This window comes from Clostridium sp. D46t1_190503_E9 (genome assembly GCF_015555225.1).
Lineage (GTDB): Bacteria > Bacillota > Clostridia > Clostridiales > Clostridiaceae > Clostridium.
This window is the reverse complement of record NZ_JADNKB010000007.1, coordinates 1-57,671: the sequence shown is the minus strand read 5'-3', so window position 1 is coordinate 57,671 and position 57,671 is coordinate 1. Positions and strand designations below refer to the sequence as shown.

General features: G+C 29.0%; 45 protein-coding genes, 7 tRNA genes, 1 riboswitch and 2 other annotated features (1 of these 55 running past the window's edge). Of the genes, 44 read left to right on the top strand and 8 right to left on the bottom strand.

Features of this window, described 5'->3' with window-relative positions; translation table 11 throughout:
- Positions 1–1,485: the 5' portion of a penicillin-binding transpeptidase domain-containing protein gene (locus tag I2E83_RS09645; RefSeq protein WP_243249632.1), read on the bottom strand. Its footprint begins 456 nt before the window's first position; the window shows 1,485 of its 1,941 coding nt (coding positions 1–1,485); its start codon is at positions 1,483–1,485; its stop codon lies off the left edge, out of view.
- Positions 1,486–2,031: 546 nt separating this feature from the next.
- Between I2E83_RS09645 and I2E83_RS09640 the strand changes: the two genes are divergently transcribed.
- Entirely contained in the window at positions 2,032–3,507 is a 1,476-nt protein-coding gene (locus tag I2E83_RS09640; protein WP_195429608.1) for a leucyl aminopeptidase, read from the top strand.
- Positions 3,508–3,656: 149 nt separating this feature from the next.
- Entirely contained in the window at positions 3,657–5,153 is a 1,497-nt protein-coding gene (locus I2E83_RS09635) for an SIR2 family protein (protein ID WP_195429606.1), read from the top strand.
- Between the two features lie 77 nt (positions 5,154–5,230).
- Here the strand turns inward: I2E83_RS09635 and I2E83_RS09630 are convergent, their stop codons facing one another.
- Positions 5,231–6,379 carry an ROK family transcriptional regulator gene (locus tag I2E83_RS09630; protein WP_195429605.1) on the bottom strand — a complete coding sequence of 383 codons (1,149 nt, stop codon included), beginning with the start codon at positions 6,377–6,379 and terminating at the stop codon, positions 5,231–5,233.
- Between the two features lie 174 nt (positions 6,380–6,553).
- Between I2E83_RS09630 and xylA the strand changes: the two genes are divergently transcribed.
- From xylA to I2E83_RS09615, 3 genes are all read left to right on the top strand, one after another.
- Positions 6,554–7,861, top strand: a complete 1,308-nt coding sequence (gene xylA, locus I2E83_RS09625; protein ID WP_195265975.1) for a xylose isomerase — start codon at positions 6,554–6,556, stop codon at positions 7,859–7,861.
- A 66-nt stretch (positions 7,862–7,927) separates the two neighbouring features.
- Positions 7,928–9,382 carry a xylulokinase gene (gene xylB, locus I2E83_RS09620; protein ID WP_195429603.1) on the top strand — a complete coding sequence of 485 codons (1,455 nt, stop codon included), beginning with the start codon at positions 7,928–7,930 and terminating at the stop codon, positions 9,380–9,382.
- Positions 9,383–9,436: 54 nt separating this feature from the next.
- A riboswitch (Fluoride riboswitch) is annotated at positions 9,437–9,509 on the top strand.
- An 80-nt stretch (positions 9,510–9,589) separates the two neighbouring features.
- A complete protein-coding gene (locus tag I2E83_RS09615; protein WP_195265971.1) occupies positions 9,590–10,819 on the top strand; it encodes a chloride channel protein in 1,230 nt (409 codons plus the stop codon).
- 120 nt (positions 10,820–10,939) lie between these two features.
- Here the strand turns inward: I2E83_RS09615 and asnS are convergent, their stop codons facing one another.
- Positions 10,940–12,334 (bottom strand): asparagine--tRNA ligase, encoded by a 1,395-nt coding sequence (asnS, locus tag I2E83_RS09610; protein ID WP_195265969.1) that lies wholly within the window; start codon positions 12,332–12,334, stop codon positions 10,940–10,942.
- 53 nt (positions 12,335–12,387) lie between these two features.
- Positions 12,388–12,689, bottom strand: a binding site (T-box leader).
- Positions 12,690–12,783: 94 nt separating this feature from the next.
- On the opposite strand from asnS, the gene I2E83_RS09605 reads away from it, so the two are divergent.
- Complete coding sequence (locus I2E83_RS09605) at positions 12,784–13,221, top strand: cytochrome b5 domain-containing protein (RefSeq protein ID WP_195429602.1); 438 nt, start codon at positions 12,784–12,786, stop codon at positions 13,219–13,221.
- Positions 13,222–13,261: 40 nt separating this feature from the next.
- Here I2E83_RS09605 and I2E83_RS09600 read toward each other — a convergent pair whose 3' ends face one another.
- The gene (locus I2E83_RS09600) at positions 13,262–13,960 is read right to left on the bottom strand and encodes a metallophosphoesterase family protein (protein ID WP_195429600.1); all 699 of its coding nucleotides are present in this window, start codon (positions 13,958–13,960) and stop codon (positions 13,262–13,264) included.
- 298 nt (positions 13,961–14,258) lie between these two features.
- Between I2E83_RS09600 and I2E83_RS09595 the strand changes: the two genes are divergently transcribed.
- Positions 14,259–15,335, top strand: a complete 1,077-nt coding sequence (locus I2E83_RS09595) for an aminopeptidase P family protein (RefSeq protein ID WP_195429599.1) — start codon at positions 14,259–14,261, stop codon at positions 15,333–15,335.
- A gap of 128 nt (positions 15,336–15,463) precedes the next feature.
- Here the strand turns inward: I2E83_RS09595 and I2E83_RS09590 are convergent, their stop codons facing one another.
- The 3 genes from I2E83_RS09590 to murC form a co-directional block, all read right to left on the bottom strand.
- A complete protein-coding gene (locus tag I2E83_RS09590) occupies positions 15,464–16,684 on the bottom strand; it encodes a NupC/NupG family nucleoside CNT transporter (RefSeq protein WP_195429598.1) in 1,221 nt (406 codons plus the stop codon).
- 98 nt (positions 16,685–16,782) lie between these two features.
- Positions 16,783–17,601: a purine-nucleoside phosphorylase gene (locus I2E83_RS09585; protein ID WP_195265959.1), complete on the bottom strand. Its 819-nt coding sequence runs from the start codon at positions 17,599–17,601 to the stop codon at positions 16,783–16,785.
- Between the two features lie 269 nt (positions 17,602–17,870).
- On the bottom strand, positions 17,871–19,244 hold the full coding sequence (murC, locus tag I2E83_RS09580; protein WP_195429597.1) for a UDP-N-acetylmuramate--L-alanine ligase: 1,374 nt from the start codon (positions 19,242–19,244) through the stop codon (positions 17,871–17,873).
- Positions 19,245–19,523: 279 nt separating this feature from the next.
- Here murC and purR point away from each other — a divergent pair, with 279 nt between their 5' ends.
- The 37 genes from purR to murD all read left to right on the top strand — a co-directional run bounded on the left by purR (position 19,524) and on the right by murD (position 56,139).
- Complete coding sequence (purR, locus tag I2E83_RS09575; protein WP_195265955.1) at positions 19,524–20,342, top strand: pur operon repressor; 819 nt, start codon at positions 19,524–19,526, stop codon at positions 20,340–20,342.
- 127 nt (positions 20,343–20,469) lie between these two features.
- Positions 20,470–20,754: a septation regulator SpoVG gene (gene spoVG / locus I2E83_RS09570; protein ID WP_008681625.1), complete on the top strand. Its 285-nt coding sequence runs from the start codon at positions 20,470–20,472 to the stop codon at positions 20,752–20,754.
- A gap of 236 nt (positions 20,755–20,990) precedes the next feature.
- The gene (glmU, locus tag I2E83_RS09565) at positions 20,991–22,361 is read left to right on the top strand and encodes a bifunctional UDP-N-acetylglucosamine diphosphorylase/glucosamine-1-phosphate N-acetyltransferase GlmU (RefSeq protein ID WP_195265952.1); all 1,371 of its coding nucleotides are present in this window, start codon (positions 20,991–20,993) and stop codon (positions 22,359–22,361) included.
- A gap of 49 nt (positions 22,362–22,410) precedes the next feature.
- Positions 22,411–23,370 carry a ribose-phosphate diphosphokinase gene (locus tag I2E83_RS09560; RefSeq protein WP_195265950.1) on the top strand — a complete coding sequence of 320 codons (960 nt, stop codon included), beginning with the start codon at positions 22,411–22,413 and terminating at the stop codon, positions 23,368–23,370.
- Positions 23,371–23,537: 167 nt separating this feature from the next.
- The gene (locus I2E83_RS09555; RefSeq protein ID WP_195265948.1) at positions 23,538–24,224 is read left to right on the top strand and encodes a response regulator transcription factor; all 687 of its coding nucleotides are present in this window, start codon (positions 23,538–23,540) and stop codon (positions 24,222–24,224) included.
- Positions 24,224–25,645, top strand: coding sequence for a HAMP domain-containing sensor histidine kinase (locus I2E83_RS09550; RefSeq protein WP_195429596.1), 1,422 nt, complete (start codon positions 24,224–24,226; stop codon positions 25,643–25,645). The genes I2E83_RS09555 and I2E83_RS09550 overlap by 1 nt, the downstream gene beginning before the upstream one ends.
- A 24-nt stretch (positions 25,646–25,669) precedes the next feature.
- Entirely contained in the window at positions 25,670–26,806 is a 1,137-nt protein-coding gene (locus I2E83_RS09545; protein ID WP_195265946.1) for a S1C family serine protease, read from the top strand.
- A 121-nt stretch (positions 26,807–26,927) separates the two neighbouring features.
- Positions 26,928–27,503, top strand: coding sequence for an aminoacyl-tRNA hydrolase (pth, locus tag I2E83_RS09540; RefSeq protein WP_195265944.1), 576 nt, complete (start codon positions 26,928–26,930; stop codon positions 27,501–27,503).
- A gap of 20 nt (positions 27,504–27,523) precedes the next feature.
- Positions 27,524–31,033 (top strand): transcription-repair coupling factor, encoded by a 3,510-nt coding sequence (gene mfd / locus I2E83_RS09535; RefSeq protein WP_195429595.1) that lies wholly within the window; start codon positions 27,524–27,526, stop codon positions 31,031–31,033.
- Between the two features lie 96 nt (positions 31,034–31,129).
- On the top strand, positions 31,130–32,107 hold the full coding sequence (locus tag I2E83_RS09530; RefSeq protein ID WP_195429594.1) for a peptidylprolyl isomerase: 978 nt from the start codon (positions 31,130–31,132) through the stop codon (positions 32,105–32,107).
- Between the two features lie 453 nt (positions 32,108–32,560).
- Positions 32,561–33,109, top strand: coding sequence for a stage V sporulation protein T (spoVT, locus tag I2E83_RS09525; RefSeq protein WP_195265938.1), 549 nt, complete (start codon positions 32,561–32,563; stop codon positions 33,107–33,109).
- 105 nt (positions 33,110–33,214) lie between these two features.
- Positions 33,215–34,750 carry a polysaccharide biosynthesis protein gene (locus I2E83_RS09520; RefSeq protein WP_195429593.1) on the top strand — a complete coding sequence of 512 codons (1,536 nt, stop codon included), beginning with the start codon at positions 33,215–33,217 and terminating at the stop codon, positions 34,748–34,750.
- A 19-nt stretch (positions 34,751–34,769) separates the two neighbouring features.
- The gene (gene mazG, locus I2E83_RS09515) at positions 34,770–36,242 is read left to right on the top strand and encodes a nucleoside triphosphate pyrophosphohydrolase (RefSeq protein ID WP_195429592.1); all 1,473 of its coding nucleotides are present in this window, start codon (positions 34,770–34,772) and stop codon (positions 36,240–36,242) included.
- A gap of 203 nt (positions 36,243–36,445) precedes the next feature.
- Positions 36,446–36,721 (top strand): HU family DNA-binding protein, encoded by a 276-nt coding sequence (locus I2E83_RS09510; protein ID WP_008681650.1) that lies wholly within the window; start codon positions 36,446–36,448, stop codon positions 36,719–36,721.
- A gap of 65 nt (positions 36,722–36,786) precedes the next feature.
- Positions 36,787–37,047 carry an RNA-binding S4 domain-containing protein gene (locus I2E83_RS09505; protein WP_142691423.1) on the top strand — a complete coding sequence of 87 codons (261 nt, stop codon included), beginning with the start codon at positions 36,787–36,789 and terminating at the stop codon, positions 37,045–37,047.
- A gap of 51 nt (positions 37,048–37,098) precedes the next feature.
- Positions 37,099–37,392, top strand: coding sequence for a sporulation protein YabP (yabP, locus tag I2E83_RS09500; RefSeq protein ID WP_008681654.1), 294 nt, complete (start codon positions 37,099–37,101; stop codon positions 37,390–37,392).
- Positions 37,393–37,400: 8 nt separating this feature from the next.
- Positions 37,401–37,790 carry a spore cortex biosynthesis protein YabQ gene (gene yabQ / locus I2E83_RS09495; RefSeq protein WP_195265931.1) on the top strand — a complete coding sequence of 130 codons (390 nt, stop codon included), beginning with the start codon at positions 37,401–37,403 and terminating at the stop codon, positions 37,788–37,790.
- 83 nt (positions 37,791–37,873) lie between these two features.
- A complete protein-coding gene (locus I2E83_RS09490) occupies positions 37,874–38,158 on the top strand; it encodes a septum formation initiator family protein (protein ID WP_308463897.1) in 285 nt (94 codons plus the stop codon).
- Positions 38,159–38,240: 82 nt separating this feature from the next.
- Positions 38,241–38,651, top strand: a complete 411-nt coding sequence (locus I2E83_RS09485; RefSeq protein ID WP_195265929.1) for a S1 domain-containing RNA-binding protein — start codon at positions 38,241–38,243, stop codon at positions 38,649–38,651.
- Positions 38,652–38,838: 187 nt separating this feature from the next.
- Positions 38,839–38,925 (top strand) — tRNA-Leu (locus I2E83_RS09480).
- A 22-nt stretch (positions 38,926–38,947) separates the two neighbouring features.
- A tRNA-Met gene (locus I2E83_RS09475) sits at positions 38,948–39,023 on the top strand.
- A gap of 5 nt (positions 39,024–39,028) precedes the next feature.
- A tRNA-Met gene (locus I2E83_RS09470) sits at positions 39,029–39,105 on the top strand.
- 5 nt (positions 39,106–39,110) lie between these two features.
- Positions 39,111–39,197, top strand: a tRNA-Leu gene (locus I2E83_RS09465).
- A 431-nt stretch (positions 39,198–39,628) separates the two neighbouring features.
- Complete coding sequence (gene spoIIE / locus I2E83_RS09460) at positions 39,629–42,013, top strand: stage II sporulation protein E (protein WP_195429590.1); 2,385 nt, start codon at positions 39,629–39,631, stop codon at positions 42,011–42,013.
- A gap of 305 nt (positions 42,014–42,318) precedes the next feature.
- Positions 42,319–43,713, top strand: coding sequence for a tRNA lysidine(34) synthetase TilS (tilS, locus tag I2E83_RS09455; protein ID WP_195429588.1), 1,395 nt, complete (start codon positions 42,319–42,321; stop codon positions 43,711–43,713).
- A 4-nt stretch (positions 43,714–43,717) separates the two neighbouring features.
- Positions 43,718–44,257: a hypoxanthine phosphoribosyltransferase gene (gene hpt / locus I2E83_RS09450; protein WP_195265915.1), complete on the top strand. Its 540-nt coding sequence runs from the start codon at positions 43,718–43,720 to the stop codon at positions 44,255–44,257.
- A gap of 45 nt (positions 44,258–44,302) precedes the next feature.
- The gene (gene ftsH / locus I2E83_RS09445; RefSeq protein WP_195265913.1) at positions 44,303–46,105 is read left to right on the top strand and encodes an ATP-dependent zinc metalloprotease FtsH; all 1,803 of its coding nucleotides are present in this window, start codon (positions 44,303–44,305) and stop codon (positions 46,103–46,105) included.
- Positions 46,106–46,423: 318 nt separating this feature from the next.
- Positions 46,424–48,094: a formate--tetrahydrofolate ligase gene (locus I2E83_RS09440; RefSeq protein WP_195429586.1), complete on the top strand. Its 1,671-nt coding sequence runs from the start codon at positions 46,424–46,426 to the stop codon at positions 48,092–48,094.
- 132 nt (positions 48,095–48,226) lie between these two features.
- Positions 48,227–49,006, top strand: coding sequence for a type III pantothenate kinase (locus tag I2E83_RS09435; RefSeq protein ID WP_195265910.1), 780 nt, complete (start codon positions 48,227–48,229; stop codon positions 49,004–49,006).
- A 6-nt stretch (positions 49,007–49,012) separates the two neighbouring features.
- Positions 49,013–49,999 (top strand): tRNA dihydrouridine synthase DusB, encoded by a 987-nt coding sequence (dusB, locus tag I2E83_RS09430; protein WP_195265909.1) that lies wholly within the window; start codon positions 49,013–49,015, stop codon positions 49,997–49,999.
- 213 nt (positions 50,000–50,212) lie between these two features.
- Complete coding sequence (gene greA / locus I2E83_RS09425; protein WP_195265907.1) at positions 50,213–50,695, top strand: transcription elongation factor GreA; 483 nt, start codon at positions 50,213–50,215, stop codon at positions 50,693–50,695.
- A 14-nt stretch (positions 50,696–50,709) separates the two neighbouring features.
- Positions 50,710–52,215, top strand: coding sequence for a lysine--tRNA ligase (lysS, locus tag I2E83_RS09420; protein WP_195265905.1), 1,506 nt, complete (start codon positions 50,710–50,712; stop codon positions 52,213–52,215).
- A gap of 164 nt (positions 52,216–52,379) precedes the next feature.
- Positions 52,380–52,454, top strand: a tRNA-Asn gene (locus I2E83_RS09415).
- A 31-nt stretch (positions 52,455–52,485) separates the two neighbouring features.
- Positions 52,486–52,560: transfer RNA gene (locus tag I2E83_RS09410), tRNA-Asn, on the top strand.
- A 31-nt stretch (positions 52,561–52,591) separates the two neighbouring features.
- A tRNA-Asn gene (locus I2E83_RS09405) sits at positions 52,592–52,666 on the top strand.
- A 221-nt stretch (positions 52,667–52,887) separates the two neighbouring features.
- Positions 52,888–53,054 (top strand) — a binding site (T-box leader).
- Between the two features lie 44 nt (positions 53,055–53,098).
- Positions 53,099–54,490 (top strand): glycine--tRNA ligase, encoded by a 1,392-nt coding sequence (locus I2E83_RS09400; protein WP_195265903.1) that lies wholly within the window; start codon positions 53,099–53,101, stop codon positions 54,488–54,490.
- 269 nt (positions 54,491–54,759) lie between these two features.
- Positions 54,760–56,139: a UDP-N-acetylmuramoyl-L-alanine--D-glutamate ligase gene (murD, locus tag I2E83_RS09395; protein ID WP_195265901.1), complete on the top strand. Its 1,380-nt coding sequence runs from the start codon at positions 54,760–54,762 to the stop codon at positions 56,137–56,139.
- Between the two features lie 32 nt (positions 56,140–56,171).
- On the opposite strand, the gene I2E83_RS09390 is transcribed toward murD, so the two are convergent.
- Positions 56,172–57,161: a DUF5050 domain-containing protein gene (locus I2E83_RS09390; protein ID WP_195265899.1), complete on the bottom strand. Its 990-nt coding sequence runs from the start codon at positions 57,159–57,161 to the stop codon at positions 56,172–56,174.
- Positions 57,162–57,671: the final 510 nt, after the last annotated feature.

Genomic DNA, 57,671 nt, shown 5'->3' with positions numbered 1-57,671 from the left:
TAGAATTTCCCTGTTTAGATTTCCATCATTAGAAATTTGAGATTCTTGCATAGGATACTCAAAGTTTAACTCTTCTCCGATTCCGAAATTTTTAATTCCATTTATAAACTTCTCACTACCTAGTTCTAGGGCCACTTGTCCGAAGTAAATATTATCTGAATGATTAACTGCATCTTTTAGATTTACAGCTTTTCCTGGATCAGTTACTCTAGTTATTTTAAAATCTCCCCAAGAACTATCTTTTTGCCAACCTAAGCCGCTAATATCTCTTGTTGCATTAGGATCTATAACACCATTTTGTAACCCTATTGCAGAAGTTAAAAGCTTCATAGTTGATCCAGGAGAATATGTCTTGTTAAATCTATTTATTTCATCAGCATTATTTGTTTCTTCCCATTTTGCTTTTTGAGTTTTAGTTACATAAGTTGTAAACACATTTGAGTCAAATGAAGGGGCACTCACCATAGCTAGTACCTCACCGGTTTTAGGATTAACAGCAGTAGCAGCTCCCTTTTCACCAGTCATTTCACTATATATCTTACTTTGTAGTTCAGAGTCTATAGATATTTTTATATTCTTTCCATCTTCGCCATCTTTTTTTGCAATAGTTATTTTTTCTTCCCCACGTTCGATATATATTTCAGCTGAATCTTTACTCCTCAATGTATCTTCATAAACTTGTTCTAAGCCAGCTTTACCTATAAGGCTTGTATCATGATAGTCTTTATCTTTATTAGCTTCAAGTTCCTCAGCTGTTATACTTCCTATATAACCTATTAATCTTCCAAAAGCTTCACCACCGACATATACTCTACCAGGTTTAGGTTGAATTAGAATTCCTTCTCCTTTTCTATTAGCTAACTTTGGAACTTTAGAGTCATTTTGTAATATATCAACCAATGGAATAAATTGCTCAGGATTAGTGTTTGCTTCAAGTTTTGTTTTTATGTTTTCTTCACTAATATCAAGAATACTAGCTATTTCAGCGATTTTAGAATCTATATCTGACAAATTAAACTTAGCAGGATATAAGCCTATAGTATCAATAGTCCCGTCTTGCGCTAATGGATTACCATCTTTATCAAATATACTTCCTCTTTTAGATGGAATAGTACTTACTCTTATTTTATCATCCTTAGTCATTTGAGGGAAAATTAAGCTTTCATCCCATTTTACTTTATATTCTTTATCTTCTTTAACTAATGTTAATTTATAATCTGCAAGAGTAACATCACCTGCTATAGTATTCATACTTAATTTAAAGGGAACAATAATTTGATTATCAGCTTTTTCTTTATCACCAGAAACCTCTAAGGATAAATTACTAGCATTTATTGCAGAAAATATATTAGAATATCGTGTAGTAAAATCTTCTTCTGATATAGTTGATTTTGAATCATTTGTTAGCATTTGATACATACCTACATAGTCACTTTGAATCCATTTTTCAGTGTAGTTATCATAAGCCTTTTGAGCTTTATCCATTTTTGAACATCCACTGATTAATAGTATAAATGACAATAATATTGTAGGAATTATGATTATCCTCTTAATTTTCATATTCTCATCTACCTTCATAAATTATTATAGTTACTATTAATTATATCATTTAAATTAATAGGTTTACATAATTTTGTATATTTCATATGAATAAATTAATGATATGTTTAGCTCATAACCTTATTGGATTTAACAGTAACTTGCTAAGAAGAGTAATCTATTAAGAAAAGAAATTATTATAGTAAAATACTTTAAGAAGGCGGTCTATATTATAAGATATTTGAACTCTTAAGATAATTTATAAAATAAAAAAGCGCCGAAGCGCTTTATAAATAAATGGGGGATGGGACCTGTATTAAACAGGTTTTGTATCTACATTAGTATTATTTACAGAAATAAAATTTTTATACAATAAAATAAAAAATTATTTAAATAAAATATTTTTTCAAACAAATAATAATTATTATCCATTGAATAGCTTTTATAATAGTGGTATTATGATTAAAAGATAGTTTTAGACGAGGTGATTAAATGAAGGTATCATATAGGGGCTTTACATGCTCTCAAGGAGATGTAAAAGTATTTTATTTATTTGAGAACAATATTAACTTACCAAAAGAAGAGATAAATAAACACGTTGTTTTAGCACAAAGTAGAAATTTATTTAATGGTAAAGAAGGAGAATTATATACATTTACAATAGATTCTAATGATTCAATTCAAACAATTATACTAGTAGGTTTAGGAAAAGAGGAAGAATTTACTGTTGATGTAGTTAGAAAAGCAACTGCAAAAGCCATTAAAAAAGCTAAGGAATTAAAAGTGAACTCAGTGTTCTTAAGACTTCCAAAGACTGAAACAATAGAAATTGAAGAATTAATTAAAAATGCAGAAATTGCAGCATTTTTATCAGAATATACATTCAACAAATATAAGTCTGATGTAAAAGAAGAAAATGAATTAGAAGTATCAATTGGAAGATGCGGAATTAAGGAAGCAACTCCAGAAATATTATCTGCAATTGAAGAGGGCAGAGAAATAGCAAATGGTATTATAGTTGCTAGAAATTTAGTAAATGAACCATCAAATGTAATTTATCCAGAAACTTTGGCTAATAAAGCTGTTGAAGTTGGAGCACAAAGTGGATTTGAAGTTGAAGTTCATGGAGTAGAAAAAATTAAAGAATTAAACATGGAAGCTTTCTATAATGTAGCTAAAGGATCTTCAAAGGAACCTAAGCTTATAGTTATGAGATACTTTGGAGATAAGGATAATAAAGATAAGGTTCTTGGTTTAGTAGGAAAAGGCTTAACTTATGATTCAGGTGGATATTCAATAAAGCCAACTGATGGTATGCTAGATATGAAATCAGATATGGGTGGAGCAGCGTCTGTAATTGGAGCTATGTCAATTATTGCAAAAAGAGGCTTAAAGCTTAATGTAGTAGCAGTAGTAGCAGCTTGTGAAAACTTAATATCTGGAGATGCGTATAAACCAGGTGAAGTAATTGGATCTATGGCTGGTAAGACTATAGAAGTTGTTAATACAGATGCTGAAGGAAGATTAACTTTAGTAGATGCTGTTCATTATATAATAACTGAAGAAAAGGTTAATGAAGTTATAGATTTAGCTACATTAACAGGAGCAGCTTTAGTTGCACTAGGAGAAACTACAACAGCTGTAGTTACAAATAATGATAAGTTCTTTGATGAATTAAAATCAGCTTCAGAATATACTGGAGAAAAGATGTGGCAATTACCTGCATTTGATGATTATAAGAAATTAATTAAATCTGACATAGCAGATTTAAAAAATAGTGGTGGAAGATTTGCAGGTACAATAACTGCTGGATTATTTATTGAAGCATTCGTACAAGATAAGCCTTGGTTACATTTAGACATAGCTGGAACAGCTTGGGCTTCAGGTAATAGTGACTTATGTGTAAAGGGTGGAACAGGTGCTCCAGTTCACACATTATATGAATTAGCAAAGAGAAGAAGTAAATAATCACAATAAGATAAAATATAGATTTTTATAATCTTGAACTAATCCTATAAAGTATACTTTTTTAGTAGTACTTTATAGGATTTTTTTATAATAAACTAAATAATAAGATACAATATAAATAAAGTTATGAAGAAAGAGAGTGCTCGAGTATGTATAGCGAAAACAAGAATGCTACCAGTAATAAAACTTTAATTAATATTATGTATTATTTTGAATCATTAGTTTTAAATTCTATAAATAAGAAATTAAAAGATGAAAATAAATTATCTTTAAATAAAAATATTAAAGTAGGAAAGTTTTCGGCTATTAATGCAATTATACCCGAGGGTATAGATGGACTAAGTGGAGAGACGATTATAGAAGTAATATTGCATAAAAATAGAAAGGATTACTTTAGAGTAGATAAGGAACTCATTGAAAAGTTAAATAATTCAATAAAAAATTCAAAATTATCTATAAAAAGTATATTGTTTGTATTTGGAAGTGAATTTACACAAGAAGAAGTGTCTACGTTAGAGAAGATATATGGAGAAAAAATAGATTATAAGGTCAAAGTATGGGGGTTAGATGAATTATGTAAAATTGACAATAAGTTTAATAATTTTAGAAATGGGGATTTTTCAAAGATAGTTGAGTTTTTATTAAGCAACTTAGTAAGTGAAGCTTTAAATCAAAGTGACGATGGATGGAAGAAAATACGAGAAGAACGAATAAATGAACTTAAAAAGATATACAGTAGAGATGAATTAGTTTTATTCTTGGGGGCAGGTGTATCTAAGGAGGCTGGTATAGGAGATTGGGATGATTTAATGTCTGATTTATTAATACTTATGATAATGAAGGAGTTAGAAGAGAAAAATATTAGTATAACTTCCGAGGAAAAAGAGTTTATTATAAGGAAAATGAAAGAAACAAATAATAAATCGCCTCTATTGCAATCGGCACTTATAAAATCAGCATTGGGAGATTCCTTTGAAGAAAGTTTAGCACAATTATTATATAAGAATATTAATAATGGTAATGGAAATTCAAGTTTATTAAATAGTATTTCAAAATTATGTTTAGAAGGAAATAATGGAACTGGAATTAAAGCTATTGTTACATATAATTTTGATGACTTACTAGAGGATAACTTCAATAAATATGGTATAAAATATAACTCTTTATATAGTGAATTAGATTACTCAACTTCTGATAAACTAGGAATTTATCATGTTCATGGATTTTTACCACGGAATCCTGATAAATATGAACGATTATCAGAAGGGTTATTAGTATTTTCTGAAGATAGATACCATAGTCTATATAATGATCCATATTCTTGGACTAATATAACTCAACTAAATTTTCTAAGGGAAAATACTACATTAATGATTGGATTATCATTAACAGATCCAAATTTAAGAAGACTTCTATCTATAAGTAACAGAAAGAATAAACTTAGAAAACATTATGCAATTATGAGAAAAAAGGACTTTAGATTATCAATGGAGGATTTTAGTATAAATGAAAATATCCTTAAATCTTTTAATAATATAAACAATGAGCTTCATGAAGCAGCTTTTGAACAATTAGGAATAAATATTATATGGGTAGAAAGTTATGATGAAATCTCGGATATAATAGATAGAATTAGAGAAAATTAAATGAAAGAAGTAAGCTTTATTACATTAAAAAGGTTAATATCTTATTATATAAAGGGGCTCGCGTTTCGCGAGGCCCTTTATATAATGTCTGTAAATCTATCAAAAAAGTCAAAAATGCAACGATGTATACCACCATATAAATTAGATTTACCATCGAGTTTATTTTCAAGTAAAGTAATATCCTTAGAAAAAATAGAGTTGATTTTTTGGTTAACTAATGTTAAGTATTCAGGTATATAATCAATTAACTCACTATGTATAAATATGTTATCTGGTGCAAAAAAGTTAAATATATTGGTTAACCCCATAGCTATAAACTCTATATTTCTAGATATAGCCTCAATTGCAACTTTATCATTTGATTTATATAAATCACAAAGTTCCTTTACTGTAGATATTTTTTTTGTAGAGTTAATATTAAAGTCCTCCAATAAAGCAGGAATTGCGCAATATTGCTCAAAGCAACCATTATTACCACAAGGGCACTTTTTACCATTTGGTATAAGAACCATATGACCTACTTCGCCTGCGCGGCCTTCAAAGCCGGAATATAATTCACCATTAATTATTATTCCAGCACCAATTCCAGTATGTACATTAATTACTATAGAATTATTTAGAGATTCTGAAGAGTTTTGAAATTCTCCAATTGCAGCTAAATTAGATTCATTTTCTAGATGAAAACTTATATTTGGCATAATTTTAGATAGCTCATCTTTTAAATTAATTTTATCTAAATCATAATATGGAGTAAATTTAATTTCATCCATAAACACTCTACCATGTATGGAAAGACTAACACCTATTAATCCATAGTTGTATTCATTTATTATATATTGTAAAGAATTTATAATATCTACTATTGTTTCAACAACATTATTTTTTGTGATTTTTATTTCTTTACGCTCATGGGATAAAACATTTTTATTTAAATCAGTAAGTAAAAATCTAATATAATCAATGCCTAAATCAATCCCTAAGCTGCATCCAGCCTTTTCGTTTAATTTGAGTAATATAGGTTTTCTACCTCCACTCGAGCTCCCATTACCTATTCCAATCTCATAAACTATATCCTTTTCAATTAATAAACTAATAATCTCAGAGACACTAGCTTTATTAAGATTAATAAGCTTTGAGATTTCTATTCTTGATATATTAGGTTTACTATAAAGAAGGCTTAAGATTTCAACTATATTGGACTTCCTAATGTTAAACTTGTTTTCCATAGTGTACCATCCTCTTTGATTGTTTATAAATAATATAGCATAGGTATAAGAAAAGTTCAAAAATAATAAAATGCGAAACAGACAAAAAAATTAAATGTAAACATTGACATCGTTAAAATTAAGAGTTATTATTAAGTTAGATAGGAAAACTAACTAATTAAAAGAGGTGGGAAAATGGGATTTTTTAATAATATTGAAAAAATAAAATATGAAGGACCAGAAAGTAATAATATGCTTGCGTTTCATCATTACAATCCAGAAGAGATAGTAATGGGAAAGCCAATGAAAGAACATCTTAAGTTTGCAGTAGCTTATTGGCACACTTTCTGTAATGATGGATCAGATCCATTTGGAAAAGGAACTAACCAAAGAAATTGGATATCAGAAGATCCAATGCAAACAGCAAAAAATAAAGTTGATGCAAATTTTGAATTTTTACAAAAGTTAGGCGTTGAATATTTTTGCTTCCATGACATGGATGTTGCTCCATTTGGAAATAGCTTAGAAGAATTCTTCCACAACTTAGATGTTATAACAGATTACATGAAAGAAAAGATGGACAAGACTGGTATTAAGCTTTTATGGAATACAGCAGATAGACATGCTAATCCTATTTATGTTAATGGTGCAGCATCAAGTCCTAATATAGATGTATATGCAATGTCAGCAGCTCAAGTTAAAAAGGGAATAGATATAAGCAAAAAATTAGGCGGTAAAAACTTTGTATTCTGGGGTGGAAGAGAAGGTTATGAAACTTTATTAAACACAGATATTCAATTTGAAGAAGAAAATATCGCAAGATTATATAAAATGGCAATAGCTTACTGTGAAAAGATTAATCACAAATTAACTTTCTTAATTGAACCAAAACCAAAAGAGCCAATGACTCATCAATATGATTTTGATTCAGCTACAGCTTTAGCTTTCCTTCAAAAGTATGACTTAATGGAACACTTTAAGTTAAATATTGAAGCAAACCATGCAACTCTTGCTGGACATACTTTTGAACATGAATTAAATGTAGCTAGAAATTATAATGCTTTAGGCTCAATTGATGCTAACCAAGGAGATCCATTATTAGGATGGGATACAGATGAATTCCCAACTAATGTATATGATACTACTTTAGCATTAATAGAAGTGTTAAAAAATGGTGGACTACATGATGGTGGAATAAACTTTGATTCTAAAGTTAGAAGAACTTCTTTTGAACAAGAAGATTTATTTATAGCTCATATTGCAGGAATGGATACTTATGCAAGAGGATTAAAAGCAGCAGCTAGAATAATTGAAACTGGATTCCTAGACAATGTTAAAAAGGATAGATATTCTTCTTATGATAGCGAATTAGGTAAACAATTATTAAACAATGAATTAGATTTAGAAGTTTTAACTAATCATGCATTATCAGTTAAAGAAGTTAATAATAAATCATCACATATTGAATTTGTAAAATCAAGATTAAATGATTTAATATACTAAAATTTATATATAAATAGGGGGAGACAAATGTCTCCCTACTTTATTAAGTACTGGGAGGATATTTTTATGGAATATGTTATAGGTTTAGATTTAGGAACGGGTTCTATCAAGGGGATAGCTTTAGATAAAGCTGGAGAAGTAGTATTGAAGCATTCAGAAAGTTATCCTTTATACAATAATAGAGATGGACATTCTGAACAAGAGCCAGAAGATTGGTATAATGCTTCAGTTAAGGTTTTGGAAAAAATAACTAATGATTTAGGTGGAGATGGATTAAGAGCTATAAGTATATCAGGGCAAATGCATAGCTTAGTATTATTAGATAATGAAAATAAACCTATAAGAAGAAGTATTCTATGGAATGACACAAGAACAACTAAGCAATGTGAATATATAATGAATAACTTTGGAGAAAAAGTAATTGAAATCACAGGGAATAAAAGCCTTGAAGGATTTACGCTTCCAAAGGTATTATGGGTAAAAGAAAATGAACCTGAAAATTGGGAAAAGACTAAAAAGTTCTGTTTACCTAAAGATTATTTAGTATTTAAATATACAGGTAACATATGTACAGATATATCTGATGCAGCTGGAACACAAATGTTAAATATTAAAGAAGGAAAATGGTCTGAAGAAATAGCAAATCTTTTAGATTTAGATTTAAATAAATATCCTAAGATATATAATTCAACTGAATGTGTTGGAGAATTAAATGAAGAATTAAAGGAAAAGTTAAATGCCAAAGGAAGTATTAAAATCTTCCCAGCAGGATCAGACAATCCTTGTTCGGCTTTAGGTTCAGGAATAATAAATAAAAATAGAGATTTATTAAGTATAGGAACTTCAGGTGTATATTTAAAATATGAAGAAGAATACAAGAACTATGGTGGAAAACTTCACATGTTTAATAATGTACTACCAAATAGCTGTTACTCAATGGGGGTAACTCTTTCTGCTGGAGATTCTTTAAGCTGGTTTAGAAATACCTTTGCAAAGGATAAAGATTTTGATGAACTTTTAAGCGGAGTATCTAATGTTAAAGAAGGATCTAATGGATTATTATTTGCTCCTTATATAGTTGGAGAAAGAACACCTTATGCAGATAGTAATATAAGAGGAACTTTCATAGGAATAGATAAAAGTCATGATTTAAATCATTTTGCAAGAGCAGTAATTGAAGGAATAACTTTCTCATTAAAGGATTGCTTTAGCATATATGAAGATGATAGTGATAGAGAAATAATTTCCGTAGGAGGAGGAGCTAAGTCTAAGGATTGGCTTCAAATTCAAGCTAACGTATTTAATAAAAAGGTAATATCTTTAAAAATAGAAGAAGGTCCATCTCTTGGAGCTACAATCATAGCAGCTGTTTCATTAGGTTGGTTTAATTCTTTTGAAGATGCTGTAAAAGTAATAGTAAAAGAAAAAGAATGCTATTATCCAAATGCAGAATCAGTAGAAGCGTATAAGGAAGCTTATTCTCATTATAGAAGGGTATATGAAAATATAAAGAATATATAGAAAGGCATAGATTGATTTTCATAAACTTTAGTATTATAATAATAAAAAATAGGAATAATTTTTGGGAATGAAGTTCTCCCATGAGAAATCTAAACCGTCAATTAAGACTAATGACTTCTATGATTTAATCGTAGAGCATTAGTCTTTTTTATTATTTATAAATTTATATAGATGTACTTTTTTATGAAAAGGAAAGGTAGGCAAAAGATGAGAATTTTTAAATTAACTATTTCAACTATTATAGTTTCAATTGTAATGGGAATTATATCAGCAATATTTTTAAGATCATTAGAATTCGTTACAACCTTAAGAGAGGGATTTCCTTATCTAATTTTTTTAATTCCTATAATAGGAGTATTAACAGCATATACATATTCAAAGTATGGGAATGGATCTAATAGAGGAAACAATTTAATTATTGAAAGTGTTCATAAGGAGGTAAAAGTTCCATTTAGGATGGCAATCTTAACATTTATTTTTACTGTATTAACGCATTTATCTGGGGGATCAGCGGGAAGAGAAGGTACAGCAGTTCAAATAGGAGGAGCCTTGACAAATAAGGTAGCTAATATTTTCAAAATGGAGCATAAGGAGAAAAGAATTCTAATTATGTCAGGAATAAGTGCTGCATTTGGCTCAGTCTTTGGAACACCACTTGCTGGTACATTTTTTGGTATGGAAGTATGTTTTATAGGAAAGCTTAGCTATGAAGCAATGATATATTGCTTTATTAGTTCGTATGCGGCTAATTTTGTTACAGAATCATTAGGTATAAATCATACAGTTCATTTAATAAAATCTGTACCAAGTATTACTATATATACATTATTAATAGTAATAATATCATCAATATTATTTGGGGTTTTTGGAAGAATGTTTGCAAAAGGTATTCATTTAGTTAAAGGCTTTTATAATAAAAATATAAAAAATAATATATATAGAGCAATAATATCTTCAATAGTAGTTTTATTAGTAATTGTAATATTTAGATTATATAAATTTGAAGGACTAAGCACTTGGCTTATTGACAGCGGTTTTTCAGGAGAAGTAACTATTTTAGATCCAATAAAGAAATTAATACTAACAATATTAACTTTAGGGGCAGGATTTCAAGGGGGAGAGGTTACTCCACTATTTGATATAGGTGCTTCCTTAGGTGGTGCCATAGGTAACTTAACTAATATAGAGCCTTCATTATTAGCAGCTATTGGAATGATTTGTGTTTTTGGGAGTGCTACTAATACTCCACTTACTACAATTATGCTTGGAATAAATTTATTTGGAGGAGAAGCTGTACCATATTATATAATTGGAGCATTTATTAGTTATTATGTAATAGGGCATAACGGAATTTATGGAGCTCAGATTATTAATACGCCTAAGTTAAAAAGGTTTGAAGAGCATGAGGGGATATCTTTGGAAAATACAAAAAAATGATATCTTAGTGCATTTATAAAAAAATTATAAATAGTCTCATAGATAAATAGTTATTATAAAATTATGGTGCTTTTAATATAGAACCCCTAGTAAATATAATATTCACTAGGGGTTCCTATATTAAAAGTCTGATTGACCTGTAGTTCTTGGGAATGGAATTACGTCTCTGATATTTGACATACCTGTAATATACATAATAAGTCTTTCAAATCCTAATCCAAATCCAGCGTGCTTAGTTTCTCCGTATTTTCTAAGCTCTAAATACCACCAGTAATCTTCTTCGTTAAGTCCAAGTTCAGCCATTCTCTTAGTTAAGATGTCTAATCTTTCTTCTCTTTGGCTACCACCGATAAGTTCTCCTATACCTGGAACTAAAAGATCTGTTGCAGCAACTGTTTTTCCATCATCATTTAATCTCATATAGAATGCCTTTATATCCTTTGGATAATCAGTTACAAAAACAGGTTTCTTGAAGTGTTCTTCAGTAAGATATCTTTCATGTTCTGTTTGTAGATCAATTCCCCATTCAACAGGGTATTCAAACTTCTTATCAGCTTTCTTTAATATTTCAACTGCTTCGGTATAAGTTACTTTTCCGAAGTCAGATGTCATAACATGATTTAATCTATCTAGAATTCCTTTATCAACAAATTGATTGAAGAAAGCCATTTCTTCTGGACATTCAGCTAAAACATATTCTAAAACATATTTAAGCATATCTTCAGCTAATTCCATATCATCTTGTAAATCAGCAAATGCTATTTCAGGCTCTATCATCCAGAACTCAGCTGCATGTCTTGCTGTATTAGAATTTTCAGCTCTGAAAGTAGGTCCGAAAGTATAAACATTTCTAAATGCTAAAGCATAACATTCAGCATTTAATTGTCCTGATACTGTTAAGTTACTTTCTTTACCAAAGAAATCTTGCTTAAAGTCTATTGCACCTTCTTCAGTTTTTGGAACATTGTGTAGGTCTAAAGTAGTTACTCTAAACATTTCTCCAGCACCTTCACAGTCACTTCCAGTTATTAATGGAGTATGAGTATAAACAAATCCTCTTTCTTGGAAGAATTTGTGGATAGCATAAGCTGCTACTGAACGTACTCTAAATACAGCTGAAAATGCATTACTTCTTGGTCTTAAATGAGCAATAGTTCTAAGATATTCAAAAGTATGTCTCTTCTTTTGAAGTGGATAATCTGATTGAGATAAACCTTCTATAACTATTTCCTTAGCTTGAATTTCAAATGGTTGCTTAGCTTCTGGAGTTGCAACTAAAGTACCTATAACTGTTATTGATGAGCTAATAGGTAGTTTTGATACATCTTTAAAGTTATCAAGTTTATTATCAAAAACTACTTGAACATTCTTAAAAAATGTACCGTCATTTACTTCAATAAATCCAAAAGCATTTGATGCTCTTAGAGTTCTTATCCAACCAGAAATTTTTATTTCTTTAGATAAATATTCATCTTGATTTCTGTAAAGTGATTTTACTAAAATAACTTTATCCATTATTGTTCCTCCTACCATAATTTTTTGTAAAATAAAAAACCTTTCATCCCTAAAATAGGGACGAAAGGATAATTTCGCGGTACCACCCAGATTGCTATCGTATAAATAGCCACTCTACTGACACAAATAATGTCATTCAAATAATAACGGTTTGATTCCGTCTAAGTCTACTTAAGCGAATATAAAATTTAGAATTTAATCTAATTTACACCTTGAATAAAAGGGTTTTTCATTTCCACTTGTTCGGTTAGAAACTCAGAGATGTTCTTCACTAAAGGCTTCGTATAAGGCTCACACCATTCCTTACTCGCTAAGACTACTTCCATATAGCTACTCTTCTCGTCATAGTAATAAAATTTATAATGTTTATTACGATTTTACACCAATTCACTAACATTTGCAACTTTAAATCATAATATAATTTTAGATAATATTTTATGGAGGATTATATGGATTATAAGGGGTTTTTAGAAGAAAAATTTATTGAATTAAATCAGCTAAAAAGTATGTTAGTAACATATCCAAAAGAATATAAAGAAAATATATTACAGGTTATGGATAGAGTTTGTAATCAAATTAGTTCATACTTAGAGGAGGTAAGTTTTTATAATAAAAATAGAGACGGAGAATTACTTCAATTAACTGAGGAAGAATTGTCTTTATATAATGGAGAAAATGGAATGCCAGCATATATTGCTGTAGATGGAACTATATATGATACGCGCGATATGCCTCAATGGAAAGATGGCAAGCATTTTGGAATTAAAGCAGGTTCCGACTATAGTGAAGCTTTTAAAAATTGTCATAACGGGGATAAAAATATTTTGTCTAAATTAATAGTAGTAGGGGTAATTAATTATACTAAAAAATGTAGTTGGGAAGAATAATAAAAAATTGCTACGTTATGTAATCGTAGCAATTTTTTTATTATTCATTTCCACTCTCGTAAGAGGAAACTAATTGAGAAGGAAAATTGAGCATTTGAGAATCTTTTACTATTCTTTTGAATTCATATTCTAGCTCTCTAAATTTAACATCCACATTTTTATCTTCATCAATATTAAGTATACAGTAAGTTGCGTTTGGACGACCTATTTTTGGTTTGCCAACACTTCCTACATTTATAAATATTTTATTATTAAATTTTTTATATGAAGGAATATGAGTATGTGCGCAAACTAAAATATCTTCTTCTAATTCACTCATTACCTTTTCAGTATTTTCTTTATCTTCAAATAAATATTCATTTATAGCATTAGGACTACCGTGAGTAAATTTAATTTTAACTCCATTAATATCATAGTCTAAATATGTTGGTAGTTGTGATAAGTAGTATTTATTGGAGGCTCTAACTTCTTCACATGCCCAAGGAAGTGCAAAGGAATTTATGCTAGTATCTCTTATGAATGTAAATCCTCCATCAACTACAGATGCATCATAATTACCTTTTATACAAGGTATTTCTCTCCTTTTAATTAAAGCGATAACTTCATTTGGGTGAGGACCATAGCCAACTAAATCTCCAAGGCAAATTATTAAATCAACCTTTTGTTCATCAATATCTTCTAAGACCTTCATTAGTGAATAAATATTTCCGTGTATATCTGAAATTGCAGCTATTTTCATGAGATAATCCTCCTAAATAAATATATAATTTTAAAGCTATTATTGTATTTAAATATATATGTTTTAATAATAAATTGCATAATTAAATTAATTTCATATTAAATGCTGAATATAATTATTTATATTCAAGTAAAATCTAAAATATATAAGTTATTTGGTTTATTTTTAATCGCATAATATATATTATATCATTTTAAATATTTGCTATAAATAAATTTAATAATATTATTATAAATAGATATTATCTACATGATGAGGTATATTATATTTATAGAAAAAAAATTAGGAGGTAAAATATATGAAATTAAATAGAGTTAACAATGTTTTAAAAGCAATGGAAGAGCAAGGATTAAATCAAATGATTATATCATCTCCTCCAGCTATTTTTTACTTAACAGGAAAGTGGTTTTCTCCTGGAGAAAGAATGATAGCTTTATATTTAAGTACAAAGGGAAATCATAAACTTATAGTGAATAAGCTATTTCCTATATATGAAGACCTAGGAGTAGATTTAGTTTGGTACACAGATATAGAAGAGCCTATAAAAATATTATGCACAATTGTGGATAAAGAGAGTATATTAGGTGTGGATAAAAATTGGCCAGCACATTTCTTAATAAAACTTATGAATAATAACGGAGCAAAAGCTTTTGTTAATTCATCACCTATTATTGATAGATTAAGAATGATAAAAGATCAAGAAGAAATTGCATTAATGAAAAAATCATCAGAAATAAATGATAAAGTAATGCTTGAATTATGGGATAGATTAGAAGAAGGAAAGACAGAGAAGTATTATGCTAATTTATTAGTAGATTTATATGAAAAGCATGGGGTAAATGAATTTTCATTTTCACCTATAATTGCTGTTAGCCCTAATGGAGCAGATCCTCATCATCATTCTAGTAACGATACTATAAAAAAGGGACATAGTATCGTTATAGATATAGGCGGAGTATATAATTCATATTGTTCAGATATGACTAGAACTGTATTTTTTGGCGAAGCACCAAATGAAAGACATGCAAAAATTTATAATATAGTTAAAGAAGCAAATTTAAATGCTATAAGTAAGGTTAAAGAAGGAATGAAGTTCTCTGATATAGATAAGGCAGCAAGAGATTATATTGAAGATGCTGGTTATGGAGAATATTTTACTCACAGAACAGGACATAGTATTGGAATAGAAGATCATGATTTTGGGGATGTTAGTTCATCAAATCATGAGGAGATTAAAGAAGGAATGATATTCTCAATTGAACCAGGAATATATTTAAAGGATGACTTTGGTGTAAGAATAGAAGATTTAGTGTTAGTTACTAAAGATGGATGTGAAGTTCTAAATTCAGTAACTAAGGATATAACTATAATATAAAATTAAAATGGTCTCACATTTCGTGAGACCATTTATAAAAAATAAGATATTAACTTCTTTAAGGCAATAAATCCTACTTGAAATTGAATAAATTTTATAGTTAATTTTAAGATTTAAATATTGTTTATTTAAAATAATATTCCTGCTATTGTGGCTGTTAAACATGTTGCAAGCACTCCCCCAATAAGAGCCTTAAAGCCTAATTTAGCAATAGTTCCTTTTCTATCAGGAGCTAATCCACCTATACCAGCTATTTGTATTGCTATAGAACTAAAGTTAGCAAATCCACATAATGCATATGTTAATATCATTGTAGTTTTTGGTTGTAACATATCAAGTTTTATTAGATTTGCAAGTTCAGAATAAGCAACAAATTCGTTTAATATTATTTTTTGACCAAGTAAGCTTCCAGCGGCTGATATATCAACAGTAGGAACTCCCATAACAAAGGCTAATGGGGAAAATAACTTTCCTAGAATCCATTGAAAACTTAGCTCTGGGAATCCAAATAGGCCACCAATAGCTCCAATTATAAAGTTAACAAGAGCTAATAAAGCTATAAATGCAAGTAACATAGCAGCGACATTTAATGCTAATCCTAAACCATCGCTTGCTCCATTAGCAGCAGCTTCAACTATATTAGAAGCTGTATTTTCGACTGAAATGTCAGTTGAATTTTTAGTCTTACTTTCTTCTGTTTCTGGAACTAAAATTTTAGCAAGTATTAATCCAGCAGGAGCAGCCATAATGCTTGCAGCTAGTAGATGCCCAGCATTTACACCCATAGCAACATATCCCGCCATAACACCACCAGCAACAGTAGCCATACCACCAACCATTATAGCTAAAAGTTCTGAACGAGTCATGTCTTTAACAAATGGTTTAACAAGGAGCGGTGCTTCTGTTTGGCCTAAAAAGATGTTACCAACTGCACTTAAGGTTTCAGATCCACTAGTTCCAAGTAATTTTCCAATAAATTTAGCAATAAACTTAACTATAAATTGCATTATTCCAAGATAATATAATACTCCCATTAATGCAGAAAAGAATATTATTGTAGGTAATATTTGAACAACCCATACAAATCCTATTCCATTAGAATCTGCAAGTGGACCAAATAAAAAGTCCGTACCTTCTTTAGTAAAGTCTAATAATTTTGTTATTGCATTACTAGCACCTTCAAAAATTGTTCTACCAACTGGAACTTTTAAGATTAATATTGCAAATACAATTTGTAATATTAATCCAGTTATTACAAGTTTCCAATTAATTTTCTTTTTGTTTTCTGAAAGTAAAAAAGCTATTCCGATTATAACTACGACCCCTATTATTCCAACTAATCTTTCCAATTTTATTTCTCCTTCGTTTATATCGATCTCTTCTTATGTGTATAATTTATATCGATTTCTTCTTATGTGTATAAATAAATTAATTAATTTATTTAAAGTTATATTACTTCAATTATTTTATTCATAAATGTAGTGAATTTTTCCTTAACCATATTAGAAGTTTCTACTACTTCTTCATGATTTAATGGTTGTTCAAGAATTCCAGCAGCCATATTAGTTAAGCAAGAAATTCCTAAAACTTTCATTCCAGAATGGTTTGCTACTATTACTTCAGGAGCTGTAGACATTCCTACTGCATCACCACCAAGTATTCTTGCCATTCTTACTTCAGCAGGAGTTTCATAAGTTGGACCACTAAACATCATATAAACACCTTGTTTAATATCTATTTTTAAATCCTTAGCTACATTTAAAGCTTTACCTATAAGTTCTGAGTTATATGCATTTGACATATCTGGGAATCTAGGACCAAATTCTTTAAGATTTGCACCTATTAGTGGGTTGTCACCAGAGAAATTAATATGATCATTTATAAGCATTAAATCACCAGGCTTAAAACTTGTATTTACTGCTCCAGCAGCATTAGTAACAATTAATTTTTCAACACCAAGTAATTTCATAACTCTAACTGGGAATGTTACTTCGTTATAAGAATATCCTTCATAGTAGTGGAATCTTCCTTGCATTGCAACAACACATTTTCCATTTAACATACCAACAACTAATCTTCCAGCGTGACCTTCAACTGTTGATATTGGGAAGTGAGGAAGTTCTTCGTAAGGATAAAATTCAGGGTTTTCTATAGAATCAGCTAATGAGCCTAATCCTGAACCTAAAATTAAACCTATTTCTGGTTTGTATTTAGACTTTTCCATTATAAAATCTGCAGCGTTTTTAATCTTATTTGATAAATCCATAAAATCACCTCTATTTTAATATTTGTACTATGTAAGATTTTAAATAATAAAAAAATCATAGAATAGTACTTGTAGTTCTCGTAAATTATAAAATAAACTTGCTCAAAAATAAACATAAAAAGCAAATAATATCAATATTATTAGTATATTAGTCAAAAGATGGCAAAAAAACTATAAGAAGTAGATTTATAGATGAAGAAATCATATAATTCTACTTCTTATAGTATTTGTTAATAAGACAATAATATAAGTTTAAATTGAAATAATAATTATTTCAACATTATATCTGCAACTTTTACTACATCTCCAGCACCAATAGTTAAAATAATATCGTCATTGGAAGCTACATTTTTTAAATAGTTTGCAGCTTCTTCATGGCTATGAATATTAGTGCATTTAATTCCTTTAGCTCTTATTGCATCTCCAAGTTGTTCTGAGTTTACTATACCATTATCTTTTTCTCTTGCAGCATATATATCCATAAGTAACAGTTCGTCTACATCGGAGAAGCATCCAGTAAACTCGTCAAATAAAGTTTTTGTTCTTGTATAAGTATGTGGTTGGAATACAGCATAAATATTCTTATGAGGTATTATTGTTGCTGTATCTAAAGTAGCCTTAATTTCAACTGGATGATGAGCATAATCATCAATTATTGTAGCACCATTAAATTCACCTTTATATTCAAATCTTTTATGTGCGCCTTTACACTCTCTTAATCCTTCTATTATTGAAGTGTAAGGTATATTAAATATTAATCCAACACAGATAGTTGATAGGGCATTTAATATATTGTGCTTACCAGTAGTATTTAAAGTTACATCGAATAACTCATTATTATCTTTACATACAGTGAAGCTTGCACAACCTTTATTATTAAAAGATATATTTGTAGCTCTTACATCACCTTTATTTATACCATAACTCATTGTATTGCATTTAGCTTTGTTTAATATTTCATTTACATTTTCATCTTCACAATAACCTATTAAATATCCATCACTTGGTATTATGTTTGAGAATTTTTCAAAAGTCTCCTTTATGTGATTTAAATCTCTATAATAATCTAGATGATCTGCATCTATATTTAAAATAACTCCTATATAAGGATGAAATTTTAAAAATGATTCTTTATATTCACAAGCTTCCGTTATGAAATATTCACTATCTCCTATTTTGAAGTTACCGTTAATTACATCTAAGTCACCACCTACTAATATTGTAGGATCTAAGTTAGCTTTTAAAGTCACATGTGAAAGCATAGATGTACAAGTGGTTTTTCCATGTGTACCTGATATAGCAACATTATATTTATGACCTTTCATTATTAAACCTAGAAATTCAGCTCTATCCATAAGGTCGATATTTTTATCCTTAGCCTCAATTATTTCTGGATTATCTGATGGAATAGCAGCTGTATAAACTACTAAGTCTACATCTTTTAAGTTGTTTTTATCATGACCTATGTAAATTTCGGCACCTTCAGATTTTAATTTATTAGTAATTTCAGATTCTTTAGAATCAGAACCGGATACTTTAAACCCCTTTGTTAGCAAAAGTGCAGCAAGTCCGCTCATACTAATGCCGCCAATACCTACAAAATGAACTTTCTTATTTATATCTTTGCTTAAATCAAAAGACAAAAAATCAACCCCTTTATTATTAAGAATTCTTTTATAAAAATTACTGTAAATAGTTATCACCTTATAATTATATACAAATTTAAGAAAATGAACACATAAAAAAGCTTTATATTAATTAAATTGATAAAATTTTATTAAAAAAATAATAATTATAAGTTAAATAGGAGATAACTGATTAAAATCTATTGATATTGAGAAAAATATAGAATAAAATATGAATATTAGATGCTTGAAACTAACGAATAATTCGGAAAAAATTAAAATTGTAGGTGATATATTTTGGAAAAGCTAAGTAGAAATAGCAGAGTAGTGGCCATTACAAAAATTTTAACTGAGAACCCAAATAAGGTCATTGGATTAAATAAGTTTTCAGATTTATTAAATGCAGCAAAATCAACCATAAGTGAAGATATAGTAATTGTAAGAGAAATTTTAGAAAAATTAGAAATGGGAAAAGTTGAAACAATAGCTGGAGCAGCAGGGGGAATAAAATATATTCCTGGAATAGAAAATGAAAGTAGAAAAAAATTTGCTGAAGATTTATGTGAAATGTTGAAAGATGAAAGTAGAATTGTTCCAGGAAACTTTATATACATGACAGATTTAATGTATAATCCACAAATTATAAGTAAAGCTGGAGTTATATTATCTTCGGTATTTTATAATAAGGACGTAGATTATGTCGTTACAGTTGAAACTAAAGGAATTCCACTTGCTTATGAAGTTGCAAGAAATTTAGGAATTCCACTAGTTATAATAAGAAGAGATAACAAAGTAACAGAGGGATCGACTGTTACAATAAATTATGTGTCAGGTACTAGCGGAAGAATTCAACAGATGTCGCTTTCAAAGAAATCAATGAGAACGAAAAGTAAATGTATATTTATAGATGATTTCTTAAGAGGTGGTGGAACTGCACAAGGAATAAAGGATTTATTAAAAGAATTTGATAGTGAATTAATAGGAATTGGAGTTTTAGTAGATAACATAGGAGTGGCTCAAAAAAGAGTTGATAATTATATATCTATAGTAGAATTAAGACATCTAGGTGAATCAAAAGATTTAGAGGTTAGACCTTCAAATTTGATAAATAATTAAAAAAAATACGGTTAAGTTACACAAAGTTGTAAATTTTTAAAAAATTTAAAAAATTTTTAAATAAAAGAAGGATTTTTATATTTTTTATAGAATTTTATATCTATCAGAGCAACGGAGGTGTAGTGCGATGACAATAACCGATGTAAGAATTAGAAAGATAGCTTCCGATGGAAAAATGAAGGCTATAGTTTCTGTTACATTTGACAACGAATTTGTAGTTCATGACATCAAGGTAATCGAAGGACAAAATGGATTATTTATAGCTATGCCAAGTAGAAAGACACCAGATGGAGAGTTTAAGGATATAGCACATCCTATTAACACAGACACTAGAGAAAAGATTCAGAATTCAATACTTGAAGCTTATGAAAAAGCTAAGCTTGAAGAGGATTCTGAGGAAGTAGTTGGCTAAAATATGTTATTTAAAAATAAAAGGGTTAACCCTTTTATTTTTTTTGTAAAACTTTATTTTTGTGTTGATATATGTTGATGAAATTCACAAAATATATAGGTATAGTAGATATATATGAAAGGATAAATAGGTTGAAATACTTTTTCTAATACAATATAATAGAATGAGATGTTTACGAACATTTTTTTAATTAATTATAAATTTGTCCTTAACATTTTATAGAGAGGTGTTTTTTTATGTATAAATGTGCATTAATTTTAGCAGCTGGACAAGGAACTAGAATAAAATCTGATTTGCCAAAGGTTTTACATAAAGTATGTGGTAAAGAAATGGTTAATCATGTTATAGATACTATGAGAAAAGCTAATATAGATGATATAAATGTTATTATTGGAAAAGGAGCAGAGCTTGTAAAAGAAAAAACTTCATCCAGAAATGTCAGTTATTCATTACAAGATGAACAATTAGGTACAGGTCATGCGGTAAAATGTGCTATTGATTTTTTAAGAGGTAAAAAAGGTGTTGTAGGAGTTTTTTGTGGTGATGCACCTTTAATAAAAGCCGAAACAGTTGATAATTTATTTAAAACACATATAGAAAATAATAATAGTGCTACATTATTAAGTTCAATAGTTGAAGATCCAACTGGATATGGAAGAATCGTTAGAGAAAATGATGAAGTTTTAAAAATAGTTGAGCATAAAGACTGTACTGAAGAAGAGCTAAAAATAAATGAAATGAATGCAGCGATATATTGCTTTGATATAGAAATGCTTTTAAATTCATTAGATAAATTATCTAATAATAATAACCAAGGTGAATATTACTTAACAGATGTTATTGGAATATTAAAAGAAGAGGGTAAAAAAGTAGGAGCAGTTGTAATTGATTATGAAGAAACTATAGGTGTTAATTCAAGAGTACAATTATCAGAAGCAGAAGGAATATTAAGAAATAGAATTAATACAAAACATATGATAAACGGCGTAACATTAATAGATCCAAGCACTACATATATAGGTGATGATGTAGAAATAGGACGAGATACAATCATCTATCCAGGTAATGTTTTAGAAGGAAACACTAAAATTGGAGAAGGTGTTATTTTATATCCAAATTCAAGAATATCAAACAGTATAATTTCAAATAATGTAGAAATTCAATCTTCAGTTATTATTGATAGCCAAATTGGTGAAAGTACTACAGTAGGCCCATTTGCATATATAAGACCAGAATCTGTAATTGGATCTGGAGCAAGAATAGGGGATTTTGTAGAAATTAAAAAATCAACTATTGGGAATAATACTAAGGTATCACACTTAACATATATAGGTGATGCTTCTGTAGGTGAAAATTGTAATTTTGGCTGTGGAACAGTAGTTGTTAATTATGATGGACAAAAGAAACATAAAACTAAAATTGGGAACAATAGCTTTATAGGTTGCAACACTAATTTAGTATCTCCAGTTAATGTTGAAGATAACACATATATAGCTGCAGGTTCAACAATTACTAATGATGTAAAAGAAGGAGAACTTGCAGTAGCAAGAGCAAAACAAAGGAATATTGAAGGTTGGGTGGCTAAAAAAGGTCTTACTAACAAATAGTTATTTAGATAAACAAAAGTGCCAAAAATTTTAAGGAGGTCTTCACACAATGATAACCCATGGAAAAAATATTAAAATATTTACTGGAAACTCACATCCAGAATTAGCAAAAGAAATTGCTGACATTTTAGGTTTGCCATTAGGTAAAGCTAAGGTTTCAACTTTTAGTGATGGAGAAATATCAGTTGATATAGCAGAAACTGTAAGAGGAACAGATGTGTTCTTAGTTCAATCAACTAGTTCACCAGTTAACAATAATTTAATGGAACTTTTAATAATGATAGATGCATTTAAGAGAGCTTCAGCAGGTAGAATTACAGTTGTTATGCCTTATTATGGATATGCGAGACAAGATAGAAAAGCTAAGTCAAGAGACCCAATAACAGCTAAATTAGTTGCAGATCTTTTAACTGCAGCAGGAGCTCATAGAGTATTAACTATGGATCTACACGCAGCACAAATTCAAGGATATTTCAATATACCAGTTGATCATTTATTAGGATCACCAATACTAGCTAAATATTTTGTTGAAAAGGGCTTTGATGATAGAGATGATGTTGTAGTTGTTTCACCTGATTTAGGAAGCGTTACTAGAGCAAGAAAGTTTGCTGATAGATTACATGCACCAATAGCAATTATAGATAAGAGAAGACCAAAGGCAAATGTATCAGAAATTATGAACATAATAGGTGATGTTGAAGGTAAAAAGTGTATCTTAATAGATGATATGATAGATACTGCAGGAACTATAGCAAATGCAGCAAATGCATTAAAAGATTTGGGTGCTAAAAATGTTTATGCATGCTGTACTCATGGAGTTTTATCAGGTCCTGCTTTCGAAAGAATTAATAATTCTGCAATAGAAGAGTTAGTTATGTTAAATACAATTAAGTTACCTGAAAAAGATGGTTTAGTGAAATTTAAATCATTATCAGTAGCACCATTATTTGCAGAAGCAATAAAGAGAATATATGATGATGAACCAATAAGCAAATTATTTGAAGTTTAATACATAATGGGATAAAAGGCCTCTAAAAAGCACAAACTTTTTAGAGGCCTATTAATTATGTCAATGATTAATAATTTGTAACAATTATTAATTATTGTTTATAATTAATATAATAATTTTTATATAGGATATAAATGAATTATAATAAACATGAGGACGGTGTTATTATGGATAATAGATTAGGTAGAGTATTAATTGTTGACGATGATGAAAACATATGTGAAGTAATAAATATGTATTTAATAAGCTCAGGATATGAAACTAGAAGATGTCATAATGGAAGAGAGGCTTGCATTGCTTTTGGAGATTTTAAGCCAGACTTAATACTTTTAGATATTATGCTACCTGGAGTGGATGGAATAGAGGTTTTAAAGTGGATTAGAAAATCAAGTGAAATCCCGGTGATAATGTTGACTGCAAAGGGGGACACATTTGATAAAGTTTTAGCTTTAGAACTAGGGGCCGATGATTATATAGTGAAGCCATTTGAGCCGAAAGAACTTTTGGCAAGAGTTAAAGCTGTTATGAGAAGATATAATTATGATGAAAAGAATACTGAAATAATAAATTATTCAGATTTAGTTATAGATGCAAATTCTTATAATGTTGTTTATAAAGGTGTTGAAATAAAAATGCCGCCTAAAGAATTCGAACTACTTCATTATTTAGCAAGCAATAAAAATAAGGTGTTTACAAGAGAACAGCTACTTTGTGAAGTATGGGGATATGATTATCCAGGAGATTCTAGAACTGTTGATGTTCATATTAAAAGATTAAGAGAAAAAATAAGTTGCGGAGAAAATTGGCAAATAGAAACTGTTTGGGGTGTTGGATATAAATTTGAGGTGAAATGATGAAAAAGAAAAGTGTAATATATAAAATTTTAATTACCTTTTCATCTATTACAGTAATAGTATTAATATTGATAGGAATGGTTTTATCAACTTGGATTAATAGAGAATATTCAATTGAAAGATCTGAACGTATAAGTAAATACATGGATATAATTCAAGGTTCTACAGAAGAATTTTTAAATGAAAATAGTGAAACTAGGTATGATGATTTAAAAAGTGTAATGAATATAATAAAAATTTCTGTTGATATGGATTCTATAATTTTAGATAATCAAGGTTATGTATATGCCGTATCTGATGAGAGTCTTGGGCACTTAATGTATAAAAAAATAGACATATCTGATTCAGATTTAAAAATATTAAAATCTGGGCAGATGTTAGAAAAAAATTTTTTTGATAAATCTAATAAAAAACTTAAGCTTTATTCAACTCCATTATTTAATGAAGAAAGCTTTAAAGGTATAGTAGTAGTTTTCGAAGACATTGAAAGTGATAGAGCTTTAAAAGATTTATATAGTGTGATATGGATATCTGTATTAGGTGCTGTTATTTTATCGAGTGTAATTGCATACTATTTCTCTCGAAAAATATTAATAAATCCTTTATCTGAAATTAATAGTGCAGCTAAGAAACTAGCAAAGGGTGAGGTAGAGAAGCGAGTTTATATAGATTCAGATGATGAAATAGGAGAATTAGCAAATTCATTCAATGTAATGGCAGAATCTTTAGAAAAGGTCGATAATGTGAGACGTGAATTTATCTCAAATGTATCGCATGAATTAAGGTCTCCAATAACATCAATTAAAGGTTTCATAACAGGTATTATTGATGGGGTTATTCCGAAAGATAAAGAAAATTATTATTTGAATATAGTAAATGATGAAGTTTGTAGATTATCAAGGCTTGTGAATGATTTGTTAGATATATCAACTATGGAATCAGGAAAGTTTAAGTTAAAAATGACTAAGTTAGATATAAATGAAATAATAACATTATGTGCATTAAATCTAGAAGGAAAGATAAATGATAAAAAAATTAAAGTTGAGGTCATATTTAGTGATAGTCATGAATACTGTATGGGTGATAGAGATAGAATAATACAAGTTGTAACTAATCTTCTTGAAAATGCCATAAAATATGGAGATGAATATGGAAAGATACAAATAGAAACATATGCAAAGGGTGAAGTTGTATATGTTAGTATATTTAATAGTGGGCCAAATATCCCTAAAGAGGATGTTAATAAAATATGGGAAAGGTTTTACAAGATGGATAAGGCTAGAACCAATAAAATAAGTACAGGACTAGGACTACCGATAGTCAGATTGATATTATCTCAGCACAATCAAGATATTTGGTTTAACAACATAGAAGGAAAAGGTGTTAAGTTTACTTTTACACTTAAAAGATCGATTAAATAAAGTTAATGTTGGAGGAGGGGTTTTATGAATAAAAAGTTGAAGGATAGATTTAGTGATAAAGATGAGTTGGTAAATGAAAGCTTCCCTTCAATAAAATTTAAAAGAAAGAGAACAAAATCTAACATTAAGATGCTTAGTAAGTTTTTAAGTTTATTAATTATAGCAGGATTATCAGGGGCACTATTTTCAAGTTTATTTATTGAAAGCAAATATAGAGATTTAATTAATGAAATCAATGATAAATCAGAAAAAGGTACTGTTTCTTTAGAGTATTCTGAATTGATAGAAAAAGTAAAACAATCTCTAGTAACAATAAGCGATAGTGAGGTTAATTTAACACAAAATAAATATTTTGACAGTAATACAACTGGAGTAATAATAGAAAGTGATGGGAAGATATTAACAAGCTATTCAAAAATAAAGGCTTTTAAAAATATATATGTAAAATTGCCATCTACAGGGGTTAAGCCTATAGAGGCTAAAATAGTTGTAGCAGATGAAGATATAGATATTGCGCTTATACAAGTGAATTATAATGAGGAATTAACACCAATTAAATTTGTAGCAAAATCAGATATATTAGAAGGAGACAGGATACTTCTTATTAGTAATTCCACTGGTAGCGATTACATAGATAATATAATACCAGGAATAGTAACAGCAACTAATAGAAGCATAAATACTAATAATATTAGGCATAAGTTATTAGAAATTAGTACTCCAGTAACAGCTATGAATACTGGAGGAATAATAAGTAATATAAATGGAGAAATTATAGGTATTGCCAGTTATAAAATAACGAATGAGATGAATCAAAATGGACTATACTATGCTGTTGATTTTAGTTCTCTAGAGGAAATAATAAGTTCAACAAATAAGATAAAAGATATGCTAGGTATTTCAGAAGGAGGATTTATTAACGGTGAAGAGTATACTGACGCAGCTGGTTTTTATATTGCAGCAATTAACCAAGAGGGAAGTTCATATAAATCTGGGCTACGTCCTACAGATATAATATTTGAAATTGATGGAGAAAAGATAATTAGTATTAGTCAAATATCTGAAATATTAAAAAATAAAGCACCAGGAGACATATTAAAATGTAAAGTAATGCGTTCTGGTGAAGTAAAAGACTTAGAAATAAAGATTTATAATAAATAAAAATAAATATAATTGTTTGCAGCTCTATTTAAGGGTTGCAATTTTATTTTAAGTACTTTTATTATTGTAAAAAGCTAGTATAATAATAAATATGCTAATAGCAATTAGGAGGCTGCATAATATGTTTTTGATTGTCGGATTAGGAAATCCAGGAAAAGAATACGATGGAACTAGACATAATATAGGATTTGAGGCTATAGACTATATTTCAGATAAGTATAATATAGATGTAAATAGGACAAAATTTAAAGGAGTATACGGAGAAGGATTTATAAATAATAATAAGGTTATTTTGTTGAAGCCAACAACTTATATGAATTTAAGTGGTGAAAGTGTACGAGAAGTTATAAATTTTTATAAATTAGAAAATGATGAAGTTATAGTTATATATGATGATATTAGTTTAGAAGTTGGAAAACTTAGAATTAGGGAAAAAGGAAGTGCTGGTGGACATAATGGTATAAAGAGTATAATAGCAAATATGGGCACAGATATTTTTCCGAGGATTAAAATAGGCGTAGGACAACCTACAGGTGATTTAGTATCTCATGTTTTGGGCAGATTTAACAAAGAAGAAATGGATAGTTTGATGGAAGTTATAGATGCCTCTTCAAAATCCGTAGAAGTTATAATAAAAGATGGAACAAAGGAAGCAATGAATAAATTTAATGGGTTTAAATCATCAAAAAAAGAATAGATTAAGGACGGTGTATATTAATGAGATTAAAGGGGGTACTACAACCTTTAAGAGATGACTCTACTTTTAGTGAAATAATAGCGGGTATTAATAAAAGAAGATACCCGATTAATATAAATGGATTATCGGATTCAGGAAAAAGCTATGGTATTTTTGGGATATATGAAAGTATAGATTCTCCTATGATAATACTTACACATAGCGATATGGAAGCTAAGAATATATATGAAGACTTAAGTTTTTATACGAATGATATTTATTATTTTCCTGCAAAAGAGGTAGTTTTTTATAATATAGATGCTATTTCAGGAGATTTAAGATGGGCAAGGCTAAAGGTAATAAAAGAAATTTTAGATAATAAAAATAAAATAATAGTAACATCAATAGATTCTTTAACATCAGTTTATACTCCTAAAGAATTATTTATGGAATATACCTTTAAATTAAGTGTAGATGATGATGTTAATTTTAAGGATTTATCTAAAAAACTATTAGAAAGCGGTTATGAAAGGGTAGAATCTGTAGAAGGAAAAGGAGAATTCTCTTTAAGAGGAGGAATTCTTGATATATTTCCACCAATATCTACCTATCCATATAGAATAGAGCTTTTTGGAGATTCAATAGAGTCTATAAGAACTTTTAATACCGAATCACAAAGAAGTATTGAAAAGGTTGACAATATTGAAATATTCCCAGCAAAAGAAATTATACTAAATGAAGAAGCATTAAATAGAGGAAAAGAAGCTATTTTAAAAGAATTCCAAGAAATTAAGGATAAGAATAAAGGGAATGACGAAAGAATCCAAAAGTTAGAATCAATTATAAGTGCTAATATAGAATCTTTAACAGAAACTTTAACATTTGAAACTTTAGACAGTTATTTACCTTATTTCTATGATAAGACAGATAGCTTTTTTAACTATGTAAAAGATTATGTATATATAATTGATGATGTTAAGAAATGCGAAGGTAAGCTAGATAGTTGTTATTTTGAATTTAGTGAAAATTATGAAGCTTTTTTACAAAGAGGAGGAATTTTACCATCTCAAAGTAAGCTTTTATTAAATAAAGATGATTTAATTGAAAAATTAGAATCTCAAAAATCAATAACTTTAGATGTATTTGCTGTTAATAGTAAAATTTTAAATCCTATAGAAAGATATTCATTTAATGCATCAACTCTAAATAGCTATCAAGGTCAATTAGATTTGTTAATAGATGATATTAAAGAGAAAAAGTCAAAGGGATATAAGACGATAATATTATCGGGAACAAGGACTAGGGGAGAAAGACTTGTAAATACATTAAGAGATAGGGAAATTGAAAGTTCTTACAGAGAGGATATAAAATCAATAGAGTTTGGAGAGGTTGTTATTACCTTCGGAAATCTATTAAAAGGTTTTGAGTATCCTGATTTAAAACTGTGTGTAATATCAGATAAAGATGTTTTTGGAGAAGCTAAAAGAAAAATATCTAAAAAGGCTAGTTCAAGAAAAGGTATAGGGAAAATAAAAAGCTTTGCAGAGCTTAAGCTTGGAGATTATGTTGTTCATGCTAATCATGGAGTTGGTGTTTATAAAGGAATAAAGCAAATTGAAGTTGGTGGACATACAAGAGATTATTTAGATATTGTTTATGATAAAGGTGATAAATTATATGTCCCTGTTGATCAGTTAGATTTAGTTCAAAAGTATATAGGAAGTGAAGGTAAAACTCCTAAGGTAAATAAACTTGGAAGTAATGAATGGAATAAAGCAAAAGCAAAAGTTAAAAAATCTATAAATGAGATAGCAGAAGATTTGGTTAAGCTTTATGCTACAAGGGCTACTTTAAAGGGATATAAGTTTAGAAAAGATACAGAGTGGCAAAAACAGTTTGAAGATGAATTTCCGTTTGAGGAAACTCCAGATCAATTAACATCTCTAGAAGAAATTAAGCATGATATGGAAACTGATAAACCTATGGATAGACTTCTATGCGGTGATGTTGGGTATGGAAAAACTGAGGTTGCTATTAGAGCAGCATTTAAAGCTGTTATGGATGGTAAGCAAGTAGCATTCCTAGTACCTACAACTATACTGGCAGAGCAACATTATAAAAACATGACAAAGAGATTTTCAGATTTTCCAGTAAAAATAGATATGATAAGTAGATTTAGAAGTGCAAAAGAGCAAAAAGCAACACTTCAAGCTGTAAAAGAAGGGAATGTGGATATATTAATAGGAACTCATAGATTAGTTTCTAAGGATATTGTTTTTAAGGACTTAGGACTTCTAATAATAGATGAGGAGCAAAGATTTGGAGTTGCTCAAAAAGAAAAAATAAAAGGATTAAAGAAAAATGTTGATGTATTAACTTTAAGTGCAACACCAATCCCAAGAACTCTTCATATGTCATTAACAGGAGCAAGAGATATATCTGTAATAGAGACACCACCAGAAGAGAGATATCCAATACAAACTTATGTAGTGGAGCAAAATGATCAACTAGTAAGAGATGCTATATTAAGAGAAGTAAATAGAGGCGGTCAAGTTTACTATGTCTATAATAGGGTTGAAAGTATAGAAGGCATGGCTAAATACATTAGTGAATTAGTTCCAGAATGTAAAGTTGGAATAATACATGGGCAAATGACTGAAAGACAACTTGAAAAAGAAATGGTAAGCTTTATGAATAAGGATTACGATATCTTAGTGTGTACAACAATTATAGAAACAGGTATAGATATACCAAATGTTAATACTATGATAATTCATGATTCAGATAAAATGGGATTATCGCAACTTTATCAATTAAGAGGTAGAGTTGGAAGGTCAAATAGAATAGCATATGCTTACTTTATGTATACTAAAGATAAAATATTAACAGAGGTAGCTGAAAAGAGATTAAAAGCTCTTAAGGATTTCACAGAGCTTGGATCAGGTTTTAAGATAGCAATGAGAGATTTAGAAATAAGAGGGGCTGGAAATATGATGGGTTCAGCTCAACATGGTCACATGGCTGCAATAGGATATGATTTATACTGTAGAATGCTAGAAGATACAATAAAAATTATTAAGGGTGAAATAGAGAAAGAGCCTATTGAAACTACAGTAGATATAAAGGTAGATGCATATATACCAGGAACTTATATTGAAGATGAAATTCAAAAAATAGAAATATACAAGAAGATTGCTGCTATTGATGGATTAGAAGATTATATGGATATAAAATCTGAACTTGAAGATAGATATTCAGAAATTCCAGACCCTGTATATAATTTAATGGATATAGCTTATATTAAGAGTAGGGCAAAACTTATTTCTATTGAAGAAATAAAGGAAACACCAAAGGAAGTTAAGTTTATATTTGCGGATGGAATTAAGAACTTAAATATCATATATAAATACTTGTTAGAAAATTATAAAGATAAGGTATTTTTAATGTTTGGGGAAAAGCCATATTTTGCAGTAAGAAGTTTGGAAATAAAGAAAGAAACGGCATTAGGATTTTATAAGGAAATGTTAGACAATTTAACAAAAAATATGTAAAGATATTTATATAAATTGAATAACTGACACAATATTGATATACTAGTTATGTATAATGGTATTGAAACAAATTAAAAGAAAAGTGAGGGAACATAAGTGATTAAAATTAAGAAAATTATAGCTGCAGGAGCTTTAAGTATATTTGCTTTTTCAGCAGTTGGATGTGAAATGATACAAAAGACACCAGAAGCAATAAAAAATACTGTGTTAGCAAAGGTTGGAGATGTAAAAATAACTAAGGGAGAAGTAGATGAAATCGCTGATCCGTATTTACAACAATATGGATCTGATTATGATACTAATCCAGATATGGCAGAGCAAGTGAAAGCTTTAAGAACTCAAGCAATAAATTTATTAGTTGAAGAAAAAATGATGCTTAAAAAAGCAGAAGAATTGGGATTAACTCCAACTCAAGAAGAAATTGATGCTGAGGTTCAAAAGTATATAGAAAATTTAAAGACTAGTTATGGCAGTGATGAACAATTTAATGCAGCTCTTGAGCAAGCTGGAATGACTTTAGATGAATATACATCTAAGCTTACAGAAAACATGAAAAATCAATTAGCTACTCAAAAAGTAACTGAAGATTTATTTAAGGATGTTAACATATCAGACGATGAAATAAAAACATATTATGAAGAAAATAAAGATAGTTTTGGTGAAGCTAATGTTTCTCATATTTTAATAAAAGATGAAGCGAAAGCTAAGGAAATAAGGGAAAGAGCTGCAAATGGTGAAGATTTTGCTGCACTAGCAAAAGAATTCTCAGAAGATACAGGAACTAAAGAAAATGGAGGGAACTTAGGGGTTACTCCATATAATACAACTCAATATGTGCAAGAGTTTACAGATGCATTTAAAAAATTAAAAGATGGCGAAATATCAGAACCTGTAAAGAGCCAATTTGGTTACCATATAATTAAAGTAACTGATGTTAAGCAAGGAACATTTGATGAATCAAAGGATTCTATAAAGACTACATTAGAAAATGAAAAGAAAAATGAAATTTATTCAAATTCTATTGAACAATGGAAAAAAGATTATAATGTAAAGACATATGAAGATAAACTTTAATAGAAGAGATTATTAAAAAGGATTGTATTAAAATAAATTTTGATATTAGCTGATAAAGAGGGAAGTTCTAATTAGAGCTTCCCTCTTTGCGTATATATAAGTAATAAATAAAACTTATATTTAAGTTTGAAAATGCTTTTAAGCAAGTAAAATCAATGGTTTAAAAGGAGGTCGCGAAACGCGAGCCCCTTTATAAAAATAAGAGATTAAATTTTTAAAGGCAATGAAGATTATTTGAAATTAAATAAGTTTTATATTAAATAAATTTCTGAGATTGAGTCTTTTCTTGTATTATAAATTAATTATAACTTTATATATTTTATATATTATTTAAGAAAACTAGCAATATGATATCGTTTTATAAATTTTGGTTATATGTGTATAAAATTTCTAAGAAGTCAAATAATAATATTGCAACTAATTATTATTAATAAAAGGAGGTAGCTCATAATAATGAAGGCAACAGGAATTGTTAGACGTATTGATGACTTAGGTAGAGTTGTTATACCAAAAGAGATAAGAAGAACATTAAGAATTAGAGAAGGGGATCCATTAGAGATTTTCACTGATAGAGAAGGCGGGGTTATTTTAAAAAAATATTCACCAATTGGAGAGTTGACAGATTTCTCAAAAGAATATGCTGAAAGCTTGCAACAAGCAATTGGACATATTGTTTTAATTGCAGATAAAGACGCATTTATATCAGTAAGTGGAGCTCCAAAAAGAGACTACATGGAAAGAAAAGTTAGTGTAGAATTAGAAAAAATAATGGAAGATAGAAGAGCTGTTCTTATAACAGAACAAAATAAGACTATTCCATTACATAATGATGAAGAAATAGGAAAATACGCTAGCCAAGTAATATCTCCAATAATAGCTGAAGGTGATGCAATTGGAGCAGTTATTATATTATCAAAAGAATCAGGAGAAAAGCTAGGAGAACTTGAATTAAAGTTATCTGAAACTGCTTCAGCTTTCTTAGGTAAGCAAATGGAACAATAAAATAAATATTTTATTAAATATAAAGTTATCAATAAAATAAAGTAATAATACCTCTAAACTTACAATACAAATTTACTAGAACTATTTTGAGTTTGGAGGTATTTTATGAAGAAACAATCACTACTTAAAGCAAGTCTAGTACTTGGAATAGCAGGAATAGTAGCGAAATTTTTAGGATTATTCTTTAGATGGCCACTAATAATGCTTATAGGTGACGAAGGTGTTGGATATTATCAAATGTCATATCCTTTATATATGTTTTTCGTTGCTATGGCATCAGGAGTACCAGTAGCTATTTCGAAAATGATATCAGAGAAAAAGGCAAAGGGAGATATACAGGGAATATTCGAGGTTGTAAAAGAATCAACAATCTTAATGATGTTCTTAGGTGTTGGTACAACCCTTATATTATTCTTTTTTGCTAAACCTATTATTAAATTTGTTCAGTGGGATATGAAATCATATTATGCTTTACTTGGAATATCCTTTGCACCATTTGTAATATCTATAATGACTATATATAGGGGGTTTTTTCAAGGGCTGCAAAATATGACTCCATCAGGTGTATCACAAATACTTGAGCAGATAGGAAGGGTGATAATAGGAGTTGGACTTGCTATATTATTTTTACCTAAGGGAATAGAATATGCAGCAGGGGGAGCTGCTTTTGGGGCAGCTGCTGGAGGAGTAATAGGAGCAACTTATCTTCACGAAAAGTATAAAAAAGTAAAAAAGCAAATGTGGAGTAAAAAAATTAAAAGTAACCCAGAAGTACTAACTTCTATTTTGAAAATTGCTTTACCTATTTCAGTGGGAACAACAGTAGGGACTATAATGAGTTTAATTGATTCTATATTAGTTCCACAAAAGCTTTTGCAAGCTGGCTTAACATCAGAAAGTGCAACTATTTTATATGCGCAATTAACAGGAAAGGCAAATGTAATAACTAATATTCCATTAACATTATCTATGGCAGTAGGAACCTCATTGATTCCTATAATAGCAGAAAATTATATAATGAATAGAAGAAATGATTTGGAGTCAAAAGTTCAATTATCAATAAAGCTATCTATGTTAATAGCTATGCCATGTACATTAGGGTTGTTTTTTCTTGCAGGGCCAATAATGAAACTAATATTTCCCGGGAAATGGGATGGCGTATTAATACTTAAATACTTATCTTTATCAGTTCCATTCATAATAATTACTCAGACAACTACATCAATTATGCAAGGAATAGGTCATTATATTAGACCTATAATAAACTTGTTTATAGGATGTATCGTAAAGATTATTTTAACATTTGTGCTAGTGCCTATGCCAAATATAAATATTTATGGAGCAGTAATAGCTAGTATATCAGCTTACTTAGTATCAACAATACTAAACTTAATTTCACTAAAGAAGAGATTAAAATTAAAATTAAATATATATCAAACAACTATAAAACCGATTATTGCAGCTTTAATTATGATATTTGGAGTATTATCAGCATATTTATATTTATTTAATAAAACAGGTAGTAATGGTTCTGCTTGCTTAATAGCTATATTTTTGGGTATTATTATATATATGGCATTAATACTAATACTAAAGGTATTTAGCATAGACGAAATAAAAAATAGAATTGTAAAAAATTAATGAGTAAGGAGAGAACCTAATGATAAAGATAATAGGTTTGGGGCCAGGAGCACCTGAAGCTTTAACTATAGGAGCAGTTAAGGCATTAGAAGAGGGGAAAAATATTTATTTTAGAACAGAGAAACATCCTACTGTTGATTATTTAAGAGGAAAGATAAAAGAATTCAAAACATATGATCACTATTATGAAACTTCTGAAAGTTTTGATCAGGTTTATAATAGCATCGCAGAAGATATAGTAAGTAAGTATAAAGAGGATGAAGAGATAATATATGCAGTTCCAGGACATCCTTTAGTTGCAGAAAAATCAGTTTTTAATCTTATGAATTTATGCGATGAAAAAGGAATAAGATATGAAATACTTCCAGCTGTAAGTTTTATAGATGCTATGATGGATGTATTAAAGATTGATCCGATAGAAGGACTAAAGGTTATAGATGCATTTGATATGAAAAATCAAATTTTAGACAAAAGAATAGGAACTATAATAACTCAGGTGTACAATCCGTTAATAGCATCAGAAGTTAAGCTTAGATTGCTTGAATATTATAATGATGAAACTGAGATATATTATGTTAGAGCTGCAGGGATAGTTTCAGAAGAATCTGTAAGGAAAATACCAATATATGAGCTTGATATGCAAGAAGATATAGATTACTTGACATCTATATATATACCTAAAGATATGGATAATAAAAAAGATTTTAATGATTTAGTTGAGATAATAGATACTTTAAGAGGAGAAAATGGTTGTCCATGGGATATGGAACAAACTCATGAGAGTATTAAAAATCAACTTTTAGAAGAAGCTTACGAAGTTATAGATAGTATAAATAATGATGATATAGATGGAATGGTAGAAGAATTAGGAGATGTTCTATTACATGTAGTTTTCCATGCTTCATTAGGTAAAGATGATGGGTATTTTAATATTTATGATATACTTGAATCTATATGTAATAAAATGATTTATAGACATCCTCATGTATTTAGTGATGGAAAAGTTAATAATAGTGGAGAAGTTCTTGAAAATTGGGAAGAACTTAAGAGGAAAGAAAAGAGTTTTAATACAGTTACAGAAGAAATGAATGCAATAGCTAAGGCACTACCTTCTTTGATTAGAGCGCATAAGGTTCAAAAAAAGGCAGCTAAAGTAGGATTTGACTGGGATGATATTGAAGATGCAGCTTTAAAGGTGCAAGAGGAATTAAAAGAGGTATTAGATGTATATAAATCCAATAATAAGGAAAAAATAAAAGATGAAGTAGGAGACTTAATATTTGCATGTGTTAATGTAGCCAGAAAATTAAATATTGATGAAGAAGAAGCGGTAAATTCAACTATACAAAAATTTATAAGAAGATTTTCTTTTATAGAAGAAGAGGCTTTAAAATCCAACAAAAATTTAAATGAAATGACATTAAAGGAGATGGATTTGTTATGGGAACAAGCAAAAAACAAAGAATTTAATGAGAAAAAGAAGGATTTATAAATTTTTTGAAGAATAATATATAGTGGTTTATACTATACTATAAATAACTTATTGTAATAAATAGCTTTTATAACAAAAAATTGATAATGTTATAGACTAGCACCAAAAGACGATATATAATAAGAGAATGTAGTTATAGTACATATTAACAGAAATAGTTAACTACTAAAATATATAACGGGTTATTTAAGGAGGATGTAATTGTGAATAAAGCAGAATTAATCACTAGCATGTCAGAAAAAAGTAAATTAACTAAGAAAGATGCTGAATTAGCTTTAAAATCATTCATAGAAAGCGTTGAAGAAGCGTTAGAAAAAGGTGAAAAAGTTCAATTAGTTGGATTCGGAACTTTCGAAACAAGAGAAAGAGCTGCAAGAGAAGGAAGAAATCCTAGAACTAAAGAAACTATAAACATTCCAGCTTCAACAGTTCCAGTATTTAAAGCTGGTAAAGAATTTAAGGAAAAAGTTAATAAGTAGTATATTTAGAACCCGAGTATTCCCTCGGGTTCTTTTGATAATATAAAATAATAAGGAGAGTTATTATGAGGTTAGATAAATATCTTAAGGTTTCTAGAATAATAAAGAGAAGAACAGTTGCTAAAGAGGTTTGTGAAGGGGGAAGAGTTTCTATTAATGATAAAGTTGCAAAAGCATCAACAGTTGTAAAAGAAGGCGATATAATAGAAATTCAATTTGCAAATAGATCATTAAAGGCAAGAATAATTAATATAGTTGAGCATGTAAAAAAAGAAAATGCAAAAGAAATGTATGAGATATTAGAAGGAGAGGAAGATAAAGAATAAAAACAATAACTCCTTCATATATTTTTATAAAGAATATGTGGAGGAGATAAGATGGAAAAGAGAAATGAAAATAAGTTAGAAGAGCCAAGGGGTAATATAACTTTAGAGAATAGAAAAAGATTAACACTTACAGGGGTAGAAGAAGTCATAAGTTTCGATGATGAAAAAATATTATTAAATACAAAATTAGGGTTTTTAACTATCAAGGGATCAGAATTAAAGATGAATAAATTAGATGTACAGAATGGTGACGTAATAATTATAGGAAATATATCTTCCATAGTATATAGTAGTAAAGAAGTTAAAAAAGAAAAAGAAAATATAATTTCTAAGTTGTTTAAATAGAGGTAAGTATGCCGTTATCAATAGATGTTCAATTTGACATAGTTATGTATTCCATTCTTTCGGGAATACTGATAGGAATTATGTTTGACCTGTATAACATAATAAGAGGAGTAAAAATACCCAAGATAATAATCATAATAGAAGATATTTTATTTTGGATATTAACTGCTTTTATAGTATTTGCTTTTTTACTATACACTAATTATGCCTTCTTAGGACCATATGTATATATATTCATGATAGTAACCTTGATTATTTATTTAAAATTAATAAGCCCTACAATTTTAAAGTTAGAGAGATATATAATAGATAAAGTTAGTAAATTTATAAGGATAATTTTGAAAAATTTAATTTATCCTATAAAAGTTGTATATTATAATATTTGTGGAAAAAAGTAGATTCAAAGTAGTAACATAAAAAAATAGCTTGAATAAAATATGTATAGTGTTTAAAATATATTATATAATATATTTTAAAGAGGGTGAGAGCAATTAAAAAGCAATTAACTCTTAAAAGATTAATTATAGTTTTTATTTTTGCAATTTTCGTATTTAATTACATTAAACAGGAAATTACAATGAAAAGAATCCAAGAGAATATTATTATTAGCCAAAAAGAGCTAGAAGAGCTTAAAAGTAAGAATAGTAAGTTAGAGGCAGATTTAAAAAAAGTTGATTCTAATGAATATATTGAAAAACTTGCAAGAGATAGGCTAGGAATGATAAAAGAGGGCGAAAAAGTTGTAAATCCTAAAACGCAAAACTAAAGAATATGTTTTAAAACTACAAAAAAAGGTTATTATTATAATAACATATATTATTTAATTTTTAAGGAGGAATCTTTGTAACATGACCTTAATGGCAGGAAACATATTAGAAGGTACAGTGGTTAATATTACTAGTTTTGGAGCTTTCGTAGAGATAGAAGGTAAAACAGGATTAGTTCATATTTCAGAAGTAGCAGATTCATTCGTTAAGGATATTAGACAACATCTTAATGAACAAGACAAGGTTAAGGTAAAAGTAATATCAATTGACGATAATGGTAAGATAAGTTTATCAATTAAGCAAGCAAATGTTCAAAAAAAATCAGTAAAACCTATAGAAATAGATTGGTCTTCAGAAAATAAGAAATCCGGTGGGAATTCAGGTAACTTTGAAGATATAATGTCAAGATTCTTAAAGGACAGCGAAGAAAGAATGCAAGATGTAAAAAAGAATCAAGATTTTAAATCTAAAAGTGGAAGAAGAAACTTCTAACAGTATAAATAAAGACATCATATAAATTTAATATATAAATCTATAAAGGGCTGATTGCATAATGGATATCAGTCCTTTATTATTTGAGTAACATAATGTTATTAGAAAAAAATTAAAAAATATGTTGACACTATAGAAAACATAATATATAATTAATTTTGTCGCTGAGGGGCGACAGTAAAAACATGCTGAAGTGGCGGAACAGGCAGACGCACAGGACTTAAAATCCTGCGGTAGCGATACCGTACCGGTTCGATTCCGGTCTTCAGCACCAAGCTAAATTCAACTTATAATATCGCGGGGTGGAGCAGTTGGCAGCTCGTCGGGCTCATAACCCGAAGGTCGTAGGTTCAAGTCCTGCCCCCGCAACCATAAATGGCGGAATAGCTCAGCTGGCTAGAGCACTCGGTTCATACCCGAGGTGTCGTAGGTTCAAGTCCTATTTCCGCTACCATATACGCTGAAGTGGCGGAACAGGCAGACGCACAGGACTTAAAATCCTGCGGTAGCGATACCGTACCGGTTCGATTCCGGTCTTCAGCACCAAAAGTACTTAAGATTTCTTAAGTACTTTTTTGTTATATAAAATTTTATTAATTTAAAGACTAGATATAAGTTTAAATATAAAAATTAATAACATAAATTATATGATAAACAAAAATAAAAAATTACTATATTTAAAAATTTTGTTCTTCATAAAGTTTGTTATAGTGACAAAATTGTATTAAAAGTTAAACTATTAAAAGAAATTTATAATAGATATTTATATAATTAAAATACTATATAAACTATCAGTATACATAGAGTTCAAGCAAATTTATATAAATATAATATTAAAAAAGTATCTAAATACATATAAGGAAATTTATATTTTATTGTCCAACGAAAGTGGATAATAGGATACATCATATGACATATATTTCCTAAAAGTAATGCTATAATTTAAATTACATTTTATGGAAGTTGGAGGGGAGTATATGCAATATGGTGTTGATATATCAACATATAAGAGATTAGAAAATAGAAAAAATAAAAAAGAATTAAGATTAAATGGGACGGCTATTAGTGCAATTGCAGCTTTTTTGATAGGATTTTTGTTAAGTAGAGTTTTATTATCTGTAACTATAGATATGGGGATAGCGCCTTTTGGGATTGCATATCTTATTGGAATAAGAAAAGAGAAGGGAAGAGATATATTATTATCTCTATTAGGTATTATTGCTGGATATCTTTCTATATATAAAACTCTGGAAGGAGCAATTGCTTATTGTATAGTAGCTGTTGTAGTAATGCTATATATTGAAATATGTAATAAAATAGAGTTAAAGCAAAGAGACACAGTAACTTTTGGTTTAATATTTTCAACATTTTTTATATATAATTTAATAATAAATAATCAGCCTATAGGCGTTAATTTAACTTTTTCAGCTTTAAAGGTATTGAGTATAATACCTGTTAGGTACATACTTAATTATGCATTGAATTGTGTTGATGAATTAGAAAGTAATTATTTCTTCTCAACAGAAGAATTGATAAGTATAGGGATTTTATTATGCTTATTGGTTGCAGGAATAGGTAACTTAAATATTTTGGGAGTTCATTTAAGAAATATATTAGCGTTAACTATAATAGCTATTTTTGCATATATAGGGGGGACAGGATTAGGATCTGCTATAGGAGTTTCGATGGGGTTTGTCATTGGAATAACTAATAATGATATAATAATATCTATAGGTTTATATAGTTTATGTGGACTTATAATTGGAATATTTAAAGATACGGGAAGGATATTTTCTTCAATAGCATATTCCGTTGTTTACTTCATAGTATCAATGTATTCGGATAAATTTTCTATTTATGGAGGAATAGAAGTAGTAGTAGCTATAGTAATTTTAATTAGTATTCCTAAAAAGGTTATAGAATATATAAATAAGGAATTTAATCAAGAAAAAAAGGCAGAAATTATTAATGATATACATCTAAATGGTGTAAAAAATGAGTTTGTTGATAGGCTTAACTCAATGAAATCGATATTGTCAAGTTTATCATCATCAATATTGAATTTGGGAGAAAATGATATTTTATCATTAAATAATAAAGGAACTGCTATGGTAGAGAGCTTAGCAGATAGAGTATGTTACAATTGTGAGCTTAGACAGAGGTGTTGGGATCGTAATTTACATTCTACTTTTGAAGGTTTTTCTGAACTTATAAGTAGTTGTGAAAATAATGATATATATTTTCCGCAAGATTTAGAAAAGAAATGCGTAAAGAAAAGAAGTTTAATGAAAAATGCTCAAGAAATTGTAAATAATTATACTGTTAATGAAGCTTTAAAAACAAGGTTAACAGAAGGAAGAAACTTAATTGCAAATCATATAAATAATATATCTCAAACTATGGGAGATATGATAAGAGATTTTGAAAAAGATATATCTATATGCTCAGAAATAGACAAGGTATTAAAGAAGGCCTTAAGTAAAAATAAAATAGAATATAAGGATGTATTTTGCTATTTAGATAGAAAAGGTAGAATGAAAATAAAATTAACTTTAAATAACTGTGAAGGTGGATGTTATTGTGCTAAGAACATATTACCTGTAATTAATGGGCTAGTGAGAGTTCCAGTATCAATATCAAGTGAAGGTTGCAGGATAGATCCTGATACAAATGATTGCTCAATTATAATAGAAGAGACTCCTAAATATCATATGACTTCTTATGCTGCAACAAGAGCTAAAGATGGCGAAACTTCAATAGGAGACAGTTATAGTTTTTCTAAAAATAATGATGGCACATATTTAACTATAGTAAGTGATGGAATGGGTTCTGGTCCTGAGGCTGGAACAGAAAGTGGACTAGCTGTTGATTTAATTGAAAGGTTTATAGAAAATGGATTTAGTGAAAAAACAGCTATAAATACAGTTAATTCTATTATGGCTATGAAGTTTAATGAAGATGAAAAATTTACTACTATGGATTTAAGCGTAGTTGATTTATATACTGGTGAAACAGAGTTTATAAAGATAGGTGGAGTTGTTAGTTTTATAAAAAGAGGACAAGATGTTAAAGTTGTTAAATCTAGCAGTTTACCTTTTGGAATATTAGATAGTGTAGATATAAGTTCAGAGAAAGTAAAACTAAAACACGGTGATATAATAGTTTCAATTAGTGATGGTGTTTTAGATATAGATAAAAATAATGTTGGAAGCTATTCTTGGTTACAGGAATATTTACAATATGCAGATACAAATCCAGCAGCGTTATCTAGAGATATTCTTGAAAAGGCGATAGTGTTAAGTGGTGGAAAGGTATGGGATGATATGACAGTTTTGGTTTCCAAAATGTACTCTGTTTATTAATAGGAGGATTAAATAAAAGAGGATGGGATATAAATTCGGTATCTCATCTTCTTCAATTTTTGATGTTGAAAAAATTAGCAATCATAATTGTTTACATATATATATGTTAAGGTTATTATATTATATATGTTTTAATTATTCATATGGAATATGATATATAGCTTAAAAGTTTTATGTTTAATTAAATAAGTTCATAACATTATTAATATTATTTAAGTATTATAAGAAAAATATTATTTAGACTGTATTAGGGAAGTGATTATTAGGAATTATATAATAAAATAAATATACTGAGGAGCATAAATGTGATAAACAAAGTAAAGGATTTTATAATTAAAAATGATCTTATACAAGATGGAGATAGAGTTTTGGTTGCTTTATCTGGAGGGCCTGACTCTGTTTGTTTACTTCATATACTTTATAAGTTAAGAAACTCTCTAAATATAGATATAGGAGCAGCTCATGTTAATCATATGTTAAGGGGGCAGGATGCTTTCAATGATGAAGAATATGCAAAAAAAATATGTGAAGAATTTAATATAGATTTTTATTCAAAAAGAATTAATATAGATGAAATAGCTAAAGAAAAAAGTATTTCTCATGAAATGGCAGGAAGAGAAGAAAGATATAATTTTTTTGATTTTATAAAAAATACACATAATTATAGTAAGATAGCAGTAGCACATAATTCCAATGATCAAGCTGAGACTGTTATCATGAATATGATGAGAGGAGCGGGAATAGAAGGATTATGTGGTATCAGGAGTAAAAGAAAAGGTGGAATAATAAGACCTATATTATGTCTTTCGAGAGATGAGATAGAAAATTATTGTGAAGATAACAATTTAAATCCTAGAATAGATAAAACTAATTTAGAAAATATATATAGTAGAAATAAAGTTAGATTAGATATACTACCTTATATGAAGGATAATTTTAACAAAGATATAATAGAAACTTTGAACAGAATGACAAATTTATTACAAATAGATAATGACTTTATTGAAAAACAATGCAATAATAGTTATAAAAAGTATTGTAATAATAAAAATAATCATATAGTTATATCGAAAGAAGCATTTTTGTTAGATAAAGCTATAATAACAAGAATTATAAAAAAGGCGTTCGTGGAATTTACTGGAAAGTACAATAATTTTGAAATGAAGCATATTTATGAAGTGATTGAGCTTGCAAAAAATTCTACAAACAAAAAAAATGATTTACCTAATGGAATAGTTGCCGAAAATGTATATGGAGATATATACTTAAAAAATAAATCATATGATAAAAAAGAATATGAAGAAAAAGAGGTGTTAATAGGTAAGGATCAATTAAATAAATATACCAGTGAATTTAATAAATATAATATTGATTTTAAGGTTATAAAAGATAAAAATAATATAGAATTTTCTAATAACGTATTAATAAAATATTTTGATTATGATAAGATAAAAGAAAAGCTAATTGTTAGAGAAAGAAAAAATGGGGATAAGATAATTCCACTTGGAATGAAGGGAAGTAAAAAGTTAAAAGATGTATTTATTGATTTAAAGGTTCCATTTGAGGAAAGAGATGAAATCCCAATTTTATGTTTTGATAATGAAATAGCGTGGATAGTAGGGTATAAAGTTTCAGATAAATTTAAGATAACTAAAGAAACTAAAAATATAATAAAAATTACTTTTATTAGAAAGGAATAGGAGAATGATAAGGGACATAAAGGAGATATTACTTACTGAAGAACAAATATCAGTTAAGGTTAAGGAATTAGCAACTAAGATAAGTGAAGATTACAAAGATAAAAATTTACTTATTGTAGGAATTTTAAAGGGTTCAGTTATGTTTGCATCTGATCTTATAAAAAATATAACAATACCATGTGAAATTGATTTTATGGCAGTATCTAGTTATGGAGCTTCTACTGAAACATCAGGAGTAGTTAGAATTTTAAAAGATTTGGATCATAGCATTGAAGGTAAAGACATAATTATAGTAGAAGATATTATAGATAGTGGAGTTACATTAGATTATTTATTAAAATACTTGAAAACTAGAAAAGCTAATAGTATCGAAATAATAACCTTTTTAACTAAGCCATCTAGAAGAATGGTGGATATAGAAGTTAAATATTGTGGATATGAAGTTCCAGATGAATTTTTAGTTGGGTATGGATTAGATTTTTCAGAAAGATATAGAAATCTACCATATGTAGGCATATTAAAAGAAGAAGTATATAAAAATTAAATTTAAAATGCAATATAATAAAACTAGAGGAAAGGGGGGCCTTGAATGAAAAAATATTCAAGTGCAACAGTATGGATATTTGTTATTTTGATACTTTTCTTATCTGCAACATTCTTATGGAATAGCGGTAAGATGGCAGATGAGATATCATACAGTGATTTTCAACAAAAATGGGTTAATGATGAGATAGAAAGTATTATGGTTCATCCAGATAAGATGTTAATTTCAGGAAAAACAAGAGACGATAAGCAATTTAATACATATGCTCCTAGTGAAATGGTGCAGATGTTAATGGCTCAAACTCCTAAAGATGATATAAGAGTAGATTTTAAACAGCCTTCAAATAGTAGTGTATGGATTAGTATAATACCTACAATAATGATAATGGTTCTATTCTTTGTATTCTTCTTTATGATGTCACAACAGTCACAAGGTGGTGGTGGCGGAAGAGGTGTTATGAACTTTGGAAAAAGCAGAGCAAAAGTAATGCCTCCAGATGCAAAAAGAGTTACATTTGATGATGTAGCGGGTGCTGATGAAGAAAAGCAAGAATTAGAAGAGATAGTTGATTTCTTAAAACAACCATCTAGATATACTGAGATGGGAGCTAGAATACCTAAGGGAGTTTTATTAGTAGGACCTCCTGGAACAGGTAAAACCTTATTAGCAAAAGCAATAGCTGGTGAGGCTGGAGTACCTTTCTATAGTATATCAGGATCAGATTTCGTTGAAATGTTCGTTGGTGTTGGTGCATCAAGAGTCAGAGATTTATTTGAGCAAGCTAAAAAGAGTGCTCCATCACTTGTGTTTATAGATGAAATAGATGCAGTAGGTAGACAAAGAGGTGCAGGTCTTGGTGGCGGACATGATGAAAGAGAGCAAACATTAAATCAATTGTTAGTTGAGATGGATGGTTTTGGTGCTAATGAAGGAATAATAATGATTGCAGCAACAAATAGACCTGACATATTAGATCCAGCGTTACTTAGACCAGGTAGATTTGACAGACAAATTGTTGTTGGGGCTCCTGATGTAAAGGGAAGAGAAGAGATACTAAAGGTTCATACTAAGAAAAAGCCTTTATCAGAAGATGTAGAATTAAAAGTATTAGCTAAGAGAACTCCAGGATTTAGTGGGGCAGATTTAGAAAACTTAGCAAATGAGGCAGCGTTATTAGCTGTTAGAAAAAATGAAAAATTAATAGGTATGCAAGATTTTGAAGAAGCTATAACTAGAGTAATAGCTGGACCAGAAAAGAAAAGTAGAGCTATTAATGAACATGATAGAAGGTTAACTGCATATCACGAAGCAGGTCATGCAGTTGTAATGAAACTTTTAGTTCATTCAGATCCAGTTCATGAAATTAGTATAATACCAAGAGGTATGGCTGGTGGCTATACAATGCATTTACCAGAAGAAGATAGATCATATACATCAAAAGAAAAGTTAAAAGATGATATGGTTGGATTACTTGGAGGTAGAGTTGCTGAAAAATTAATATTATCAGATATTAGTACTGGAGCTAAGAATGATATTGATAGAGCGAGTGCTATAGCAAGAGCTATGGTAATGGAATATGGAATGAGCGATAAGCTTGGAACTATCTCATATGGCGGAGATAATAATGAAGTGTTCCTAGGAAGAAACCTAGGACATAGCAGAAACTTCAGTGAAGAAGTTGGAGCAGAAATCGATAAAGAAGTTAAGAGATTTATTGATGAAGCATATGAAAGAGCAGAAAGTTTATTAAGTCAAAATATTAATAAATTACATGCGGTAGCAGCAACTTTATTAGAAAAAGAAAAAATAGATGGTGAAGAATTTGTAAGAATTTTTGAAGCTAGCTAATAATAAGAAAGAGTGGCCATATGGCTACTCTTTCTTATTATAGAGAATTTATTATAAAATTTAAAATTAATTATTAAGATGTAAAAAGGTTGTGTAATATAAGGATTATTCATAAATTTTATTATATGTATTAAAAAATACGAATTATATATTTTGAAATTAAAGCAAGAATAAGAATTTAACACAATATAGCGAATTATAATTAAAAATAATTTAATAATGTTCGAATGAATATTTAAAAGTTATGAAATAGATGATATAATTTATGTATAGAATAAGAATATTAAATAATTTTATAAAAGACAGGAGTGTATTGAGATGAAGAGTGATATTCAAATAGCTCAAGAAGCCAAAATGGAGTATATAACAAAAATAGCAGAAAAGTTAAATTTAACTGAAGATGATATAGAGCAATATGGGAAATATAAATGTAAGTTATCTTTAGATATATTAGAAAAAAATAAGAATAAAGAAAATGGCAAGCTAGTTTTGGTTACTGCAATAAACCCAACACCAGCAGGTGAAGGAAAGTCAACAGTTACAGTTGGCCTAGGGCAAGCACTTTGTAAAATGGGGAAGAATGCAGTTATAGCATTAAGAGAGCCTTCACTTGGACCAGTGTTTGGAATAAAAGGGGGAGCAGCAGGTGGTGGCTATGCTCAAGTAGTACCCATGGAAGATATAAATTTACATTTTACAGGGGATATGCATGCTATTACTAGTGCTAATAACTTATTAGCGGCAGCTATAGATAATCATATACATCAAGGTAATGATTTAAGAATTGATTCAAGAAGAATAGTATTTAAAAGAGTAATGGATATGAATGATAGAGCACTTAGAAATATAGTTGTTGGACTAGGCGGAAAGCTTAATGGTTTTCTAAGAGAAGATGGATTCATGATAACTGTTGCATCAGAAATTATGGCTATTCTATGTTTAGCTAATAGTTTATCAGACCTTAAAGAGAGAATGGGTAATATATTAATAGCTTATGATTTAGATGGAAATCCAGTTTATGCAAAGCAGCTAAATGTGCAAGGAGCAATGGCTTTACTTATGAAAGATGCTATAAAGCCTAATCTAGTTCAAACATTAGAAAATACTCCAACAATAATACATGGAGGACCGTTTGCAAATATAGCTCATGGATGCAACTCTATAATAGCAACAAAAATGGCACTTAAATTAGGTGATATAGTTGTTACTGAAGCAGGGTTCGGTGCTGATTTGGGTGCTGAAAAATTCATGGATATAAAATGTAGATATGGTGAATTAACTCCAGATTGTGTTGTTATAGTCGCAACTGTTAGAGCACTAAAGAATCATGGTGGGGTGAGCAAGGAGATGTTAAACACTCCAGATGTTGAAGCTTTAGCTAAGGGAATAACTAATTTAGAAAAGCAAATTGAAAATATTAAAAAATATAATGTACCAGTAGTTGTAGCTATTAACAAATTTGTAAGTGATAGCAATGAAGAAGTGGAATTTATTATAGATTATTGCAATAAATTAGGTGTTAAGGTTGCTTTATCAGATGTGTGGGCAAAAGGTGGAGAAGGTGGAATTGAGCTAGGAGAAGTTGTTTGTGAGGTATTAGAAAAAGAAAAGTCTAACTTTAAACCAATTTATGATGTAGAAAATACTATTGAAGAAAAGATAAATATAATTGCTAGAGAAATTTATGGAGCAAATAAGGCGGTCTTTACTCCAAATGCCAAAAAACAAATTGAGGAGTTAGAGAGATTTGGATTAGATAAATTACCTATATGTATGGCAAAGACTCAATATTCCTTATCTGATAATCCATCATTAAAAGGTAGACCTGAAAATTTTGAAATAACTGTAAGAGAGATAAGAGTTTCTAATGGAGCTGGGTTTATTGTTGCACTAAATGGTGATATAATGACAATGCCAGGACTTCCAAAGGTTCCAGCCGCAAATAAAATGGATATACTAGATAATGGAGAAATAGTAGGATTATTTTAATATATAGATTTTACAACACTTGACAAATGATTTGTAATTGTTAAAATTAAATTGTTAAATTATTGTGATTATATTTATTTAAATAAAGGCAGCTTTCAAAGCTGCTTTTAATTGTATTAAGGTGGTGCTTGTATGATTTTAGTAGTAGACGTAGGTAATACAAATATAGTCTTGGGAGTATATAATAATTCTGAAAATATTGCTAGCTGGAGAATTTCTACTGATGCAAAAAAAACATCAGATGAATATTCTATTCAAGTTATGCAGCTTTTTATTCAAAGTAATCTAAATCCTAGAGAAGTAAAAGGAATAATAATTTCATCTGTTGTTCCTAATATAATGCATTCATTAGAGAATATGATAAAAAAGAGTTTTGGAATTAATCCTTTAATTGTAGGTCCAGGGGTTAAAACTGGAATAAATATTAAATATGATAATCCAAAGGAAGTGGGAGCTGATAGAATTGTAAATGCTGTAGCTGCTCATGACAAGTATAAGAGAGATCTTATAATAATAGATTTTGGAACAGCAACAACATTTTGTTCATTAACTAAAGAAGCAAACTATCTTGGGGGATGTATTACACCAGGAATAAGAATAGCATCTGATGCTTTATTTGATAGAGCTGCAAAGTTACCGAGAGTAGAATTAGAAGTACCAAAAAATATAATATGTAAAAATACTATATCTAGCATGCAAGCGGGTATAATTTATGGATATATAGGGCAGGTAGAATATATAGTAAATAAAATAAAAAAAGAAATGAAAGATCTTGGTTCAGATGAACCTTTAGTTATAGCGACAGGGGGATTAGCAAAATTAATAGCTAAGGAAACAGACGTTATAGATAAGGTTGATTCTAGTTTAACATTAGAGGGGTTAAGAATAATATACGAAAAAAATAAGGAGTAGTATAATATGAAAATTGGAAACCTAGAATTTGAAAATAATGTTTTTCTAGCACCTATGGCAGGGGTAACAGATATATCTTTTAGAGGACTATGTAAGGAGATGGGATGTGGGTTAGTTTATACAGAGATGGTAAGCGCTAAAGCCCTTTACTATGGAAATGAAAATACAAAGTCATTGCTTAGAATAGCTGATGAAGAAACTCCTGTTGCAGCTCAAATTTTTGGGAATGATCCTAAGATAATGGCTGAAGTAGTACAAAGATATTTTAATGAAAGAGAAGATATTTGTTTAATAGATATAAATATGGGGTGTCCTGTAAATAAAATTACTAAGAATGGGGAAGGATCAGCTTTACTAAAGCATCCGGAGTTAGCAGCCAATATAGTAAGAGAAATTAAAAAGGTATCTACTAAACCAGTAACAGTTAAATTCAGAAAAGGTTGGGATGAAGGAAATATCAATGCTGTTGAATTTGCTAAGGGTCTTGAAGATGCTGGAGTAGATGCGATTACTGTTCATGGAAGAACCAAAGAACAGATGTATGAAGGAAAAGCAGATTGGGATATAATAGGGAAAGTTAAGGATGCTGTTTCAATACCAGTGTTAGGAAATGGAGATGTATTTACAGCAGAAGATGCACTAGAGTTAAAGAATAAAACTAATTGCGATGGAATTATGGTTGCAAGAGGGAGTATGGGGAATCCGTGGATATTTAAGCAAATTGAATATGCCTTAAAAGGAAATTCACCTTTAGAAATAAGTTATTTAGACAGAATAAATATGTGTTTAAGACATTATGAATTAGCAATTAAGTACGATGGCGAGAGAAAAGCTGTGAGGGAAATGAGAAAACATGCATCTTGGTATATGAAGGGATTACCTAAAAGTAATGACATAAGGGGAGTTATGAATACTTTAGAAGATAGCAATTCTGTAATTGAATTGTTAAATAACTATAAGTATGAATTAATAAGAAGTTTCGATAAAGTTTAAATTATATACCTGAATAATAAATTTTTAAAAGAATAAATATATTAAAAGCGAGAATACTATATATCTGTTAAATAAAGATAAAGGGATACCTTTAGCTTATAACTTAGTTGACATATAATACTTGCTGATTTATAATGTTTTAAATGATTTTAAGAATATCAGACCTAGTGTTAGGTATTTAAATAAAAGTAGAAATTTGAAGGGGAGAAAATCATGAGTGAAACTAAAAAGTTCGTAATGACATACGAAGGTGTAAAAAAGTTAGAAGATGAATTAGAATTTTTAAAAACTGTTAAAAGAAAAGAAATAACTGAAAAAATAAAAGTAGCATTAGGATACGGAGATTTAAGCGAAAACTCAGAATATGATGAAGCTAAAAACGAACAAGCATTTACTGAAGGTAGAATTATTCAATTAGAAAATATGCTAAAGAATGCTGTTGTTGTTGATGGATCAGAAATTCCAACAGATAAGGTTGCAGTAGGAACAATAGTTAAAGTTAAGGATTATGAATTTGATGAAGAAGTTGAATATTCAATAGTAGGTTCAGCAGAAGCAGATCCTATGGAATTCAAAATATCAAATGAATCACCAGTAGGAGCTGCTTTATTAGGTAAAAAGGTTGGAGAGATTGTTGAAGTGTTAGTTCCAGGTGGAACAAACAAGTTTGAAGTATTAGGAATAAGAAGAGAGTAACGGAGGGATATTTAATGTCAACTGAGGAAATGAATATACAAGAGTTAGAATCTCAGTTTAGTGAGCAAGAAGCATTAAGAAGAGAAAAACTAATAGAGTTACAAAATCAAGGAAAGGATCCATTTGACGTTTATAAAGTTGAAAGAACACATATGTCAGAGGATGTTAAGGATGATTTTGAAAATTTAGAAGGAACTATAGTTACAGTTGCTGGAAGAATTATGTCTAAGAGGGGTCAAGGAAAAGTTGTATTCTCAGACATACAAGATAGAGATGGAAAAATTCAATTATTTATAAAAATAGATGAAGTAGGAGAAGAAGCCTTAAAATCATATAAAACATATGATTTAGGTGATTGGGTTGTTGCAACTGGAGAAGTGTTTAAAACTAAAACTGGAGAAGTATCAGTTAAAGTTAAGAGCTTCGAATTAATATGTAAATCATTAAAACCATTACCAGAAAAATGGCATGGATTAAAAGATCCAGATTTAAGATATAGACAAAGAGAAGTAGATATGATCTCAAATCCAGAAGTTAAGACTAACTTTATGAAGAGAGCAGCTATACTTAAAGGCGTGAGAGAGTTCTTAGATAACAGAGGATTTATAGAAGTTGAAACTCCAATGCTTGCACCTATAGCAGGAGGAGCATCAGCAAGACCATTTATAACTCATCATAATACTTTAGATATAGATATGTACTTAAGAATAGCTCCAGAATTATATTTAAAGAGATGTATAGTTGCTGGATTAGAAAAAGTTTATGATATGGGAAGAACTTTCAGAAATGAAGGTATGTCTGTAAGACATAATCCTGAGTTTACAATGATAGAATTATATGAAGCATTTTCTGACTATAATGATATGATGGAAATTGCAGAAAATATGATAGCATCAGTATGTGAAAAAGTAAATGGAACAACTAAGGTTAATTATCAAGGTACAGAAATTGACTTTGCACCACCATGGAGAAGAATAACTATGGTTGATGCTGTAAAAGAACATACAGGTATAGATTTTAATGAAATAAAATCAGATGAAGAAGCTCAAACTATAGCTAAAGAAAAGAATTTAGAATTTAAAAAGAATATTAAGCATGTTACAAAAGGTGAAGTGTTAAATGTTCTATTTGAAGAATATGCAGAACAACATATGATACAACCAACCTTTATTTGTGATTATCCAGTAGAAATATCTCCTTTAACTAAAAAGAAAAGAGGAAATGATAAATTTACTGAAAGATTTGAAGGATTTGTATTTGGAAGAGAAATATGTAATGCATATTCCGAATTAAATGACCCAATAGTTCAAAGAGAGAGATTTAATCAACAAGAAAAAGAAAGAGAACTAGGTGACGATGAAGCATACATGATAGATGAAGAGTTTATGAGCGCTTTAGAAACAGGTATGCCTCCAACAGGTGGATTAGGTATAGGTATAGATAGAGTTATAATGTTCTTAACAGATTCAGCATCTATAAGAGATGTTATAATGTTCCCAACAATGAAACCACAAAAATAATATTTTAGGGAGTAAAGTTTTTTGCTCCCATTTTATTTAATTTTATGCAAATGGTTTATTGCTTTTGAATATATTTTTTATTTTTAGAAATTAAAATTAAAAAAATTACAAAAAACACTTGCAATATTAATAAAACTTGATATAATAACTAATGTAGTAAATATTCCGCGATAGCTCAATGGTGGAGCACTCGGCTGTTAACCGATAGGTTGGAGGTTCGAATCCTCTTCGCGGAGCCATTTTAATTTTAAAATTAATTTATAGGAATATTCCGTGGTAGCTCAATGGTGGAGCACTCGGCTGTTAACCGATAGGTTGGAGGTTCGAATCCTCTCCACGGAGCCATTTTAATTTTAAAATTAATTTATAAGAATATTCCGTGGTAGCTCAATGGTGGAGCACTCGGCTGTTAACCGATAGGTTGGAGGTTCGAATCCTCTCCACGGAGCCATTTTTATAAGAGTTTTATAAGAGTAGATAATTTATCTATTGTTATAAAACTCTTTTATTATATAATGATATATAATATTTGAATTCTAGAATTTGAATTATAGTATTTGAAGTTAAGTACAATCAAAATGATATAAGTTATTAATATAATTTAAATATTTAATAAAAAGTCTTTTATACTTGACATATAAAAGGCTTTTGGTAAAATTAATATATAATTTAATAGGTACAATGATAAAGAGGAGTAAACTTAATATTTCTTTTAGAGAGACGATGGTTGGTGTGAATCGTTATTAATTTAAGTTGAAGGGCGCTTTTGAGTATTAACATTGAAAGTTGGGCTAAAGCCAAGAAGGGTGGAACCGCGGAATTGAAATTTCGTCCCTTTAGGTCTGAGGCTTTTTTTATTTATAAAAAAATTGGAGGTATTAAAATGGCAGTAGAAAAAACTATGGAAAAAATAGTTGCTCTTTGTAAGAGTAGAGGTTTTGTATTCCCAGGATCAGAGATATACGGAGGATTAGCGAACTCTTGGGATTACGGTCCATTAGGAGTTGAATTTAAAAATAACGTTAAAAAAGCATGGTGGAAGAAGTTCGTTCAAGAAAGTCCGTATAATGTAGGAGTAGATTGTGCTATATTAATGAATCCAGAAGTATGGGTTGCATCAGGACACGTTGGTGGATTTTCAGATCCTTTAATGGATTGTAAAGAATGTAAAGCAAGATTTAGAGCAGACAAAATTGTAGAAGATCATATGACTGAAAATGGAGCAGAAGTTGCTAGCGCAGATGGATGGTCTAATGAGCAATTAAAGGAATACATAGAAAAGAATAATATAGTATGTCCTAAGTGCGGAAAATTAAATTATACTGATATAAGAAAGTTTAATTTAATGTTTAAAACATTCCAAGGAATAACAGAGGATTCTGCTAGTACAATATACTTAAGACCGGAGACAGCTCAAGGTATATTTGTAAACTTTAAATCAGTGCAAAGAACTTCAAGAAAGAAAGTTCCATTTGGTATTGCTCAAATTGGTAAATCATTTAGAAATGAAATAACTCCAGGAAACTTTACATTTAGAACAAGAGAATTTGAACAAATGGAGTTAGAATTTTTCTGTAAGCCAGGAACAGACTTAGAGTGGTTTAAGTACTGGAAGGATTATTGCTGGAACTTCTTATTAAATCTAGGAGTAGAACAAGATAACTTAAGAATGAGAGATCATGGTGAAGAAGAACTATCATTCTATTCAAATGCAACATCAGATATAGAATACTTATTCCCATTTGGATGGGGTGAATTATGGGGAATAGCTGATAGAACAGATTATGATCTAAAAAAGCATCAAGAACATTCAGGTCAAGATATGAGCTACTTAGATCCAACAACTAACGAAAAATATGTTCCTTATGTTATAGAACCATCTTTAGGAGCTGATAGAGTTGCTTTAGCATTCTTAGTAGATGCATATGATGAAGAAGAGTTAGAAGGTGGAGATGTTAGAACAGTTATGCATTTACATCCAGCTTTAGCTCCATATAAGGCTGCGATTTTACCACTTTCAAAGAAACTTTCCGAAAAAGCCTTAGATGTATATTCTGATTTAAGCAAAAAATTCAATATAGAATATGATGAGGCTGGAAGTATCGGTAAGAGATATAGAAGACAAGACGAAATAGGAACTCCATTCTGTATAACAATAGATTTTGATACTTTAGAAGATGAATCAGTTACTATTAGAAATAGAGATACTATGGAACAAGAGAGAGTAAAAATTTCAGATTTAGAAGCTTACATTGAAAAAAGCTTAGAATTCTAATTCTAAAAAGAGAGGAGATGTTGAAATTCTCCTCTCTTTTGTATTTAATTAATTTAAGTGTTATAATTAGAAGGAATTGGGACAGACTTTAAGAGAGGTTCCAAATTTTACGTTTGGCAAGGAGAAGTTACTAATCCGAACAAATGTGAGAAATGATAATACATATTTAGTTGGTTATAAATGATTTGTTTAATAAGTTTATATTACTAATTTGAACTTACTAAAAAGAGTTTCATATAATATTTTATAGATGGTTTTGGAGGAAGATTATGAAAAAGCAATTTAATGAATTTAAAAGTTTTATAAAAGGGAAAAAAGTTGCTGTTGTAGGAATAGGAGTTAGCAATATACCGCTTATAAGGTTTTTAGTTAAGCTTGGAGCGGTTGTAACTGCATTTGATAAGAAGAATAGAGAAGAGTTAGGTGACATTGCAAAAGAGTTTGATGAATTATCAGTTATCTTAGAACTAGGAGATGGTTACTTAGATAGGTTAACGGGATTTGATGTTGTATTTAAAACTCCTTCAATGAGAATAGATTGTGATGCTTTAGTAAAAGTAAAAAATGAAGGTGCATATATAACTTCAGAAATGGAGGAGTTTGTTAGATATTGTAAGGGGAAAGTTTACGGAATTACAGGAAGTGATGGAAAAACAACAACAACAACGATTATATCAAAGCTTCTAGAAGAAGCAGGATATAAAACGTGGGTTGGTGGAAATATAGGAACCCCATTGTTCTCCGATATAGAAGAAATAGGAGAAGAAGATAAAGTTGTTTTAGAATTATCTAGCTTTCAGCTTATGACTATGGATGCTCCGGTTGATATTGCGATAGTAACAAATCTTGCACCAAATCATTTAGATATGCATCTTGATATGCAAGAATATATAGATGCTAAGAAAAACATATTTTTAAATCAAGATAAAGATGGAGTTTTAATATTAAATAGAGAAAATGAAATAACTCATGGATTCGTTTCAGAGGCAAAAGGAATAGTTAAAGAGTTTAGTTCTAAAAGACAAATTGAAAATGGTGCATACTTAAAGGATAACGTGTTATATCTAGAAGGTAAGATGGTCTGTGATAAAGAAAATATAGCTATTAAAGGAATTCATAATATAGAGAATTATTTAGCTGCATTTTTAGCAACAAAAGATGATGTATCTATAGAGGTTATGAAGAAAGTTGCTGAGAACTTTGGTGGTGTTGAGCATAGATGTGAATTAGTTAGGGAAATTAATGGTGTTAAATATTATAATGACTCTATAGCTTCAAGTCCAACAAGAACATTAGCTGGATTATTCGCTTTTGAAAGAAAAGTAATTTTAATAGCAGGAGGCTATGATAAGCATATTCCTTTTGAGCCTTTAGCAGAGGAAGGATATCCGTATATAAAGGAATTAATATTGCTAGGAGCTACAAAGGATTTAATTAAAGATGCATTTTTAAAATTGAAAGAAGAAAAAGGTATTGAAGTTTCTATAAGTCTGGTAGATACTTTGGAGGATGCTGTATTTAAAGCTAAAGAATTAGCAGTAGAGGGGGATATAGTTACTTTATCACCAGCTTGTGCATCTTTTGATATGTTCCCTAACTTTGCTGAAAGAGGAAATAAATTTAAGGAAATAGTAAATAGAATATCATAAAAAAATAAAAGGCCAGATGGCCTTTTATTTTTTTAGTTTATATTAAGAATTTCTATTTCATTAGTATTTGACGAAGTCTCTATGAAAATTCCCTTATCTGTAGGAAAATATTCATTTGTGAAATCTGAAAATACTTTATTATAATCAAAATTACTATTCTGATCTATAGCTTTAAGTTCATAGATAGAATTTGGATCATTATTATTTATAAAATAAATTTTATCATCGAATTGCTTTAATTTAGTAGCATTAATATCTATAACTTTTTTTACTTCATTATTTGATAAGTCTAAAGAATATAAAGAATTATTATCTGATGTATTTATAAATAATATTTTATTACTATAAGTTATAAAGCTATCTACAGGAGCATCTGTTAATTTGAAGTTTGCACTTTTATCTAATTTTAGGCAGTATAGTTTTGAGGAATCATCCAAATTTTTATAGTATATAGAATTATTATTTACGATAAATTCTCCTACCCTAGTATTTGATAATAATGTTTTAGAGTTAGATTTAACATCAAATGAGTAGATGTTTTGGGTATTTAAATCGGTATAATATAGTTTCTCATTTTGATAAACTAATCCTTTAGGGTAGCTATCATTAATTTTTGTAACATTCTTTTTTTGATAATCTAATTTATAAAGTCCTTTACTATTAGATGTTGATGAAAAGTAGATGAAATTATTATCAGTAGCTAATGAGTCAACAGAATAATCAAAACTATCTACAACTAAATTGTTAGTTATTTTATTTATAGGTTTAGAAATATCTAATATCGATAATTTATTATTGTTAGCAACATTAGGAAAGAATAAATAATTACCTAAAGATATATATTTAGTATAAGTAGAAGTCTTACCTGAAAGAGTTGCTTTAGTATTATTATTTATATTTTCCTTATATGATGTCGATAGAGATGTAGAGTTGGTTGTAGAAGATGTATCTGAATTCTTGTTTACGCAACCTACAAATAAAAATGTTGATATAATTAAAATAAAAAAAGCCCTTTTTACCATATATGCCTCCCAATATTTAATTTGTATTATTTTATAATAATATTTTAGATTAAAATTGATATTAAGTAAAATAAAATTGTGAAAATATAGATAATTTTGATGAAATATGATATTAATTGTGTTAAAACTGTAGAATTAGCAGTTAACTTTGCCTGGTGTATCATTATATGAAAAAAAGAGAATAAATTAGAATTAGCTAGAAATTTAATAATAAAATAAATAAATAATATGAAATTGGAGTTAGGGATAATTATAATCATGATATTATAAATAACGTCGTCGGGAACGAAAGCTAAATAACAAGAAAAATTCAAGAAAAATTGATGACAAAAAAGTGTTGACAATTGAGTAGTGAAATGTTATTATGATAAAGCAGTCGATGAGACGGCAAAGTGTAGATCTTTGAAAATTGAACAGAATATAAGTTAAGTAAAAACCAGCAATTCTTTTAGACGTCTTAAAATTAAGACTCAAAGTAATTTGAGCGAAGAGATTAAACTTTTTATTGAG

Bases quoted from the DNA above. Each gene is read 5' to 3' on its own strand.
- I2E83_RS09640 (WP_195429608.1), top strand. From the start codon at position 2,032: ATGAAGGTATCATATAGGGGCTTTACATGCTCTCAAGGAGATGTAAAA.
- I2E83_RS09635 (WP_195429606.1), top strand. From the start codon at position 3,657: ATGTATAGCGAAAACAAGAATGCTACCAGTAATAAAACTTTAATTAAT.
- I2E83_RS09630 (WP_195429605.1), bottom strand. From the start codon at position 6,379: ATGGAAAACAAGTTTAACATTAGGAAGTCCAATATAGTTGAAATCTTA.
- xylA (WP_195265975.1), top strand. From the start codon at position 6,554: ATGGGATTTTTTAATAATATTGAAAAAATAAAATATGAAGGACCAGAA.
- xylB (WP_195429603.1), top strand. From the start codon at position 7,928: ATGGAATATGTTATAGGTTTAGATTTAGGAACGGGTTCTATCAAGGGG.
- I2E83_RS09615 (WP_195265971.1), top strand. From the start codon at position 9,590: ATGAGAATTTTTAAATTAACTATTTCAACTATTATAGTTTCAATTGTA.
- asnS (WP_195265969.1), bottom strand. From the start codon at position 12,334: ATGGATAAAGTTATTTTAGTAAAATCACTTTACAGAAATCAAGATGAA.
- I2E83_RS09605 (WP_195429602.1), top strand. From the start codon at position 12,784: ATGGATTATAAGGGGTTTTTAGAAGAAAAATTTATTGAATTAAATCAG.
- I2E83_RS09600 (WP_195429600.1), bottom strand. From the start codon at position 13,960: ATGAAAATAGCTGCAATTTCAGATATACACGGAAATATTTATTCACTA.
- I2E83_RS09595 (WP_195429599.1), top strand. From the start codon at position 14,259: ATGAAATTAAATAGAGTTAACAATGTTTTAAAAGCAATGGAAGAGCAA.
- I2E83_RS09585 (WP_195265959.1), bottom strand. From the start codon at position 17,601: ATGGATTTATCAAATAAGATTAAAAACGCTGCAGATTTTATAATGGAA.
- spoVG (WP_008681625.1), top strand. From the start codon at position 20,470: ATGACAATAACCGATGTAAGAATTAGAAAGATAGCTTCCGATGGAAAA.
- glmU (WP_195265952.1), top strand. From the start codon at position 20,991: ATGTATAAATGTGCATTAATTTTAGCAGCTGGACAAGGAACTAGAATA.
- I2E83_RS09560 (WP_195265950.1), top strand. From the start codon at position 22,411: ATGATAACCCATGGAAAAAATATTAAAATATTTACTGGAAACTCACAT.
- I2E83_RS09555 (WP_195265948.1), top strand. From the start codon at position 23,538: ATGGATAATAGATTAGGTAGAGTATTAATTGTTGACGATGATGAAAAC.
- I2E83_RS09550 (WP_195429596.1), top strand. From the start codon at position 24,224: ATGAAAAAGAAAAGTGTAATATATAAAATTTTAATTACCTTTTCATCT.
- I2E83_RS09545 (WP_195265946.1), top strand. From the start codon at position 25,670: ATGAATAAAAAGTTGAAGGATAGATTTAGTGATAAAGATGAGTTGGTA.
- pth (WP_195265944.1), top strand. From the start codon at position 26,928: ATGTTTTTGATTGTCGGATTAGGAAATCCAGGAAAAGAATACGATGGA.
- mfd (WP_195429595.1), top strand. From the start codon at position 27,524: ATGAGATTAAAGGGGGTACTACAACCTTTAAGAGATGACTCTACTTTT.
- spoVT (WP_195265938.1), top strand. From the start codon at position 32,561: ATGAAGGCAACAGGAATTGTTAGACGTATTGATGACTTAGGTAGAGTT.
- I2E83_RS09520 (WP_195429593.1), top strand. From the start codon at position 33,215: ATGAAGAAACAATCACTACTTAAAGCAAGTCTAGTACTTGGAATAGCA.
- mazG (WP_195429592.1), top strand. From the start codon at position 34,770: ATGATAAAGATAATAGGTTTGGGGCCAGGAGCACCTGAAGCTTTAACT.
- I2E83_RS09505 (WP_142691423.1), top strand. From the start codon at position 36,787: ATGAGGTTAGATAAATATCTTAAGGTTTCTAGAATAATAAAGAGAAGA.
- yabP (WP_008681654.1), top strand. From the start codon at position 37,099: ATGGAAAAGAGAAATGAAAATAAGTTAGAAGAGCCAAGGGGTAATATA.
- yabQ (WP_195265931.1), top strand. From the start codon at position 37,401: ATGCCGTTATCAATAGATGTTCAATTTGACATAGTTATGTATTCCATT.
- I2E83_RS09485 (WP_195265929.1), top strand. From the start codon at position 38,241: ATGACCTTAATGGCAGGAAACATATTAGAAGGTACAGTGGTTAATATT.
- spoIIE (WP_195429590.1), top strand. From the start codon at position 39,629: ATGCAATATGGTGTTGATATATCAACATATAAGAGATTAGAAAATAGA.
- hpt (WP_195265915.1), top strand. From the start codon at position 43,718: ATGATAAGGGACATAAAGGAGATATTACTTACTGAAGAACAAATATCA.
- ftsH (WP_195265913.1), top strand. From the start codon at position 44,303: ATGAAAAAATATTCAAGTGCAACAGTATGGATATTTGTTATTTTGATA.
- I2E83_RS09440 (WP_195429586.1), top strand. From the start codon at position 46,424: ATGAAGAGTGATATTCAAATAGCTCAAGAAGCCAAAATGGAGTATATA.
- I2E83_RS09435 (WP_195265910.1), top strand. From the start codon at position 48,227: ATGATTTTAGTAGTAGACGTAGGTAATACAAATATAGTCTTGGGAGTA.
- dusB (WP_195265909.1), top strand. From the start codon at position 49,013: ATGAAAATTGGAAACCTAGAATTTGAAAATAATGTTTTTCTAGCACCT.
- greA (WP_195265907.1), top strand. From the start codon at position 50,213: ATGAGTGAAACTAAAAAGTTCGTAATGACATACGAAGGTGTAAAAAAG.
- lysS (WP_195265905.1), top strand. From the start codon at position 50,710: ATGTCAACTGAGGAAATGAATATACAAGAGTTAGAATCTCAGTTTAGT.
- I2E83_RS09400 (WP_195265903.1), top strand. From the start codon at position 53,099: ATGGCAGTAGAAAAAACTATGGAAAAAATAGTTGCTCTTTGTAAGAGT.
- murD (WP_195265901.1), top strand. From the start codon at position 54,760: ATGAAAAAGCAATTTAATGAATTTAAAAGTTTTATAAAAGGGAAAAAA.
- I2E83_RS09390 (WP_195265899.1), bottom strand. From the start codon at position 57,161: ATGGTAAAAAGGGCTTTTTTTATTTTAATTATATCAACATTTTTATTT.